This window comes from Tistlia consotensis USBA 355, from assembly GCF_900177295.1.
GTDB classification, from domain to species: Bacteria; Pseudomonadota; Alphaproteobacteria; order Kiloniellales; family DSM-21159; genus Tistlia; species Tistlia consotensis.
Map to the genome: position 1 here is coordinate 1 of NZ_FWZX01000041.1, position 49,864 is coordinate 49,864.

The following is a 49,864-nucleotide window of genomic DNA, read 5'->3' on the forward strand; positions in this document are numbered from 1 at the left end:
CTGTCGCGCGCCCATTTCTTCCGGCTGTTCGGCCAGTCGACCGGGGTCACGCCCCACGTCTTCCTCAACGTGCTGCGCCTGGAGCGCGCGGTCGCCTCGATCGTCGCGACCGACGAGCCGATCGGCGGGATGAGCGAACGCCTCGGCTTCTCCGTGCCAGCCCACTTCACCCGCTTCTTCCGCGACCACGCCGGCGTCAGCCCCGGCGCTTTCCGATCGGTCGCCAGACTCGGCTCGACGCCGCCGGCCGGCTAGCGCAGCCCGCGACCGGCGAACCAACGGCAGGGCTTTCGCCGCACCCGCGAAGGGTTGCGAAACACCGAGAGTCCTTCTACCGTCTGGCCGTGTTTTCGCCTCTGTTGCCCGCTGCCGTCGCGCCCGTGTCCCTGCCTCTCATCCTCGTCTCCCAGCAGTCGCGCTCCGGCGGCACCCTGTTCTCGCAGCTGCTCGATGCGCACCCGGCGCTGCTCGTGCATCCCCACGAGCTGACCATCGGCTGGCCGAGCAAGATCCGCTGGCCAGAGATCGATCCCGACGACGATCCGGACCGGCTGTTCCGGCAGATCTCCAATCCCAGGCTCGCCAGCCTGGCGGAGCTCGGCTACCGCAAGACCGGCAAGGCGGCCCAGGCCGGCGAGCGGGTGCCCTTCTGCTACGACCGCAATCGCCACCTCCAGGCCTTCCGGGCCGAGCTGCCGGCCCCGCCGCGCAGCCGGCGCGCCGTCATCGACGCCTACCTGGACAGCCTGTTCCGGGTCTGGCGGCGCAACAGCAGGACCGGCCGCCCGAGCTACTACGCCGGCTTCGTCCCGGAGCTCGGCAGCAAGTCGGCCAGCGTCGAGCAGTTCTTCGCGGACTATCCGCGGGGCCGGCTGGTGTCGATCGTCCGCGACCCGGCGGACTGGCTGGTGTCGCGGCGCGCCCACACCAAGGGCGGCGAGCAGCGCCACAGCGACCTGGAGCGGGAGATGGCGCTGTGGAACAAGATGGCGCGCGCCGCGCGGCGTCATCGCCGCCACTACCGCGAGCGCTTCTTCCTGCTGCGCTTCGAGCGGCTCGTCGACGACCGCGAGCGGGTGATGCGCCACTTCGCGGCCTGGGCCGGCGTGGACTGGAGCGACCGGCTGCTGGAGCCGACCTTCGATGGCCAGCCGGTCGCCGCCAACACCAACTTCAACTCGCTCGCCGGCGTCAGCGAACGGCGGCTCGTCCTGCCGCCGGGCGAGCTCGAGCGCGTCCGCGCGCTGACCAGGGCCGAAGCCGAGCGGCTGGAGCCGGCCTTCTCCGTCTAGCCCGGCTCCGCGGGCGCCGTTTTTGAGACGAATTGGTAAGTGGTGAGACCGTCGGGGCTCATCATTCCTATGCCTTTGCCCGACCCTTCGGCACAACGGCCTCCCGGATCGGAGAGGCCGGCGGGAGGATCATTGCGGATGTCGGCGGCAGAGCCTGCCCCCAGCCAGACCAGCGCGAAGCCGGGACATCTCGGCCGCTCGCTGCCGCGCTTCGAGGACGCGGCGCTGCTGACCGGGCGCGGCCGCTTCCTCGACGACCTGCCGGTCGGGCCGGCGACCCTGCAGGCGGCAATCCTGCGCTCGCCCCACGCCCACGCGAGGATCGTGAAGCTCGACGTCTCGGCGGCCCGCGCGCTGCCGGGGGTCGCGGCGGTGCTGACCAGCGCCGAGGTCCAGGCCCTCTCGGCGCCGCTGGTCGTCGGGGTCAAGGCGCCGATGACCTGCTGGCCGATCGCGACCGACAGGGTGCGCTACGTCGGCGAGCCGGTCGCCGTCGTGGTCGCCGCCGACCGCTACCTCGCCGAGGACGCCCTGGAGGCGATCGCGATCGACTACGCGCCGCTGCCGGCGGTCGTCGATCCGGAGCGGGCGCTCGCGGCCGAGGCGCCGGTGCTGCACGAAGGGCTGGGCGGCAACCTCGCCAGCGACCGCTCCTTCCGCTACGGCGATCCCGAGGCCGCCTTCGAGACGGCCGCGCACCGCATCGGCATCACCGTGCGCTACCCGCGCAACGCCGTCACGCCGATCGAGACCTACGGCATGGTCTGCGAGTGGGACCCCGGCGAGGACGGCTACGAGGTCACCGCCAACTTCCAGGGCCCCTTCTCGATCCATGCCGTGATCGCCCGCTCGCTCAAGGTGCCGGGCAACCGCCTGCGCCTGAAGACCCCGCGCGATTCCGGCGGCAGCTTCGGCGTCAAGCAGGGCATGTTCCCGGTCATCGTGCTGATGGCCCTGGCGGCGCGCCTCGCCGGCCGGCCGGTCAAGTGGATCGAGGACCGGCTGGAGCACCTGACCGCCTCGGTCTCGGCGACCAATCGCGTCGTCACCCTGGCCGCCGCGGTCGAGGCCGACGGCAAGATCACGGCGCTCGACTGGGACCAGCTGGAGGACGTCGGCGCGCACCTGCGCGCGCCCGAGCCGGCGACGCTCTACCGGATGCACGGCAACCTGACCGGCGCCTACGACATCCGCAACCTGGCGGTCCGCAACCGCGTCGTCGTCACCAACAAGACGCCGACCGGCCTGAACCGCGGCTTCGGCGGCCCGCAGGTCTATTTCGCCCTCGAGAGGCTGGTCCAGAAGATCGCGGTCACGCTCGGCCTCGACCCGGTCGCGGTGATCCGCCGCAACCTGATCCCGGCCGGCGCCTTCCCCTACCGCACCGCCTCCGGCGGCCTCTACGATTCCGGCGACTACCAGAAGGCGCTGGAGACGGCGCTGCGCGACGGCGGCCATGCGGCGCTCGTCGAGAAGCGCGACCGGGTCCGTGCCGCAGGCGGCCTCTACGGCATCGGCTTCGCGACCGTGGTCGAGCCCTCGGTCTCCAACATGGGCTACGTCTCGACCGTGATGACCGCCGCCGAGCGGGCCAAGGCCGGGCCGAAGAACGGCGCCCAGGCGACCGCGACCGTCGCGCTCGATCCGGTCGGCGGCGTCTCGGTGCACGTCGCCTCGGTGCCCCAGGGCCAGGGCCATCGCACGGTGCTGGCCCAGACAGTCGCCGACAGCCTGGGCCTGGAGCCGGCGCAGATCCGCGTCGTCGCCGAGCTCGACACGGCGCGCGATGCCTGGTCGATCGCCTCGGGCAACTACGCCAGTCGCTTCGCCGCCGCGGTCGCCGGCACGGCGCACCTCGCCGCCGAGCAGCTCAAGGCCAAGCTGGCGAGGCTCGCCGCGGCCCAGCTCAACGTGCCGGCCGAGGCCCTCGTCTTCGAGGGCGGCCGGGTGTGCGCCGCCGACACCCCCGACAACGCCATCCCCTTCGCCCGCCTCGCCGCCACGGCCCACTGGGCGCCCGGCACGATCCCCGAGGCGGCCGGCCAGGCGCTGCGCGAGACGGTCTACTGGACGCCGCCGCAGCTGACCGCGCCGACCCCGGACGACCAGGTCAACTCCTCGCTCTGCCACGGCTTCATCCTCGACATCTGCGGCGTCGCAGTCGAGCGGGCGAGCGGCCGGGTCGTCATCGACCGCTACGTCACGATGCACGACTGCGGCCGCGTGCTGCATCCCGGCATGGTCGAGGGCCAGATCGTCGGCGGCTTCGCCAACGCCGTCGGCGCCGCGCTCTACGAGGAGTACGCCTACGGCCCCGACGGCGCCTTCCTGGCGGGCAGCTTCGCCGACTACCTCGTGCCGACGGTCGCCGAGGTGCCGCGGCCCGAGATCCTGCACGTCGAGACCCCCTCGCCCTTCACGCCGCTCGGCGCCAAGGGCGTCGGCGAGGGCAACTGCATGTCGACCCCGGTCGCCATCGCCAACGCCGTCGCCGACGCGCTCGGCGTCGAGGATGTCATCCTGCCCCTGACCCCGGCCCGGGTCCGCGCCCTGCTGGACGAGCCCGAGCCGCCGGCGCCGGCGGGCACCGCGCCCGCGGCCCCGCCGAAGCGCGCCGGCGGCCGTGCGCTCGCCGGCACGGGGTCGGCCGGCTTCGCGGCACCGCCGCAGCGCATCTGGGACACGCTGCTCGACCCGGCGACGCTGGAGGCCATCGTGCCCGGCTGCCACAAGGTCGAGAAGCTGAGCGAGACCCGCTTCCTGGCCGAGGTCACGCTCGGCGTCGGGCCGGTCAAGGGCCGCTACAGCGTCGAGGTGGCGCTGTCGGACCTGGTCGAGCCGGCCTCCGTGACCCTGACCGCCTCGGCGAGCGGCGCCCTCGGCACCGGCGCGGGCCAGGGCCACGTCCGCCTGGCCGCGACGCCGGAGGGCGGCACGCGGCTCGACTACGACTACGAGGCCGACGTCGGCGGCAAGGTCGCCGCGGTCGGCGGGCGGCTGCTCGACGGCGCGGCGCGGCTGGTCATCGGCCAGTTCTTCGCCGCGCTCGGCCGCCAGGCGGGCGGCGGGACCAAGGGCGGCGGGGCCACGGACGGCGGGGCCACGGACGGCGCCGGGGCGGCCGGACCGTGGACGGGCCTGCTCGGCCGCCTGCTCCGGCTGCTGGGGATCGGCTCGTGAAGCCGGCGCGCTTCGACTACCAGCGCGCCGAGAGCGCGGCGGAGGCCTGCGAGGCGCTGGCCGAGCTGGGCGGCGACGCGCGGGTGCTGGCGGGCGGCCAGTCGCTGGTGCCGATGCTCAACATGCGCCTCGCCCAGCCCAGGCTGCTGGTCGACATCTCGCGGATCGAGGCGCTGCAGAAGATCGAGCGCAGCGGCGGCAGGCTGCTCGTCGGCGCGGGCGCGCGCCAGGCGGCGCTGCTGTCGCACGACGGACTCGCCGAGGCCGCGCCGCTGCTCGCCGCGGCGCTGCCCTGGGTCGGCCACGCCCAGACCCGGGCGCGCGGCACGGTCTGCGGCTCGCTCGCTCACGCCGACCCCAGCGCCGAGCTGCCGACCTGCCTGCTCGCGCTGCAGGGCGCGGTCCGGCTGCGCAGCAGCCGCCGCCACCGGGAGCTGCCGGCCGAGGCCTTCCTGGCCGGCCTGATGTCGACGGCCCGCGAGGACGACGAGCTGGTCGAGGCCGCAGCCTTCCCGCTGCGCCGCGCCGGCGAGGGCCAGGCCTTCCGCGAGTTCGGCCGGCGCCACGGCGACTTCGCCATCGTCGGCGCCGCGGCCGTGGTCTCCGCGCAGCGCATCCGCCTCGCGGTCGGCGGCGTCGCCGACCGGCCGATGGCGCGCGACTGGCCGGCGCTGGAGGGCTCGGCCCTCGACGACGCGCTCAACGCCTTCGCCTGGGAGCTCGGCGCACGCGACGACCTGCACGCCTCGGCCCGGCTGCGCCGCGACCTGGTCCGCGCGCTCGGCCGCGAGGCGATCGAGGAGGCCCGCCGATGCCGCGCCTGAGCGCCGACCGCCGCACGGAAGTGCGCTTCACCCTCAACGGCCGGCCGGTCGCCGGCCTCGCCGAGCCGCGCCTGCTGCTCAGCGACTTCCTGCGCCACGTCGTCGGCGCGACCGGCACCCATGTCGGCTGCGAGCATGGAGTCTGCGGCGCCTGCACGGTGCGCATCGACGGCGGCCTCGCCCGCTCCTGCCTGACCCTCGCGGTGCAGGTCGAAGGCTGCACGGTCGAGACCGTCGAGGGCCTGGCGCCGGGGCCCGCGCGGCTGTCGGTGCTGCAGGAGGCCTTCCGCCGCCACCACGCCCTGCAATGCGGCTTCTGCACCGCCGGCATCCTGATGTCGCTCGACACCCTGCTGCGCGACGAGCCGGCGGCCGACAAGGCGCGGATCGAGGAGGTCCTGGGCGGCCATCTCTGCCGCTGCACCGGCTACGGACCGATCGTGAGCGCCGCCCTGGACGCGGCGGAACGCCTGAGCGAGGACCCCGGCGCGGGTGACGCGCCAGAAGAGAGAGACGGCGATGTTTGACCTCGGCACCAGCTTCCTCGCCAGCGTCGAGCGCGATCCCACGGCCGAGGCGATCGTCGACGGCGCACTGCGCCTGACCTACGCCGAGTGGTACCGCCACGTCTCGGCGCTGGTCGCCCGGCTCGACGAGGCCGGCCTGAAGCCCGGCGACCGCCTGGTCTCGGTGCTGCAGAACCGCTGGGAGGCGGCGACCCTGCACTGGGCCTGCCAGCTCGCCGGCGTCGTCATCGTGCCGGTCAACTGGCGCTCCAAGCCCGACGAGATCGACTTCTTCCTCGACAACGCCGAGGCCAGGGCCCTGGTCTTCGAGCCGGTCTCGGCCGAGGCGGCCGCGCAGGCGACGCGGGCCGCCGGTCTCTGGCGCCTCGACGCCGCCGGCATCGGCGGCCTGCTCGCGGCCGACGGCGAGCCGAAGCCGGCGACGCCGAGTGCCGCCGCCGACGCCTTCTCCCTGATGCTCTACACGTCGGGCACGACGGCGAAGCCCAAGGGCGTGCCCCGGCGCCACCTCGCCGAGCGCGCCGGGGCGCTGGCCCACGTCGCCCAGAACGCCTACCTGCGCGGCGAGCGGACGCTCGGCGTGATGCCGCTCTACCACACCATGGGCGTGCGCTCGCTGCTGGCCATGTCGCTCATCGGCGGCACCTTCACCTGCCTGCCGCGCTTCGACGCCGAGAAGGCGCTGACCCTGATCGCGGCCGAGCGGGTGACCTGCCTCTACCTGGTGCCGACGCTCTACCACGACCTGCTGCATCACCCGGCCTTCGCCGCGACCGACTGCTCCTCGGTGCGCCGCCTCGGCTTCGCCGGCGCCTCGATGACCGACGGACTCCTGAAGGCCCTGAAGGCGGCCTTCGAGCCGGAACTCTTCGTCAACCACTACGGCAGCAGCGAGATCTACACCTTCACGATCGAGCAGGACGCGCCGCGCAAGCCCGGCTCGGCAGGCCGGGCCGCGCTCAACCAGCGGATCCGCGTGGTCAGGCTCGGCGCCGGTTCCGTCGACGAGGTTGCGGCCACGGGCGAGGAGGGCGAGATCATCGCGACCCTGGCCGGCGACGAGGCCTTCGAGGGCTACTGGAAGCGCCCCGAGGCCGACGCCAAGGCGCTGCGCGACGGCTGGTACTTCACCGGCGACAGCGGCTACCTGGACGCCGAGGGCGACCTCTTCGTCACGGGCCGGGTCGACGACATGATCATCACCGGCGGCGAGAACGTCTCGCCGGTCGAGATCGAGAGCTGCCTGTCGCTGCACCCGGGCGTGCTGGAGGTCGCCGTCGTCGGCCTGCCCGACGAGCGCTGGGGCCGCATCGTCACGGCCTTCGTCAAGCGCTGTTGCCGGGACGAGGCGCCGGTCGACGCCGGCGTGCTGGACCATCACTGCCGGGACTCCGGCCTCGCCAACTTCAAGCGGCCGCGCCGCTACGTCTTCGTCGAGGAGATCCCGAAATCGCCGGTCGGCAAGCTGTTGCGCCGCCTGCTGGTCGCCGGCGAGTACCGGCCCGAGCCGGCCGAGGCCGAACCCACCCACCCGTCGGAATGAGAGCACCGGAGAGCCGTTTCATGTCCATCCACGACATCCTCAAGGACCCGACCAGCGCCGCGCTCGACGGCTTCCGGGTCGAGATCGACGCCGAGCGGGAGCGCGGCGACGTGATCCTCGCGCGGCCGCCGCTCAACACCGTCTCGATGCCGCAGCGCGACCAGCTGCGCGCCGCCTTCGAGGCGCTCGACGCCGACGAGCGGGTGCGCATCATCGTGCTGCGCGCCGAGGGCGAGCACTTCTCCTCGGGCGGTTACATCAAGGGCTTCCTGGAGGCGGCTCCGGAGGTCGTCTCGAAGCTGGCCTGGAACATCGCCGCCCCGGCGCGCTGCGCCAAGCCGGTGATCGTGGCCAACCGCGGCTACTGCTTCGGCGTCGGCTTCGAGATCTCGCTGGCCTGCGACTTCCGCATCACCTCCGAGACCTGCCAGTACGCCCTGCCGGAGCAGAAGCTGGGGCAGATCCCCGGCTCCGGCGGCTCGGCGCGGCTGCAGAAGATCGTCGGCATCACGCGCACCAAGGACATCGTCATGCGCTCGCGCCGGATCTCGGCGCAGCAGGCCTACGACTGGGGCATCTCGACCGAGCTGGTCGCCGACGCCGAGCTGGAGGCGGCGACCGACAGGCTGGTCGAGGAGCTGCGCGGCTTCTCGCCGATCGCCCAGCGCACCGCCAAGAAACTGCTCAACGACACCGAGGACGCGACGCTGTCGCTGGCCATCGAGCTGGAGGGCCACTGCTACTCGCGGCTGCGCCAGTCCGACGACTTCCGCGAGGGCGTCGAGGCTTTCCACGAGAAGCGGCCGCCGCGCTTCCGCGGCAGCTGACACCGGATCAACCGAGAGAGCCGCCGACGCGCAAGGCGGCCACACCCACCGCAACGAGGAGGTACGCAATGAACAGGACTCTTCTACTGGGCGCCGCCGCGGCGCTCGCGCTCGGGGGCTGGACGGCCGCCGCCCAGGCCGCCGATCCGATCAAGATCGGCGTCGACACGCCGCTGTCCGGCACCTACACGCCGATCGGCCAGCAGGTCCGCTGGGGCCTGGAGCTGGCGGCCAAGGAGATCAACGCCGCCGGCGGCATCGCCGGGCGCCAGGTCGAGCTGGTCTTCGAGGACTCCGAGGCCAATCCCTCGGTCGCGGTGCAGAAGGCCGAGAAGCTCTACCAGGTCGACAACGTCGACTTCCTGACCGGCACGGTGAACTCCGGCGCGACCCTGGCGGTCGGCCAGGTCGCCGATCGCAACAAGAAGTTGCTGGCGACCTCGGTCTCCTTCGCCGACTCGATCACCGGCGCCAAGTGCTCGCCGAACGTCTTCCGGGTCAACGCCAAGGCCGGGCAGCAGTCGGCCGCCCTGGCGGTCTGGCTGAAGCAGCAGAAGGCCGACGCCAAGGTCTTCTACCTCGGCCCCGACTACGAGATGGGCCGCTCGACCGTCGCCGCCTTCAAGGAGGCCGCCGAGGGCGTCGGCGCCAAGACCGCCGGCGAGGTCTTCGCCCCGCTCGACACCAAGGACTACACCCAGTACTTCGGCCAGATCCGGCAGGCCCGCCCCGACGTGATCTACACCTCGGTCGCCGGCAACGACACCGTGCGGCTGTTCACCCAGATGCAGGACTTCGGCCTGCTCGACAACGTCCAGGTGGTCGGCGCCTCGGGCACGGTGACCTCGCAGAACATCAAGGCGATCGGCTCGGCGGCGAACGGCTACGTCACCGGCGTCGGCTACTCGCCGCTGATCGACACGCCGGCCAACAAGACCTTCGTCAAGGCCTTCAACGCCGCCTACAAGACCGACCCCGACCTCTACGGCGCCGACTCCTACGGCCTGCTCTTCGCCTACAAGAAGGCCGTCGAGGCGGCCGGCTCGACCGACACCGACGCCGTGCGCAAGGCGCTCGAGGGCCTGAGCTGGGACACGCCGCAGGGCAAGAAGACGATCCGTGCCGGCGACCACCAGGCCGTCACCGACATGTACGTCGTCCAGGTCAAGGACGGGAAGTTCGTGGTCGCGGACTCGATCGAGGGCGACAAGGCGATCGGGCCGGACGCCTGCACGCGCTTCTGATCCACGCAGGGCGGGGCCGGCACGCCGGCCCCGCTCCTCGCGCGCTTCCCTGCCGGAGAGGGCGATGGCCGATCTCGTGAGCTACCTGCAGTTCGTGCTGGCCCCCCAGGTCGTCAACGGCCTGGCGCTCGGCATGGCCGTCGTCCTGGTCGCGCTCGGCCTGACCATCATCTTCGGCCTGCTCGACGTCATCAACATGAGCCACGGCGAGTTCTACGCCGTCGGCGCCTTCATCGCCCTGGCGCTGGGCTGGCTCGGCCTGTCGTTCTGGCTGCTGCTGTTCCTGGTGCCGCTGCTGATGATCCCCTTCGGCGTGCTGACCGAGCGCCTGCTGATACGCCGGGTCTACGACGGCCCGGACCGCCACGTCACGACCCTGCTGCTGACCTTCGGGCTGTCGCTGATCATCGAGGAGCTGCTGTCGATCGTCTTCGGCCCGAACACCCAGCGCCCGGCGACGCCGCTGCGCGGCGCGGTCGAGCTGGCCGGCGTCTACATGCCGGTCTACCGCCTGTTCCTGATCGGCATCGGCGTCGTCGTCATCCTGGCGGTCGCCTGGATCGTCTACCGCACCCGGCTCGGCGCCATGGTGCGCGCCGCCGCCTACGACCGCGACATGGCCGGCTCGCTCGGCGTGCCGGTCTCGCTGGTCTACTCCGGGACCTTCGCCTTCGGGCTGATGCTGGCCGGCCTCGCCGGCGTGCTGCTGGCGCCGATCTACTCCGTCTTCCCGACCATGGGCCGCGACTTCATCCTGATCGCCTTCACCGTGGTCATCGTCGGCGGCATGGGCTCGATCTGGGGCGCCGTCGTCGCCGGCCTGGCGCTGACCCAGGTCCAGGCCCTGGCCGCCCTGGTCATCTCGCCGGTCTGGACCGACCCGATCGTGTTCGGCGTGATGGTGCTCTGCCTGATGTTCCGGCCGCAGGGCCTGTTCGGGAGGCTCGGTCATGCCTGAGCGTCCCGCCCGCTCCTTCCCTGGGCGTCCTGTCGCGGACCGCCTGTCGCTCTCGATGCGCGCCAGCCACCTGCTGGTCGTGCTGCTGGTCGTCGCCGGCCTGGCGCTGGCCGCGCTCGGCTCGGCGCTCGGCGACACCTTCTACCTCCGGCTCGCGACCGAGGCGCTGATCTACGCCGGCCTCGCGCTCTCGGTCGACATCCTGCTCGGCTACACCGGCCTGCTGTCGCTCGGCCAGGCGCTCTACTTCGGCATCGGCGCCTACGTCTCGGCGCTGACCCTGATGGCCGTGCCGTCGTTCTGGCTGGCCCTGCTGGCGGCCAGCGGCGCCACCCTGGTCGCCGCGCTGATCGGCGGCGTCATCGCGAACCGGGTGCGCGGCGTCTACTTCGCGCTGATCACCTTCGGCCTCGCCCAGGTCGTCGCCAAGGTCGTCTACAACACCCGCGAGCTCGGCGCCTCCGACGGCATGATCGGCGTGCCGGTGGTCGAGGTGCCGCTCGGGCCGTTCCACGTCTCGACCGGCAGCGCCCCGGGCTTCCTGCTGGTCGCGCTGGCCCTGCTGGTGCTGCTCTACGCGGTCTCGGCCTACCTGCTCGACACGCCCTTCGGGCGGGTGCTGATCGCGCTCAAGGCCAACGAGCGGCGCGTCGCCTTCCTCGGCTATTCGACCTGGCGGGCGCGCATGGCGGCCTACGTCCTGGCCGCGCTGGTCGCCGGCCTGTCGGGCGCGCTCTACCCGATGCTGCGCGGCTTCGTCTCGCCGGAGCTGCTCTACTTCCAGGTCTCCGGCAACGCCGTCATCACGGTGGTCGTCGGCGGCGTCGGCACGCTGGTCGGCCCGATCTACGGCGCGATCCTGCTGACCGTCCTGAAGTCGGTGATCGGCAGCTGGACCGAGCACCAGCTGATCGTCATCGGCGTGCTGTTCATGGCCTCGGTGCTGTTCCTGCCCCAGGGCCTGATCGGCCTGCTGCGGCCGCGCCTGGCGCGCTGGCTCGGCCGCGCGGAGCCGCCGCCGGCCAAGGCCGCGGAAGCGGAGGCGCGGCCATGACCGGGCAGACGCCGCCGGTGCTCGCCGTCGAGCGCCTGGGCATCGCCTTCGGCGGCCTGCGCGCCGTCGACGACGTGTCCTTCGAGGCCGGGCGCAACCGCATCACCACGGTGATCGGCCCGAACGGCGCCGGCAAGACGACGCTGTTCAACCTGATCAGCGGCGCGCTGCGGCCGAACAGCGGCCACGTCCGGATCGACGGACGCGAGGTCACCGGCGCCGCGCCGGCGGCCCTGCTGCGGCTCGGCCTCGCCCGCTCGTTCCAGATCACCAACCTGTTCTTCGGCCTGACCGTCGCCGAGAACCTGAGGCTCGCGGCGCAGGTCCTGGAGCCGACGGTGCGCGCCTTCCTGCCGGTGCGGCGGGCCCGCGTCGCCCGGGCCCGGGTCGGCGAGCTGCTGGAGCGCTTCGGCCTCGCCGCCAAGGCCGCCGAGCTGGCCGGCAACCTCAGCCACGGCGAGCAGCGCCGCCTGGAGATCGCCGTCGCGATGGCCAGCCGGCCGCGCATCCTGCTGCTCGACGAGCCGACCCAGGGCATGAGCCACGGCGACACCGAGGACACCGCCGCCCTGATCCGCGCGCTCGCCGCGGACGTCACGATCCTGCTGATCGAGCACGACATCGGCCTGGTCATGTCGCTGTCGCACCACGTCGTCGTCATGCACCAGGGCGGCAAGCTGGCCGAGGGACCGCCCGAGGCGGTGCGCGCCAACCCGGCCGTCCAGGCCGCCTACTTCGGACACGCCTGATGCTGACGGTCAGCGGACTGCACACCCACTACGGCCTGTCCCACGTCATCCAGGGCATCGACCTGGAGGCGCGGCCCGGCGAGGTCGTCGGCATCTTCGGCCGCAACGGCGTCGGCAAGACGACGCTGCTCAAGACCGTCGCCGGCTGGGTCAAGCCGACCGCCGGCGCCGTGCGGCTCGGCGAGCAGGCGCTGAGCGGCCTCGCGCCCGACCGCGTCGCCGCCCGCGGCGTCGGCTTCGTGCCCGAGGACCGGCGCATCTTCCCGGGCCTGACGGTGCAGGAGAACATCGAGCTCGGCCTGCTGCAGCACAAGGGTGCCTCGCGCCGCGAGGAGCGCGCCGCCGTCGCCGAGATCCACGAGCGCTTCCCGCGGCTCGCCGAGCGGCGCGGCCAGCTCGGCAACACCCTGTCGGGCGGCGAGCAGCAGATGCTGGCGATCGCCCGCGTGCTGGTCGGGCGGCCCCGGGTCGTGCTGATCGACGAGCCGAGCGAGGGCCTGGCGCCGATGATCGTCGCCGAGATCTTCGGCATCATCCGCGAGCTGAAGGCGGCCGGCGCGATCGTGCTGCTGGTCGAGCAGAACGTCCACGAGGCGCTGTCGGTCTCCGACCGCTTCTACGTCGTCGAGCGCGGCCGCATCGTGCTGGAGGGCGAGGCCGACTCGGACTGGGCGCGCGAGCGGCTGATGAAGGCGATCGCGGTCTAGCTACTCCGCCGGCACCGGCTCGCTGCGCTCCAGCGGCAGGCCGGCGGCGATCCAGCCGTCGGTGCCTTCCGGGTACCAGAAGACGCGCTTGTAGCCGAGCGCCAGGGCCCGCTTCGCGGCGTTCCAGGACATCCAGCAGTCGGCCAGGCAGTAGAACAGCAGCCCGCGCTCCCGGTCGCCGTCGGTCAGGCGCTCCAGGGCGGTCCGGAAGTAGCGCTCGACCGGCTCGGACAGCGCTCCGTAGCCGGTGTTCGGCAGCCAGGCGCTGCCCAGGATGTTGTCGCGCGGCGGCTGGCGCCAGATCGTGCCCTCCTTGAGCCCGGCCGGCTTCTCCGGGCGCGGCAGCACGTCGACCGGCAGCACCTTGCCGGCCTCGACCAGGGCCGCCGCCTGCGGCGTGTCGACGACCACCGCGCCCTTCAGGCGGTCCGGCGTCGGCGCGCGGTAGTGCTCCATCCGGTAGCCGTCGGGCTCGGCGACGCCGGAATCGGCGCGGGCCGGCAGGGCCGCGCCCGCGCCGGCCAGACAGAGGCAGAGCCAGAGCGCGGTTGCCCGGCGGACCATCGCGGCGCCCCCTCAGTGGACGATCGGCCTGCCCTGGCGATCGAGCAGCGGCACGCCGTAGTCGAGCAGGATGGCGTTGATCGCGTCCTGGCTCTTCTCGATCAGGTCGTTGATCTGGTGCTTCCAGTCCGGCTCGCCCTCGCGCACGCCCATGGTGATGTAGAAGTCCATCGGCGGCTCGCCCGGCTTGCCGATCAGCGGCACCAGGGTCATCGCCACCTTGCTCTTCTTCGCGTAGTAGCCGGCGATCGGCCCCCAGAGCAGACCGGCGTCGATCTGGCCGGTCGCGATGTCGTGGATCATCTTCTCGCCGGGCCGCTGGTAGCGGGCATCGACCATCAGGGGATAGGGCCGCGCCCTGTCGATCATGCCGTACTTGACCAGCAGGGTGGCCGGCGGCGTGCCGGCGATGACGCCGATGCTGTGGCCCTTGAGCGCCGGATCGTCGAGCGCCTTGGCGCCGAGGCCGCTGTCGCTGCGATAGACCAGGACGTAGGACGAGCGGTAGTAGGGGTTGGTGTTCTGCAGCAGCTCGAAGCCGAGCGACACGCCCATCACGAGGTCGCAGCGCCGCGCCTTCAGGGTGTTGCGCACGAAGCCGGTCGCCTGCGGGTACCAGGTGTAGTGCACCGGCTCGCCGAGGGCCTTGCCGAGCAATTCGGCGATACGGTTCTCGTAGCCCTCACCCTTCTGGTTCGAGAAGGGCAGGTTGCCCGGGTCGGCGCAGACGCGGAGCGCCGTGTGGTCGACGGTCTCCGAGGTCGACTGCGCGGCCGCCGGCTGGGCGGCCGCCAGGACGAGGGCGAGCAGCGGCGCGAGGCCGAGGCCGGAGGGCCGCAGCCGGCGCGGCGCCGTCCGTCCGAAGGACAGGTCGCGTAGCATGTCCATCATCCCATGCAGGCGTCTTCGGCTTCCTGGGCCGCCTTCGGCTTGGGTTCGTGCTTCGGCCGCCCGCGCGGCAGCACGCCGTCGGCTCGGGCCTTGAGGTAGGCGTAGATATCGTTGATGAAGCACATCACGTTGCGGTTCGTGCCGAAGCTCGGCATGACCTTGTCGCTCGAGGCACTGACGTTCTTCCTGCCGTTGACCACGACGTCGATGAACTGGTCGTAGGTCATGGTCTTCAGGCTGTTGGCCAGCGCCGGCGCGAAGCTGCTGCCCAGCGCGTCGGGACCGTGGCAGACGTGGCATTCCGAATGATAGCGCCGATAGCCGCTGAAGGTGGACCAGTCGACAGTGCCGTCCTTCTCGATCTTGTAGGGCTTGTCTTCGGCGTGGGCCGACGGCCCGACGGTCGCGGCCGAAATCGCGGTCGCGGCAACGGCCGCGAACAGGGCCGCATCGACGCGGCGGAGGTAACGCTCGAAGCCACCGGGGATCATGATCATCGCTCTCCGAATCGATCTGCTGTGCCGGGTCCGCCGCGGGGACGCCCCCGGCCCGGGGGCTCGACGGCGATCGGGGATCGGACCGCGGCGGCTCGCCGCCTCGGCGAAGCGGCCGGGCGCACTGCCAGGGAAAGGGGACGGGCTCGGAACAAGGCCGCAGGGACGCGAATGGCCCGACCCGAGGACCGTCGAGGTCCAGGGGCCGGGCCAGGTCGCGAAGCGCCGCGTCAGTTCGGCAAGCTGAAGACGGTCAGCTGGCCACCGAGCGCGGTGTAGTTCGCCAGGGCGGCATAGCCACCGACCGCGCCGAGACCGGCGTTGGGATCGGTCAGGCCGGCCGCGAGGCCGATGCCGGCCCAGCCGCCGACGCCCGAGAGCACGGCGATGTACTGCTTGCCGTTGTGCTCGTAGGTCGTGACGTTGCCGATGATGCCGGACGGGGTCTTGAACTTGTAGAGCTCCTTGCCGGTCTTGGCGTCGACCGCCTTCAGGTAGCCCTCCAGGGTGCCGTAGAAAACCACGTCACCGGCGGTCGCGAGCGCGCCGCTCCACACCGAGAAGCGCTCCGGCAGCGACCAGACGATCTTGCCCTTGCTGGCATCCCAGGCGATGAAGTTGCCCATGTTCTTGTCGCCCTCCGGCGGATACATGGACAGCGTCGCGCCGACGTAGGGCTGGCCCGCGGTATAGGCGACGCGGAACGGCTCGTAGTCCATGCAGACGTGGTTGGTCGGCACGTAGAACAGGCCGGTCTTCGGCGAGTAGGCCGAGGGCTGCTGGTCCTTGGTGCCGAGCGCCGCCGGGCAGATGCCCTTGGTGTTGACGTCCTCGCCGTTGTGATCGGTCGAGTACTTGTCGACGACCTGCGGACGGCCGGTCTTCATGTCGACGTGGGTCGCCCAGTTGACCTTCGGATCGTACTTCTGCGCGACCAGCAGGGCGCCGGTCTCGCGGTCCAGCGTGTAGCCGAAGCCGTTGCGGTCGAAGTGGACCAGGGCCTTGTGCTTCTTGCCGTCGACGGTGACGTCGGCGAGGACCATCTCGTTGATGCCGTCATAGTCCCACTCGTCGTGGGGGGTCATCTGGTAGACCCACTTGGCCATGCCGGTGTCCGCGTCGCGGGCGAAGATGGTCATCGACCAGCGATTGTCGCCGGGCCGCTGCGAAGGGTTCCAGGTGCTCGGGTTGCCGGAACCGTAATAGATCAGGTTGAGCTCCGGGTCGTAGGAGTACCAGCCCCAGGTCGTCCCGCCGCCGATCTTCCACTGGTCGCCTTCCCAGGTGTTGAGACCCGAGTCCTTGCCGACCGGCTTGCCCAGCATCGTGGTCTTCTCCGGATCCATCAGGATGTCGGAGTCCGGGCCCATGGAATAGGCCCGCCAGGCCATCTTGCCGTCCTTGATGTCGTAGGCGGTCAGCCGGCCGCGCACGCCGAACTCGCCGCCGGAGATGCCGACCACGACCTTGTCCTTGACGACCATCGGCGCCGAGGTGCCGGTCTCGCCGATCTTCGGATCGCCGTTGGACACGCTCCAGTCGACCTTGCCGGTCTTGGCGTCGAGCGCCACCAGGGTGGCGTCGGCCTGGTAGAGGAAGATCTTGCCGTCGCCGTAGGCCACGCCGCGGTTGACCGTGTCGCAGCACATCACCGGGATGGTGTCCGGGTCCTGCTTCGGCTCGTACTTCCAGAGGATCTTGTTGTCGTCGTTGAGATCGAGCGCATAGACGATGTTGGGGAAGGGCGTGTGGACGTACATGACGTTGCCGATGATCAGCGGACCGCCCTCGTGGCCCCGCAGCACGCCGGTCGAGAAGGTCCAGGCGACCTGCAGCTTGCCGACGTTGCCGGCGTTGATCTGATCGAGCGTGCTGTAGCGCCAGTTGGCGTAGTTGCCGGTGGGCATGACCCACTCTTTGGCGTTCTTCTGCATCGTGACGAGGTCGTCGCTCGCGTAAGCGCCAGCGGCCAGTCCGACCACCATAGCGCCGGCGAGTGCACCACGAAGAAGAGCTTTCATTGGTTTCCTCCCTTGCTTCTTCTTGGTTTCTCACCCGAACAGTCGTCTAACTACTCTTGTCTCACACAATTTCCGCCGCCGAAGACCCGGTTCTTCCGTCGTCGGCAGCGCTTTTCTTCAGTGATGACAAGTCGACAAGGATCGCTTGTAGTCCTACAACGATTACTCTGCACCGGGTCCCATGTTCTCGCGTACTACCGAAGAGGGGCGATAGTGCTAGTTTGATGCTACCCGTGAAAATATAATCCAGCAAGAAGCTTCTGGCTTGAGTCCCCGTTTTGTAATTTGCTTTCCAAAATGTCGCAGGGAGGTGCTGCAATGCAAAAATCGATGCTGCAATGCGAAACGCGATGCGGGCAGACATCCACCTTCTCGACAACCAACTATTGGCCGACGAGATCGAGCGTTCGAACGCCATGGCCATGAAACGCAAGCCTTTGTACCCGGTCGGCTGGCGCCGCGGGGCGGCCGTGCCGCTGCTGCTCGCGGCCCTGCTGCCGGCCTTGTGCAGCGCCGCAGCCATGGCCGCCGAGCTCAGCCGCCAGCAGGTCGAGGCAGTGCTGTCGGCGAGCGGCGGCGAGCCCGACCTGTCGAAGCGCGACCTCTCGGGCCTGGATCTCTCGGGCCTCGACTTCAAGGCCGGCAACCTGCGCGGTGCGAATCTGCGCGGCGCCGGACTGGCCGGCGCCGACCTGCACGGCGTCTCGGCCCAGGGCGCCGACCTGTCCGGAGCGGACCTGTCGGGTGCGGTGCTCGACGTCGCGATCCTGCGCGGCGCCAGGCTGGAGCGGGCGAACCTGCGGGGCGCCAGCGCCTTCGGCGCCGTGCTCGCCGAGACCGACCTCAAGGGCGCCGACCTGCGCGACGCGCGTTTGGTCTGCAACCTGGAGCGCGCCGATCTGCGCGGCGCCGACCTCAGGGGCGCGCGGATGGCCGCCGACATGCGCAACCAGCCGATGGGCCTGATGCGCGTCTCGCTGGCCAAGGCCGACCTGCGGGGCGCCGACCTCAGCGGCGCCGACCTCGCCCACGGCTTCCTGGAGTTCGCCGACTTCCGCGGCGCGCGCCTGGCCGGCGCGGACCTCAGCAGCACCGAGGCCGCCGGCGCCGACTTCTCCGGCGCCGACCTCGCCGGCAGCCGCTTCGCCGGCGCCGACATCCAGGGCGCCCGCTTCCTCGGCATCAAGGGGCGCGACACCGTCGAAGGCCTGGAGCAGACGAAGAACCGTGGCTCGGCGCGCTTCGATTGAGCGGGCCGCCGGCCTGGCGCTGCTGCTGCTCGCCGGCCCGGCGGCGGCCGTCGAGCCGCCCGTCGACCCCTTGCCCGTCGTCGAGATCGCGCCGGGCGACTACGTGCATCACGGCCTGCACGAGGAGATCGCGCCGGACGACGGGGGCGACATCGCCAACGTCGGCTTCATCGTCGGCGAGCAGGCGGTCGCCGTGATCGATACCGGCGGCAGCGCCCGGATCGGCGCGCGGCTGCTTGCGGCGATCCGTCGCGTCACCGACCTGCCGATCCGCTACGTCGTCAACACCCACGTGCACCCCGACCACGTCTTCGGCGACGCCGCCTTCGAAGCGAGCGGCGCGCAGTTCGTCGGCCACGCCAACCTGCCGCGCGCCCTGGCCGCGCGCGGCGCCTACTACCTGGCGGAGCTGCAGCGCACGCTCGGCGCCGCGGCCGAGGGCAGCAGGGTCGTGGCGCCCGACATCACGGTCGCCGACCGCGCCACGCTCGAGCTCGGCGGCCGCACCCTGGAGGTCGTCGCCTGGCCGGCCGCCCATACCGACAACGACCTGACGGTCTACGACCGGGCGAGCGGCACGCTCTGGGCCGGCGACCTGCTGTTCCTGAAGCGCACGCCGGTGATCGACGGCAGCCTCAACGGCTGGCTCGCAGCGATCGACGAGCTGCGCCGCCTGCCGGCCGAGCGGGTCGTGCCGGGCCACGGACCGGTCAGCGCGCCCTGGCCCCGGGCGCTCGACGCCGAGGCCGGCTATCTCTCGACGCTGCGCGACGAGATCCGCCGAATCATCGCCCGCGGCGGCACGATCGAGCAGGCGCTGAAGACCGCCGGGCAGGGCAGCCGCGCGGACTGGCTGCTGTTCGACCGCACCAACGCCCGCAACGTCGTCACCGCCTTCACCGAGCTGGAGTGGGAGTAGCGCCGCCCGGGCGCCCCCTGCGCGCTTCGGTTGCCGGACTGCCGGCCGGTGCCGCCCCATGGTATAGTCGCCGCCGGGCGAGATCGCGCACGATCCCGGCCAGATGAGGAGCCGACCGATGTCCCGAAGCCTGTCGTCCGCCCTGCACCGCCTGTTTCCCGCCCTGGCCGTGGCCGGCGCGGTCGGCGCCTCCGCCGTCCCGGCCCTGGCTGCGGACGACGACGCCTGGACCGACCTCCGGCCGATGCTGTTCGGCGAGCGGCCGATCAGCGAGGCGCCCGGCGTCGTCTCGCTCGACGCGCCCTACCGCGCCCAGGACGCGGCGATCGTGCCGATCACCATCGAGGCGAAGATCCCGCAGACGCCCGAGCGCTACATCAAGACCGTGACCCTGGTGATCGACCAGAACCCGGTACCGGTCGCCGCGGTCTTCCACCTGACGCCGCGGATCGGCCTGGCGACCCTGGCGACCCGCGTGCGCGTCAACTCCTACAGCAACGTCCGGGCGATCGCCGAGACCAACGACGGCGCGCTGTTCATGGCCACGAAGTTCGTCAAGGCCACGGGCGGCTGCTCGGCGCCGGCGCTCAAGGACCAGGACGCCGCCCTGGCGCGGCTCGGCAAGATGAAGCTGAAGCCGATGAAGGACGAGGCCGTGCCCGGCCTGCGCCGCGTCCAGCTGCTGATCAGCCACCCGAACAACTCGGGCCTGCAGATGGACCAGATCACCCACCTCTACGTGCCGCCGCACTACGTGACCGACATCGCGGTCGACTACGGCGACAGGACCCTGATGACCGTCGAGGGCGCGATCTCGCTGAGCGAGGATCCCTCGATCCACTTCTACTACCGCCCGGACGGCGCCGACCGCATGGCCGTCACGGTCAAGGACTCCGAGAACATGACCTTCGAGGGCAGCTGGCCGGTCGCCGCCGACGCAGGGTCGTAAGGCAGGCGGGAGCGACTCAGAAGCAGCGCAGCTCGGCCTCGGCCTGGGCGCCGCGCAGCTGGTCGACGTAGTCCTTGGCGATCTTGGTGTCGCGGAAGATCGCGGTGTTCTCACCGCCGAGCTGGCGCATGCGCAGCACCGTCTCGGCCTCGACGTAGTCGTCGTAGGGCATGATCGAGGCGACCACGTCGAGGCTGCAGGAGCAGCGCTGCAGCATCTCCTGGGTCTGGCCGTTGGCGGCCATGCAGGCGAAGACGTAGTCGGCGCGCGCCGCCGTCGGGAAATCGTTGTGCAGCTGGGTCTGGGCGGCGCCCGCCCGGCCGCTCACGAGGCCGGCGGCGAGCAGGGCCAGGGGCAGGGCCAGGGTGGCGAGCGCCAGGGTCGGGAGAAGCTTCATGGCTCGACCTTTCCGAAAGTGACCGTCTCCTCGACGGCCGGCTGGCCGCCGGACGCGGCCGGCAGGATCGTGGTCAGACGCTCGACGCCGCCCGGCACGGCCGCCGACAGCAGGAACTCGTAGCGCTTGTCCTTGTAGCGCGGGAAGCGATCGATCATCGGGTCCCGGGCGAAGGGCTCGACGGTCACCAGCCGCGCCTTGGCCCCGGAGGCATCCGGCGGGGAGGTCGTCGCCTGCGGCAGGGTGACGTCCTCGACCTGGGCGTCGGTGCCGAAGGCGGCCCGGAGGCGGGTGCGGAAATAGAGCGGGCTGCCGCCGGTCGCCGCTGCCATCTCGGCGACGTCGCGCTCCAGGAACAGCATGATCAGCGGGTTGCCGCGAAAGCCCTCAACCGGCGGGAAGCGCCGCTGGTTCGGCCCGCTGAGGAAGCGGAACGACAGGTTCTTGCGGCCGTCGGGCCGGACCTCGGTCACGATCACGTCGATCGAATCGTCGAGCGGCCTGGCGGCCGCCCCGCTGCGCCGGAAATCGTAGTGCAGCGTTTCGGGCTGGGTTACGTTTTCCAGGTGAGGGGTCGCGAAGAGCTCGGTCTGCGCCCGCGAATAGCTCTCGCCCGCCGCCCTTGCCGGCCCGGCCGCCAGCACGGCGACGGCCAGCAGCACGACGGTCCGGCGGAGACGCCGGCGAGACGCGGTAGGCTTTGAGCAACCTCTGGTCGACATGGTTTCCCTTTCGATTCCTACGCCATGATCGGAACGGGAGCAATGGACGCAGCTCTTGTACAGGCGTTGGTCGTGAAGCTGCTGCTCGCCGCCGAGGCGCTGAGCGGCTATGCCGCACCCGCGGCGCCACCGGCGGTCGAGTTCGTCGCCCACCGGGAGCTCGAGCAACGCGCCTGCAACGGCGCCTGCGCGGTGTTCGGCTGGTTCCCGCCGGGACACACCATCTATCTCGACGCCAGCCTGAATCCGCTCGAGGACCTGCATGCCCGTGCCGTCCTGCTGCACGAGCTGGTCCACTACCTGCAGCAGGAGAATCACGCCTTCGAGGGGCCGGCCACCTGCCGCACCTGGCTCGACAAGGAGCGCCAGGCCTTCGAGGTCGAGCGGCGCTGGACCATGGCCCAGCCGAACGGCCTGCGCTCGGTCGACTGGAGCCGCCGCGTGCCGCTCCAGGCCTTCTGCCGCGACGAACCCTCGCCGCCGGTCGCACAGGCGCGCCATGCCTCGGAATGAACGCCTTCCGGCCGCCGGATCCGGAGCGGCCCGGGCAGGCACGGGCCCGCTCCCGGGGGGCGCGTCAATCTGAACCAATCCAAAAAATGCCGATAGGGTATTGTCCCGATTGACGTTCGGTCCTACAATCAACAGTTACAATAACCACACCAACCAGTAACCACACCAACCAGTGGGAGGAAAGTGCGATGCGTTGGAACAAGCCGTCGATCGTCGAGATCTCCGTTGGCATGGAGATCAACTGCTACGCCTGCGCCGAGCTGTAAGCCGGCCCTCTGGCGAACGGTAAGCGCCTCGTTTCCGCGCGAGAGCCGGAAACGAGGCCTTTCCGTCCCGGCAGCGTCGCTCTAGGAGCGCCGCGAGGGACGGGACGAACGGTCCGGAAGGACGGACAGCCGGAGTTCGCGAACGGTGTTACGCGTCCTGGTGCTCGGGGCCGCGGCCGGTGGTGGTTTTCCTCAATGGAACAGCAATAGCCCGGCCTCCAGGCGGTCACGCCAGGGCGATCCTGCCGCCCCGGCCTGCACGCAGTCGTCGATCGCGGTCAGCCGCGACGGCCGGCGGTGGGTCGTGTTCAACGCCTCGCCGGACATCCGGCAGCAGATCAACGACAATCCGCCGCTCCATCCCGCAGAGGGCGTGCGGCACAGCCCGATTTCCAGCGTCGTCCTGACCAACGCGGACGTCGACCACGTCGCCGGCCTGCTGACCCTGCGCGAAAGCCAGCCCTTCTCGCTCTACGCGACCTCCCGCGTGCTGTCGGTGCTGGCCGAGAACACGATCTTCAACGTGCTCAATCCCGATTTCGTCGTGCGCCGGCAGCTGGCGCTGGAGCAGCCCTTCGAGCCGCGGACCAGGGACGGCGAGCCGCTCGGCCTGACCGTCGAGGCCTTCGCCGTGCCCGGCAAGGTCGCGCTCTACAAGGAGGACGCCTCGGCGGGCGCGAACTTCGGCTCGGTCGCCGAGGACACGGTCGGCCTGCGCATCACCGAGACCGGCGGCGACGGCCGCAGCCTGTTCTACCTGCCGGGCTGCGCCGCCCTGCCCGCCGGGCTGAAGGCCCGGCTGAAGGGCGCGGCGCTGCTGCTGTTCGACGGCACCCTGTGGCGCGACGACGAGATGCTGGCGCAGGGCGCCGGCGTGAAGACCGGACAGCGCATGGGCCACCTCTCGATGGCCGGCCCCGAGGGCACGATCGCCGGCTTCGCCGACCTCGGCATCGCGCGCAAGGTCTTCATCCACATCAACAACACCAACCCGGTGCTGCTGCTGGACTCGCCGGAGCGCGCCGAGGTCGAGGCGGCGGGCTGGACGGTCGCCCGGGACGGCATGGAGCTGGAGCTATGAGCGCGAACCCCGAGCCCCGCGACCCCGCTGGCGAGACCCTGCTGAGCGCCGCCGAGCTGGAGGCGCGGCTCCAGCAGATCGGCCGCGAGCGCTACCACAGCCTGCACCCCTTTCATAAGCTGCTGCACGGCGGCAGGCTGAACCGCGGCCAGGTCCAGGCCTGGGTGCTCAACCGCTTCTACTACCAGAGCCGGATCCCGATAAAGGACGCGACCCTGCTGTCGCGCTGCGAGGACCTGGAGCTGCGCCGCGAATGGCGCAAGCGCATCGAGGAGCACGACGGCTGGCCGGCCGGCGCCGGGCGCGAGCGCAACGAGGGCGGCATCGAGCGCTGGCTGGTGCTGGCCGAGGCGGTCGGCCTGCCGCGCGACTACGTCGTCTCGACCGAGGGCCTGCTGCCGGCGACGCGCTTCGCGGTCGACGCCTACGTCCACTTCGTGCGCGAGAAGAGCCTGCTCGAGGCCGTCGCCTCGTCGCTGACCGAGCTGTTCGCCCCGAAGATCCACGAGGAACGGATCGCCGGCCTGCTGCAGCACTATCCCTTCGCCAACGAGCGGACCATCGCCTACTTCAAGCGGCGGCTGAAGGAGGCGCCGGAGGATGTCAAGTTCGGCCTCGCCTACGTGATCCGCGAGGCGCGGACCCGGGCGCAGCAGGAACAGGTGCTGGCCGCGGTCCGTTTCAAGACCGACGTGCTGTGGGCCCAGCTCGACGCCCTGCACCACGCCTACGTCGAGCCGGGCCACGTCCCGCCGGGCGCCTTCGTGCCCGAGGGACCCCAGGAGTGGCAGGCCTCGGCATGACGGCGGGAGAAGGCTGACGATGGCCGGGCGCATCACCATCTCCGAGGAGTCGGTGCCGCGCCTGCCGCCGGGCGTCAAGCTGCGCCACGACAAGGCGCGCGACCAGTGGCTGGTGCAGGCCCCAGAGCGGGTCTTCGTGCCCGACCCGATCGCGCTCGAGGTGATCCGGCGCTGCAACGGCGAGGCCAGCGTCGGCGCGATCGTCGACGACCTGGCGAAGACCTTCCAGGCGCCGCGCGAGGTGATCCTCGGCGACGTGACCGAGATGCTGCAGGACCTGGCCGACAAGGCGGTGATGACGGCATGAGCGAGACCGGCCGGAACCCGATCGACTTCCCGATGGCGCTGCTCGCCGAGCTGACCCACCGCTGCCCGCTGCAGTGCCCCTACTGCTCGAACCCCGTCGAGCTGGAGCAGGCCGGCCGCGAGCTCGACACCGGGACCTGGCTGCGGGTGATCGAGGAGGCGGCCGAGCTGGGCGCCCTGCAGATCCACTTCTCCGGCGGCGAGCCGACGGTGCGCAAGGACCTGGAGGAGATGGTCGCCAGGGCCCGCGACGTCGGGCTCTACAGCAACCTGATCACCGCCGGCGTGCTGCTCGACGAGGACCGCGTCGGCCGGCTGGTCGACAGCGGCCTCGACCACGTCCAGCTGTCGTTCCAGGACAGCGAGGCCACCGGCGCGGAGCGCATCGGCGGCTATCCCGACGCCCAGAAGAAGAAGCTGCGCTTCGCCGGCTGGGTCCGCGCGGCCGGGCTGCCGCTGACCCTCAACCTGGTCGTCCACCGCCAGAACCTCGACCACCTGCCGCAGCTGATCGAGCTCGCCGTCGAGCTCGGCGCCCAGCGCGCCGAGATCGCCCACGTGCAGTACTACGGCTGGGCCTTCCGCAACCGTGCCGCCCTGATGCCGACCCGCGAGCAGCTGGAGCGCGCCACCGCCACCGTCGAGGAGGCGCGCGAGCGCCTCAAGGGCCGCCTGGTGCTCGACTACGTCGTGCCCGACTACTACGCGCGCCGCCCGAAGTCCTGCATGGGCGGCTGGGGCCGGCGCTTCCTCAACGTCTCGCCGGCCGGCAAGGTGCTGCCCTGCCACGCCGCCGAGACGATCACCGGCCTGCGGTTCGATTCCGTGACCGAGCGCAGCCTGGCGGACATCTGGCAGCACTCCGAGGCCTTCGAGATCTATCGCGGCACCGACTGGATGCCCGAGCCGTGCCGCAGCTGCGAGCGCCGCGAGATCGACTGGGGCGGCTGCCGCTGCCAGGCCTTCGCGATCACCGGCGAGGCCGGCGCGACCGACCCGGCCTGCGCGCTCTCGCCCTTTCACGACCAGCTGGTCGCGCTGGCCGAGGCCGATTCCGGCGCCGACTGCCGCGACTTCGTCTATCGCCGCTTCGCCAACGTCGTCCGCCGCAACACCCCGATGCCGGCGAAGTAGCCCTCTTCCCCTTCGAACGCCGGCACTGACTGCCAGCGGCACTGTGCGTAGCCCCCGGCCCGCCCTATCCTCGACCGTAGACTGTCGGGGAGTGTCGCCATGAGCCCTCGTCGCGTCGCACCGTTCGGTTTCCTCCTGCTCCTGCTGCTCGGCCTGCCGCCGGCCCGGCCGGCCGCCGCCGAGGAGCGGCCCTACGTCGACCTGGAGCTGGTGCTCGCCGTCGACGTCTCGCGTTCGATGGACCGGGTCGAGCTCGAGGTCCAGCGCAGCGGCTACGTCGCCGCCTTCCGCCACCCGCAGGTGCTGCAGGCGATCACCGGCGGCCTGCACCGCCGCATCGCCGTCACCTACGTCGAGTGGGCCGGCATCGCGACCCAGGAGGTCATCGTGCCCTGGACGCTGGTCGACGGACCGGCCAGCGCCGAGGCCTTCGCCGCCCGTCTCGAGGCGGCGCCGATCCGCGAGGCGCACGGCACCTCGATCTCCGGCGGCCTCGCCTATGCCGCCCGGCGCTTCGCCGAGAGCGGCGTCTTCGGCCTGCGCCGGGTCGTCGACATCTCCGGCGACGGGCCGAACAACCAGGGCATCCCGGTGACCGGCGCGCGCGACGCCCTGGTCGAGGCCGGCATCACGATCAACGGCCTGCCGCTGCTGCTCGGCCGGGCCGGCGGCTTCCTCGATATCCGGCTGCTCGACGTCTACTACGAGGACTGCGTGATCGGCGGCCCCGGCGCTTTCATGGTGCCGGTCACCGACATGGCCGAGTTCGGCATGGCCGTGCGCCGCAAGCTGATCCTGGAGATCGCCGGCCTGCCGGCACGCCCGGAGCCGGCCAGGCTGGTCAGGGTCCAGGCCCTGGCGCCACGCATCGACTGCCTGATCGGCGAGAAGCTCTGGCAGAACTGGATGAACGACAACTGATCGTCAGGACGGGACGACGACCGCCTCCCCGATGACCCGGCCCTCCCAGAGCAGGAACCGGCCCGCCCCGCGCAGCGCGGCGGCCGCGGGTTCGCCCGAGAGGAAGACGAAGCCGACCCTGCGGCGCTCGCCGGGCGCCATGGCCCGCTCGCCCAGGATCGGGAAGCCGTCCCAGAACGATGCCCCGGGACCCTCGGCACGGCAGGGACAGCCCCACCCCGGCGCGACGGGCGTCGTTCTACCGCCGTCAACGGTCGCGCAGAGCCAGAGGTCGACCGTCAGCTCGGGCGTTCGGGCGTCGATCGCCTTCGCGCGGGCCGCGATTCCGTCACCAGCCGCCAACGAGGCCCTCTCCCTTCCGCCGTGCAGACCACAGTGTGCCCCGGAACCCCGGCTTCCGGGGAGTCGTTGACTCGCCGTTCGCAAGCAGGGAGCTGTGCCATGGCCCCGTCCCGTCCGATCTGGAGCGGCCACATCCGGCTGTCTCTGGTGTCCTTCGCGGTCAAGCTCTACCCGGCGACGACTTCGACCTCGAAGCTGTCCTTCCACCAGGTCCACGAGCCCTCGGGCAAGCGCATCCGCTACGAGAAGGTCGTCCCGGGCATCGGCCCGGTCGACAGGGACGAGATCGTCAGGGGCTACGAAGTCGAGAAGGACAGCTACGTCCTGCTGAGCCAGGAGGAGATCGACGAGATCAGGATCGAGGCGCGCAGGACCCTCGACCTGGTGCAGTTCGTCGAGGCCTGCGAGATCGACCCGATCTACTTCGACCGGCCCTACTACGTCGTGCCCGACGACGCGCTGGCCGAGGACGCCTTCCGGGTGCTGCGCGAGGCGCTGCGCCAGGGCGGCAAGGTCGGGCTCGGCCAGCTGGTCATGCGCGGCCGCGAATACATCGGCGCGCTGAAGCCCTGCAGCCGCGGCCTGCTGCTGGAGACCCTGCGCTTCGACGAGGAGCTCCGGAAGTCCGATCCCTACTTCTCGGAGATCGGTGACGAGAAGCCCGACAAGGAGCTGCTGTCGCTCGCCCAGGAGCTGGTCGAGCGCAAGACCGGGCCGTTCGACGCCTCGGCGTTCCACGATGCCTACGGCGAGGCCCTGAAGGAGCTGGTCGAGACGAAGGCCAAGGGCCGCAAGGGCACCGTCGCGGTCAACGAGGAGGCGGCGCCGCAGGGCGAGGTCGTCGACCTGATGGCGGCGCTCAAGAAGAGCCTCGGCGAGACCAGGAAGCGCGGCGGGCGGCGCCGCAGCCGCGCCAGGAAGGCCGCCTGACCGGTGGCCGGGCTCGCCACCTACCGCAGGAAGCGCGACTTCTCGAAGACCGGCGAGCCCGCCGGCCGCAAGTCGCGCCGGCAGGAGCGCTTCTTCATCGTGCAGAAGCACGACGCCAGCCGCCTGCACTACGACTTCCGCCTGGCGATCGGCGGCGTACTGGTCAGTTGGGCCGTGACCAAGGGGCCGAGCCTCGACCCCTCGGACAAGCGCCTCGCCGTGCGCACCGAGGACCACCCCCTCGACTATGCCGGCTTCGAGGGCACGATTCCCGAAGGCCAGTACGGCGGCGGCACGGTGATGCTCTGGGACCGCGGCGCCTTCGAGGCCGAGGGCGACCCGGCAGAGGGCGTCGAAGCCGGCCGGCTCAAGCTGGTGCTGCACGGCGAGCGTCTGAAGGGCGGCTTCGCCCTGGTCCGCATGCGTCCGCGCAAGGGCGAGACGCGCGAGAACTGGCTGCTGATCAAGGAGAAGGACGAGGCGGTCGACCGGCGGCGCAACCTCGGCAGGATCGACGAGAGCGTCGCCTCCGGCCGCTCGATGGCTGAGATCTCGAAAGAGCAGCCGGCCGCCCGCTTCAGGAAGGGCGGCAAGACCGGGCAGAAGGCCGGCCGGCCGCCGGCCTGCGCCGGGCCGCAGCTCGCGACCCTGGTCGAGGACACGCCGGAGGGCGAGGGCTGGCTGTTCGAGACCAAGTTCGACGGCTACCGCATGCTCGCCGCCTGCGACGGCACGGCCGTGCGCTGCCATACCCGTTCGGGCGCCGACTGGACCGATCGCTTCGGGCCGATCGCGGAGGCGCTGGCCGAGCTCGGCCTGTCGGAGAGCCTGCTCGACGGCGAGGTCGTCGTCGCCGACGCCAAGGGGCGCAGCGACTTCGGCGCCCTGCAGCGCGCCCTGAAGGCGGATCCCGCCCGCCTCTCCTACTTCGTCTTCGACGCGCTCAGGCTCGACGGCGAGGACCTGACCGGCCTGCCGCTGCGCGAGCGCAAGGCACGGCTCGACGAGGCCCTGGAAGGCGTCAAGCGGCCGCTTCGCCTCGCCGCCTGGATCGAGGGCGACGGCGCGCGCGCCGCGGCCGCGGCCTGCCGGCAGGGCCAGGAAGGCATCGTCGCCAAGCGGGCCGACGCGCCCTACCGCTCGCGGCGCACGCGCGACTGGCTGAAGATCAAGTGCGTCAAGCGCCAGGAGTTCGTGGTCGGCGGCTGGTCGCGCTCGAACCGGTCGCGGCCCTTCTCGTCGCTGCTGCTCGGCCTCCACGAGCCGGACGGCCTGCACTACGCCGGACGCGTCGGCACCGGCTACGACGAGGCACAGCTGGAGTCGCTGTCGAAGAAGCTGAAGCGGCTCTCCCGCAAGACGCCGCCCTTCGCGTCGCTGCCGTCCGGGATCAGGCGCGGCGCACGCTGGGTCACGCCGGAGCTGGTCGCCGAGGTACGCTACAGCGAACTGACCCGCGACGGGCTGGTCCGCCACGCGGTCTTCGAGGGCCTGCGCGAAGACAAGGCCGCCGAGGAGGTCGGTCCGGAGCGGCCGGCGCCGCCGGAGAGCAAGACGAAGGGCGAGGGAGAGGATGACATGGTGGAGATCGCCGGGGTCACGCTCAGCCACCCGGAGCGGGTGCTCTTCGCCTCGATGGGCGTCACCAAGCGGGCCCTGGCCGAGTACTTCGAGGCGGTCGCCGAGGCGATGCTGCCGCAGCTGCAGGGCCGGCCGGTCAGCCTGGTGCGCTGCCCCGACGGCAGCCGCAAGGAGTGCTTCTTCCAGAAGCACGCCGGCCCGAGCCTGCCGGAGGCCATCGGCAGGGTCTCGATCGCCGAGAAGAACGGCGGCCGGAAGGACTACCTGCTGATCGAATCGACGGCCGCCCTGGTCGGCTGCGCGCAGATCGGCGCCCTGGAGCTGCACCTCTGGGGCAGTCGCCGCGACCGGATCGAGCGGCCGGACCGCCTGGTCCTCGACCTCGACCCCGGCGAGGGTGTCGGCTTCGCCGCGGTCAGGCGGGCGGCAGTCGAGCTCGCCGGCATCCTGCGCGAGGCCGGGCTGGAGAGCGCGCCGCTGCTGACCGGCGGCAAGGGCCTGCACCTGGTGGTCGCCCTGGAGCGGCGCCAGGACTGGCCGGCCCTGGCCGGCTTCGCCAAGGCCTTCGCCGGCAGGATGGCCGAGCTCGACCCGGCGCGCTTCGTCGCGACCCTGTCGAAGGCCAGGCGCGACGGACGGATCTTCATCGACCACTTCCGCAACCAGCGCGGTGCGACGGCGATCTGTCCCTTCTCGCCGAGGGCGCGCGAGGGCGCCCCGGTGGCGGTGCCGGTCTCCTGGTCCGAGCTCGAGGGCATCGAGCGTGCGAACGCCTTCTCGCTGAAGGCGGTGCGCGACGATCTGGCGGCACGGCAGCGTGCCTGGCGGGGCATCCCGGGCCGCCAGCGCCTGACCGCGGCCGGCGCGGCGAGGATCGGCCTGGCGCTGGAGGAGGGCTGAGCCGGCGCCTCAGGCCTTGTCGATCTTCTTGAGGCGATGCTCGATGTATTCGCCCTTGGTCTCGAAGGCCATCTTCACCACCAGGCCGGAGCGGTCGTACCAGAGGTGGACGATGCGGTTGCCCTTCACCCGGAAACGGTGGGCGCGGACATTCTCGCCGGCCGCCTCGACGACGTCCTCGCCCCGGTCCTCGACGGTGATGTCGAACAGCTCGCCGGTCTCGACGTCGATCAGGGCGTTGGTCTGGACCAGGTCCGAGTTCCAGTAGCTGCCCGGGATGACGCCCGCCGAGACCGTATAGGTGCCGCTCATCGAGTGGACCTGGAAGCCCTTCTCGACCCGCTGGCCGGAGATCTGGGACTTGGTGCCGTCGTCGTCGGTATCGGTCTCGAGCGACTGCAGATAGGCGCCCTGCCAGGCCTCGCGTCCCTGGTGGCTGTAGCGGTAGACGACGACGCCGACCAGCTTCAGCTCGACCGCGACCTCGATGGCGACGTCCAGCCGCTGGCCGTCGCGGGTGAAGGCGATGGTGTGCTTACCGATCGGCTCCTGGCCGCGGAAGATCTCGAAGTCCAGGGTGGTCGTCTCGGCCGCCCGGGCCGGACGGCTCCAGACCAGCGGCAGGGCCGCCAGCAGCGGCGCGGCGAGGATCCGTCTCCGGGTGATCGGCCGTCGCGACGTCGGGGGCGCAGTGCTTTCGGCGTTGACGCTCATCGGGTCGTCCATTGCATGATCGCGGCCACCATAACGGCCGGCCTGAGTGACCGAAAGCCCGCGGCGCGGGTTCCGGTTCCAAGCGCCCGGCCGCCCGCGAAGGAGGAGACCATGACGCCCCCTGGCGCGACGCGCGCCGACCCGATGCCCGCCGGCCTCGCGGCCGCGGAAGCCGACGCCGACAGCCTGACCCTGACCTTCGCGGACGGCCGGCAGCGCCGCCTGCCCTTCCTCTGGCTGCGCGACCACTGCGCCTGCGCCGACTGCCTGCACCCCGAGACGGCGCAGCGGCTGGTCGACACCTTCTCGCTGCCGGCCGACCTGGCACCCGAGGCGATCGAGGCCGACGCCGAGGGCCTGTCGGTCCGCTGGAACGACGGCCACCGCAGCCGCCATCCCTACCGGCACCTCGCCGAGGCGCTGGCGACACCGGCCGAGCCGGCCCTGCATCTCTGGCGTGGCGACGAGTTGGCCGGCGGGGGCCCGAGCGTCGCCTACGAGGCGGTGATGGCCGACGACGCCGGCGTCGCGGACTGGCTGGAGGCGATCCACCGCGACGGCTTCTGCTTCGTCGAGGACGTGCCGCCGACCGCCGAGGACACCGAGGCCCTGGCGCGGCGCATCGCCTACGTCCGCGAGACGATCTTCGGCGGCTTCTGGGTCTTCTCGGCGAACATGGCGCACGCCGACACGGCCTACACCACCGGCACGATCGGCCCGCATACCGACGGCACCTACGTCGAGGACGCGCCGGGCCTGCAGCTGTTCCACTGCCTGGAGTTCGAGGGCGAGGGCGGCGAGAGCCTGCTGATCGACGGCTTCCGGGTCGCCGCCGACCTGAAGCGGGAGGATCCCGAGGCCTATGCCCTGCTGTCCCGCGTCGAGGTTCCCGGCCAGTACCTGGAGGCGGGCGTGCACCTGCGCGCCGAGCGGCCGATCCTGCGCCACGATTCGGCCGGCCGGCTGGTCCAGGTCAGCTTCAACAACCACGATCGCGCGCCCTTCCTGCTGCCCGAGCCGGAGATGAGCGCCTTCTATCGCGCGCTCGGCGCCTTCTGGCGCAGGCTCGACGAGCCCGGCTACCAGCTGCGCACCCACCTGGACCCGGGCCGGGCGCTGATCTTCGACAACTGGCGCGTGCTGCACGGCCGCCTCGCCTACCGGGGCCGGCGCACGCTCTGCGGCTGCTACCTCAACCACGAGGACTTCGACAGCCGGCGCCGGGTGCTGGCCGGCCGGGCGGCGTGACGCTGCCCGATTGCCGCCTCGCGAGCGCCCGAGTTTCGGCGGAACCAAAGCGTCAGCTGCGCGTTCGTCCGCAGCGTGGCAAAATCCGCAGCACCTGCCGCGTGTACGCATCATGAGAGGCGTCGAGCGCTCTGAATCGGGACGAAGCTGCAAAGACGACAAGGCCTTGCCTTGTGATCTGAGGCGATTCGGGGCATGCTACGCGCCGTCACGGTCGGGGGGCGCCCGACGACTGGGTAAGGAGATGTTGCAATGCGCAAGAAGGTAACCCTGCTGCTGGCCGCCATGGGCCTGGCCGCGGCGCTCTCTGCCTGCACGAAGTACGAGAACGGCTTCATCACGGACCATAACTGCAGCCACGGCGGCGGTATCTACGTTCCGGACTTCTGCGCCAAGTACACCTCCGGCAACTTCTAGGGGTCGGTCCGGACCGCGCCGCGGCGCGGTCCTGTCCCGCTCTCCTGGACCCGCAGACGGATCCGGAACGAAGTCGCGCCGCAGTTGCGGGCGGCTCGGGCCGGCAGTCGGATGGGCGGCCGAAGGGGTCGGATCGAGACGGGCAACGCCTGCCGGCGTTGCCCGTCTCTCCTTTTCCGGAGACGCTTCTCAATCCGGGCGCTCGACGACCAGCTGGGTCCGGTCGGCGGCGAACAGCGTCTCGCCGTACTCGACCGGCCGGTCCTCTCGGTCGACGTTGACCGCCTCGGTGACCAGCACCGGCCGGGTCCGCGGCTGGCGCAGCAGGGTCGCCTCCGGCTCCTCCGGCAGGCGGGCCGTGATGCGGGTCACCCGCCGCTCGTAGTCGGCGATGCCGTAGTCGGCGAGCGCCAGGCTGACCGAGCCGACCCGGCCATAGACCGAGATCATGTCGGGGAAGCGCTGGCGCGGGAACCAGTGCCGGCCGATCGAGACCGGGCGGCCGTCGACCTGGCCCAGCGCCTCGATCAGGATACAGGACGCCCCCTGGGGCAGGTCGAGCTCGCGCGCGACCTCCTTGGGTGCCGGCAGCTCGATCGCCTTCAGCAGCTGGCCGCCCGGCCGGCGATGCTGGGCCAGGACATTCGTCGAGAAGCGCGTGCGCCGGCCGATCGGATAGTCCAGCACGTGCTCCTGGACGAAGCTGCCCCGCCCCTGCTCGATGCGCACCAGGCCCTGCTCGGCGAGCTCGGCCATGGCGCGCCGCAGGGTGTGGCGGTTGACCCCGAATCGCTGCGCCAGCTCGGGCTCGGTCGGCAGGCGCTCGCCCGGGGCGAAGGCGCCCGCGGCGATCTCCTCGGCCAGGGCCGTCTGGATCTGACGCCAGAGCGTCGTCCCTCCCCTGCGTTCCACGCCGGCAGCCTCCCTTCGACCGGACGGCCGGGACCCGCCGTTCCGGATCCCTGTCACCGAAAATTCATCTAGACGTCCCCTGCGGGTCACGCTTTCATTGCAGGGTTCACTGGAAAGTATATACGACTAGACGTCTAAGCTGAAAGATTGATGTCCGACTCGACCGCATCGTCGCCCATCGCATCGTCCCAGGCCGCCCCGGACCTGCAGCAGAGCCTGCGGCGCGACTGGATGAGCGTGCTGGCGCGCGCCGAGGCGGCCGAGCTCGAACGGCTCTGGCAGGCCCTCGACGAGCCCGCCGGCCATCGCCTGCTGCGGCGGCCGGAGACCGGCCTGGTCCAGCTGCGCGGCCGGATCGGCGGCGACGGCGCCCCCTTCAACGTCGGCGAGGCGCCGGTCACCCGCTGCTCCCTGGTCGTCGAGGGCGAGCGGGTCGGCCACGCCTACGTCCTGGGCCGCGACCTTCGCCATGCCGAGCTCGCCGCCCTGCTCGACGCCCTGCTGCAGGATCCGGCGCGGCGGCCACGCCTGCTTGAAGCGGTGATCGAGCCGCTGCGCACCACCCAGGCCGCGCGTCGCCGCGCCCGCCGCCGGGCCGCCGAGACGACCCGCGTCGACTTCTTCACCCTGGTGCGCGGCGAGGCGTCGAAATGAGCGTGCAGACGGCCCGCCCGGGCGACCCCTCCGGCCTGCTGCGCCCCGGCTTCGCCGAGCCGACGCTCGACGCCCAGCGCTGCTTCCGCATCCTGCTCGACGCCATGGCCCATCCCGGCCGGATCGCCGAGCTGCCGGTGGCGATCGAGCCGCCGCCCGGCCTGATGGCGGCCAGCGCCGCGCTTTGCCTGACGCTGCTCGACGCCGAGACGCCGTTCTGGCTGGATCCGGCGGCGGCCGGCGCGGAGGCCGCGGCCTGGCTGCGCTTCCACTGCGGCTGCCCGCTGGCCGCGGACAGCCGGCAGGCCGCCTTCGCGCTGGTCGCCGGCACCGCTCCGGACCTGACGCGCTTCGCCGAAGGCGACGACCTCGCGCCCGAGGCCTCCGCGACGCTGATCTGGCAGGTCGAGCGGCTCGAGGAGAGCGGGCCGCTCGTGCTGACCGGGCCGGGCATCGAGCGGAAGCGGGCGCTCGGCCTGGCACCGCTGGCGGAGGGCTTCCTGGAGGCCTGGGCCGCCAACGGCGCGCTCTTTCCCTGCGGCCTCGACCTGGTCCTGGTCTGCGGCGGCCGGCTGGCCGCGCTGCCGCGCACGACCCGGATCGCGCGCCGCGAGACGGACGGGGAGGACTGAGCCTTGTACGTGGCGGTCAAGGGCGGCGAGCGGGCGATCCGCAACGCGCACCGGCGGCTCGCCGAGCGTCGGCGCGGCGATCCCGCCGTGCCGGAGCTGAGCCTGGAGCAGATCCGCGAGCAGCTCGGCCTGGCGGTCGACCGGGCGATGTGCGAGGGGGCGCTCTACGACCCGCGGCTCGCCGCCCTCGCCCTGAAGCAGGCGCGCGGCGACAGCGTCGAGGCCGCCTTCCTGCTGCGCGTCTTCCGCAACACCCTGCCCCGCTTCGGCTACAGCGAGCCGCTCGACACCGGCGCCATGGCCGTCGAGCGCCGCGTCTCCGGCGCCTTCAAGGACCTGCCCGGCGGCCAGCTGCTCGGCGCCACCGCCGACTACACCCACCGCCTGCTCGACTTCGCCCTGGAAGAGCCGCAGCAGCCGGCGCCGCCCGGCGAGGAACCCGAGGCCGAGGCCGGCTCCGGCAGCGAGGCGACCGGCCTGCTGCCGCGCGCCCTGGCCCAGCTCGGCGAGGAGGCGCTGATCGAAGCGCCGCCGGCCGACGAGGGCGCGCCGGTCCCCGACATCACCCGCGACCCGCCGCTGTTCCCGGCGGAACGCGCCCAGCGCCTGCAGACCCTGGCACGCGGCGACGAGGGCTTCCTGGTCGGCCTCGCCTATTCCAGCCAGCGCGGCTACGGCAACACCCACCCCTTCGTCGGCGAGCTGCGCCAGGGCCGGGTCGCCGTCGAGCTCGTGCCGGAGGAGCTGGGCTTCGCGGTCGAGATCGGCGAGATCGAGGTCAGCGAGCTGGAGACGGTCAACCAGTTCACCGGCGACGCCGAGCACGCGCCCTGCTTCACCCGCGGCTATGGCCTCGCGTTCGGCCGCTCCGAGCGCAAGGCCCTGGCCATGGCCCTGCTCGACCGCTCGCTGCGCGCCGAGGAGCTCGGCGAGGAGCTCGGCGCGCCGGCCCAGGACCAGGAGTTCGTGCTGGAGCACGCCGACAACATCCTGGCAACCGGCTTCATGGAGCACCTGAAGCTGCCGCACCACGTCGACTTCCAGGCCGAGCGCGAGCTGCTGCGCGCCCTGCGCCGGGCCTGGGAAGAGCGCCGCAGCGCCCCGGAGGCCGCCGAATGACCGCCATGGACAGGGCCGCCGGCCCACGCCGGCCGGGCTACAACTACGCCTTCCTGGACGAGGCGACGAAGCGCGAGATCCGCCGCAAGCTGCTGAAGGCGGTGGCGATCCCCGGCCACCAGGTGCCCTTCTCCAGCCGCGAGATGCCGATGCCGCCCGGCTGGGGCACCGGCGGCATCCAGGTGACCGCCAGCCTGATCGGGCCGTCGGACGTGCTGAAGGTCATCGACCAGGGGTCCGACGACACGACCAACGCCGTCTCGATCCGCCGCTTCTTCGCCGAGACCGCCGGGGTCGAGACGACCAGCTCGACGCGCCGCGCCAGCATCATCCAGACCCGCCACCGTGTCCCCGAGACGCCGCTCTCGGAGGGCCAGATCCTGGTCTTCCAGGTGCCGCTGCCCGAGCCGCTGCGCTTCCTGGAGCCGCGCGAGAGCGAGACCCGCAAGCTCCACGCCCTGGCCGAATACGGCAGCGCCTACGTCTCGCTCTACGAGCAGGTCGCCCGGCACGGCCGGATCGCCCAGTCCTACGACTATCCGGTGATGGTCGGCGCGCGCTACCTGATGCGACCGAGCCCGATCCCGAGCTTCGACAACCCGAAGCTCGACCGCAGTCCGGCGCTGCTGCTGTTCGGCGCCGGGCGCGAACGCCGGCTCTACGCCGTGCCGCCCTACACCTCGGTCGAGAGCCTGTCCTTCGAGGACCGGCCCTTCAGGATCGAGCTGCCGCCGCGGCGCTGCGACCTCTGCGGCGCGACCGACTCCTTCCTCGACGAGATCGTCGCCGACGACGCCGGCACGCGGATCTTCGCCTGCTCCGACAGCGAGTACTGCGGCGAGCGCCAGCGCGCCCAGGGCCTGAGCGTGGTCGCGCCATGACCCTGCCCGCCACCTCCCTGCCCACCGCCCTCGCCCCCGAGCAGCCCCTGCTGCAGGTCCGCGGCCTGACCAAGGACTACGGCGCCGGCCGCGGCTGCCGGGACATCTCCTTCACGCTCTGGCCCGGCGAGATCCTCGGCATCGTCGGCGAGTCGGGCGCCGGCAAGTCGACCCTGCTCGACTGCCTGGGCGGCTTCGCGGTCCCCGACGCGGGGCGCGCCGACTACGCCAGCCGGCTCTTCGGCCCGGTCGAGATCTTCGGCCTGTCCGAGGCGCGGCGCCGGCGCCTCGCGCGCAGCGAGTGGGGCTTCGTCCACCAGGACGCGCGGCGCGGCCTGCGCATGTCGGTCTCGGCCGGCGGCAACGTCGGCGAACGGCTGATGGCCGAGGGCGAGCGCCACTACGGAAGCCTGCGGGCCAGGGCGACCGACTGGCTGCAGCGCCTGGAGCTCGACGCCGACCGCATCGACGATCCGCCGAGCCAGTTCTCCGGCGGCATGCGCCAGCGCCTGCAGATCGCGCGCAACCTGGTGACCGAGCCGCGCCTGCTGCTGATGGACGAGCCGACCGGGGGCCTCGACCTCTCGGTGCAGGCGCGCCTGCTCGACCTGCTGCGCGGACTGGTGCGCGGCCTCGACCTCTCGGCGGTGCTGGTGACCCACGACCTCGGGGTCGTGCGCCTGCTCTGCGACCGCGTGCTGGTCATGGAGGGCGGTCGCATCGTCGAAGAGGGCCTGACCGACCAGGTGCTGGAGGATCCGCAGCATCCGCACAGCCAGCGTCTGGTCGCCTCCATCCTGCCGGTATAGCCTGCCAGCGAGACCTCCATGACCGAGACGGCGATCGAGATCCAGGGCCTGACCAAGGGCTTCGTGCGCCACGCCGCGCACGAGCGGCGGCTGCCGGTGCTGGGCGGCTTCGATCTCAGCGTCGCGCCCGGCGAGTGCGTCGCCCTGGCCGGTCCCTCGGGGGTCGGCAAGTCGACCGTGCTGCGCTGCCTCTACGGCAGCTACCGGCCGCAGGCGGGCTCGATCCGCGTCGCCCACGAGGGCGCGCTGGTCGAGCTGGTCGGGGCCGAGCCCTGGCTGTTCCGCGCCCTGCGCCGGCGCACCATCGGCTACGTCAGCCAGTTCCTGCGGCTGATCCCGCGCGTGCCGGCGCTGCGCGTCGTCGCCGAGCCGATGATCGACCGCGGCCTCGACGAGGCCGAGGCCGAGCGGCGCGCCGGGGCGATGCTGGAGCAGCTGAACATCCCGAGCCGGCTCTGGGACCTGCCGCCGGCGACCTTCTCGGGCGGCGAGCAGCAGCGCGTCAACCTGGCGCGCGCCCTCGCCCCCGACTATCCGATCCTGCTGCTCGACGAGCCGACCGCGGCGCTCGACGCCGACAACCGGGCGGTCGTCGTCGAGCTGACCCGTGCGGCGCGGACGCGCGGCGCCGCCCTGGTCGGCATCTTCCACGACCGCCCCGTGCGCGACGCCGTCGCCGACCGGATCCTCGAGCTGGTGCCGAGCGAGGCGGCGGCGTGACGGCCGCCCTCAGTGCGGCGAGGGTCGGGCCGGGCTCACAGCGCGTGCTTGACGCTGTCGAGAATCTTCAGGGACCTGCGCATCAGTTCCTTGTCGTTCTGCCGGTGCGCCTGCTCGTGCAACGCCCGCCCCTCCTCGAGCTGCTTCTCGAGCGCCGCCTTGCGATCCTGCGGCAGCGACGAGGCCTCGAGGGCGGCGAGCACCTGCGGGTACTCGGTGACGCCCCGACAGGCCTGGGCGTCGGCGGCCGACAGGCCGGTAGCGAGAAGGGCGGCCGCGAACAGGGCCAACGGACGGGTCGGGATGGTCATGGACAGGCTCCTGTCGAGAGGGTGCCGCGGGCCCACGCGCGCCGGCGCCGCCCGCGGACGACGGCGCGATTAGAGTCGCTGCCCGCCGCCGCGTCAGCCCTCTGCCGCGGAAGCCTGGGAAGGATCGGAAAAGGCCACAAAAATGTGATCCATTTCAAAAGGTTGTTCCGGAGGCACCGGCTGCTATCATCGACCTTCCACGGACAGTCAGACGGCGCGGGCGATGACCGGCATGGCCGACCACGGGTTGGAATGGCACAGTCTGCTCGACGCGCTCTGCGTCGAGCGCGGCTACCTCGACAACGGCGAGCTGGCCAGCCGCTACTGCGAGGTGACGCGCAGGACCGGCCTGTCCGCCTACGAGTCGGCCTACAAGAGCCTGGCCAACTGGCGCCAGGGGCTGCATACACCGACCCGCCGCAACTTCCGGATCCTCGGCCTGCTGCTCGGCGTCGACTCGCTCGACGGCGAGCGCCGGGCGCTCTGGACCACGCTCTACGAACAGGCGCAGCGTCGCCGGCCGGCCGGGGAGGCACCGCAAGCAGGGGCCCCGGCCTCCACGGGCCGTCCGGCGCGCTGGCCGCTCGGGCGGGGCGCGACGGTGCTGCTGGCCGCAGGGCTGCTCGCCGTCTGCGGGGTCGTCGCGGGCTACCTGACCGGCAGGAGCGATGCGCCCGCCGAGACCGGGCCGACCGCCTCCGCCGTGCCGGGCCAGATCGCGGACGGCCCGATCGACATGACCGGCCAGCGCATCTACTGGCTGCAGTTCGTCCGCCTGAGGCCGGGCCAGTCGGCGGTGGTCCACGGCAAGCGCGGCGCACGCTGCGGAGCGCCGCCGCCGTCCTGGGACGAGGTGCTGCCGGAGCTGCCGGCGGTCGCGAGCGGCGAATGGGCGGACGGCGGCGTCGGCTACCGGGTCAGCCGGGCCTGCCAGGGCCCGACCCCCGCGCGCGCCGTGGTCTTCTCGGCGCACCGGCAAGGCACGGAGATGTTCATCCTCTATGACGACCCCGTCACCATCGTCGTCGACTAGCCGGGGCGGCCCGCCGGCCGCCCGTTCGCAGGAAGCGCCATGACCGCCGAGCAGCTCGTCCTCAGGAACGCCCGCATCGTCCTCGAGGACCGGATCGTGGAGGGCACCGTCTCATGCCGCGACGGCCGGATCGCCGAGCTCGGCGAAGGCGACTCGGCCCTCGGCGAGGACCTGGGCGGGGACTGGCTGCTGCCCGGCCTGATCGAGCTGCACACCGACAACCTGGAAGGCCATCTGCATCCCCGGCCCGGCGTCACCTGGCCGACCCTGCCCGGCCTGATCGCCCACGACGCCGAGCTGGTCGCCGCCGGCGTCACCACCGTGCTCGACTCCCTGCGCATCGGCGAGGACCCGCAGTATCCGAACTGCCGGGCGACGGTCGAGCGGGTCATCGAGGCGACCGCCGAGGCGCGGCGCCTCGACACCCTGCGCGCCGACCACCTGCTGCACCTGCGCTGCGAGGTCGTCGCCGAGGGGGTGGTCGGCGACTTCGAGGAGCTCGTCGAGCAGCCCGACCTGCGCCTCGTCTCGCTGATGGACCACACGCCCGGCCAGCGGCAGTTCGCCGACATGGACGCCGTGCGCACCTACCTCTCGGGGCGCAAGGGGCTGAAGGGGGCCGAGCTCGAGGCGTACATCCAGCGCCGCATCGCCGAGGCCGGCGACAGGGGCGAGCACGCCCGTGCCGCGATCTCGGCGATCGCGCGCGAGCGCGGCCTGGCCCTGGCCAGCCACGACGACGCGACCGCCGGCCACGTCGCCGAGGCCGCCGCGCTCGGCCTGACGATCAGCGAGTTCCCGACCAGCCTGGAAGCCGGCGCCGCGGCCCGCGAGCACGGCCTCAAGGTCGTGGCCGGCGCGCCCAACGCGGTGCGCGGCGGCTCCAGCTACGGCAACGTCGGCGCGCTCGAGCTGGCCGAGGCCGGCCACCTGGAGATCTTCGCCAGCGACTACGTGCCGGCCAGCCTGCTGCAGGCGCTGTTCCTGCTCGCGGAGGTTCCCGGCTGGGACCTGCCGCGGGCCGTCGCCACCGGCAGCGCCACGCCGGCGGCGGCGGTCGGCCTCGACGACCGCGGCCGCATCGCGCCCGGCCTCTCGGCCGACCTGATCCAGGTCGGCATGGCCGGCGACCTGCCGGTGGTGCGCCGGGTCTGGCGCCGGGGCCGACGGGTCATCTGATGCGCTTCGCCCTCTACTACACGCCGCCGGCCGGCTCGCCGCTCGGCGCGCTCGGCGAGCGCTGGTTCGCGGAACCGGCGGTCGCAGAGCTGACCGCGCAGGCGCGCGTCTACGGCTTCCACGCGACCCTCAAGGCGCCCTTCCGCCTGGCCGGCGGCGAGACCGAGGCCTCGCTGACGGCGGCGCTGCGCGCCTTCTGCGCCGGGCGGCGGCCGGTCGTCGCCGGGCGGCTCCGGCTCGCCGATCTCGACGGCTTCCTGGCCCTGGTCCCGGAACGGCAGAACGCGGCGACCGGGCAGCTCGCCGCCGACTGCGTCACCGGCTTCGACGGCTTCCGGGCGCCGCCCGGCGCCGGCGAGCTCGCGAAGCGCCGCGCCGCGGGCCTGAGCGACCGGCAGGAATCCCATCTCGCGCGCTGGGGCTATCCCTACGTGCTGGAGGAGTTCCGCTTCCACATGACCCTGACCCGCCGCCTCGCCGCCGCGGAGGCGGCCGCGGCGCGCGCGCGGCTGGAGCCGCTGCTCGCCCCGGTCCTTTCCGAGCCCCTTCTGCTCGACGCGGTCAGCCTGTCGCGGCAACCGGCCGCGGGGGCGACCTTCGAGGTCCGCGCGCGCCTCGCCCTGGCGGCGTGAGGCGCCCTACCAGCTGCTTTCGCGGACCAGCACGCTGACGGCGTGGCGCCAGAAGCGCCCGATCAGGCTCTCCCGTGCGCCCGCGATGACCAGCGTGCCGCGCTCGGCGCGGGCCGGCGCCGGCAGGTGCGGAGCGCGCAGCAGCACGCGATAGACCGCCTTCTGCGGCACCAGCTTGCCCTCCTCGTCGCGCCGCACCGGCACCCCGCCGCCGTACTCGGAGGCCAGGATCTTGGCGTCGAGAGCGCGGGTCGCCGTGTCGTCGATCGCCGCCACCGTCAGGCCGCTCAGCGGCGCACGCCCGTCGGCGGGATAGAAGCGGGCGGGCGCCCCCTTCCGGAAGCGCCAGAGGTCGGACTCGTCGACGTAGGCCTCGACCTCGCCGGCGCCGGCCGAGACGATCAGGCCGAACTCCTCGTCGGCGGCGATCCAGGCGCCGGGCTCGACGTAGTCGGGCAGCTCGGCGAGGCGGCCGTCGAGCGGGGCGGTCAGGGTCAGGCGCTTCTTCTCGGCCAGCAGGCCGGCGTGCTGGGTCAGCGCCTCCTCCAGGGACTGCAGCGCCACCTTGTTGCGCTGGGCGAGGTCGAGCGAGACGTTGGTCGCCGCCAGCTGCAGCCGCAGGGTCCCGATCTTCCGCTCGGCCGAAGCGATCTCGTAGTCGAGGTCCGGCGAGCCGAGGCGGATCACGAGGTCGCCCGCCCGCACCGCGTCGCCGCGCTTCAGCGCGACCTCCTCGATGCGCGCCGGCTGCGGGGCGTAGAGGCCGGCGGTCGCCGCGGCGCGCAGCAGCGCGGGCGCGCTGACGTCGCTCTGCCAGGGGATCAGCAGCAGGGCGATCGCGCCGCCGAGCAGAGCCAGGGTGGTGATGCTGCGCAGGGTCCAGCGCAGCGCCACGCGCAGGCTCCACCAGTTGATCAGCTCGCGCAGGATCGGCCGGACGATGAAGACGCTGATCTCGACCATGAAGAGGAAGATCCCGAGCGCCTTGAAGAAGTAGTAGTAGACCAGCACGGCGATGCCGAGGAACAGCGTCAGCCGGTAGATCCAGGTGCCGACGGCATAGCCGATCAGCAGGCGCCGGCGGAACCGTGGCAGCGCCTCCGGCGGCGGCAGGCCGAAGCCGAACAGGATCTCGCGCAGCTGCCAGCGCGCCAGCGCGAAGGAGCGCTCCTGCAGGTTCGGCACGTCGATCAGGTCCGACATCAGGTAGTAGCCGTCGAACCGCATGAAGGGGTTGAGGTTGATTGCGACGCTGACCGTCCAGGTCACCGTCGCGGTCAGGAAGCAGGCGGTGCGCAGCGGCCCGTCGGGCAGGAAGCTCCACAGCAGGGTCGCGAAGGCGGCGAGCGCCAGCTCCATGGCCATGCCGGCGAAGCCGATGCCCAGGCGTTCGCGCCGCGAGGTCAGACGCCAGGCGTCGGTGGTGTCGGTGTAGAGCACCGGCCACATCACCAGGAAGGCGACGCCCATGGTCGCGACCCGGCAGCCGAAGCGCTTGCTGGTATAGGCGTGGCCGAACTCGTGCAGCGTCTTCGAGACGCTGAGCGCGAGCACCGCCGTCAGCGCGCCGAGCGGCGTGAAGAGGTAGGGGAAGGCATGCAGGAAGGCCTCCCACTGGCGGCTAACCAGGAACACCCCGATAAGCGCCGAGACCGCCACCAGCCAGCGGAACCAGGGTCGGAACAGGAACGCCATGGCCGGCCCCGTGCGCTCCAGGAAGCGGTCCGGTCGGATCAGCGGCACGCGCACGAAGAGGTAGTTCTTGAGCAGCCAGCCGAGCGGGCTCTGGCGCCGCCGCTCGACCTCGGCCTTGAGCCGCTCGGTCTGCAGCGGATCGGCGCTGCGCAGCAGGCCGGCCATCTCGGCGAAGCGCTTGAAGCGCTCGACGTCGTCGATGTCGGCCGGGATCGGCGTCTCGCGTGCGATCGAGCGGGCGATCGCCGCGGCGTCGCCGAGCGCCCAGCGCGACAGGATCTCGAACTCCAGCCAGCCGATGCGCAGGAAGCGGTTGGCCGCCGGGTCGTGCAGCGTCCAGGTCGGCGCGCCGTCGGCGCTGCGCGGCCCCTGGTGCAGGGAGAGATCCTCGCGCAGCGGCGTCAGGCGCTCGCCGCCGGGCCCAGCAGCGAGGCCGACGCCGGCCGGCGCGGTCACCTGGCCCAGGGTCAGCCCACCGGCGCCGGCGCCCCGCAGCGCCGCGCCGGAGACGGTCAGAGTCCCAGCCATGACCGCACCACGCCGATCGGCCGGCGCAGAACGTGGAAGGCCAGCGGCGCCTTCTCGCCGTAGATCTTGGCCGTGCCCTTGAGGCCGATCCGGAGGCTCGGATCGAACTGCGCGAACTGCGCCTTCAGACGATAGGCGAGCGTGCCCTCTGGCGAGGGCGAGGCCTTGTAGCTCTGGCTCTCCAGCACGGCGGAGACCGGCCGGTCGGGCGAGAAGTTGAGGAACAGCAGCACCTCGTCGCCGGGCTTCAGCTCGATCGCGTCCTTGACCGGCAGGTGCATCTCCAGGGCGACGTCGCTCGGCTGGGCCAGGGTCATGACCTTCTCGCCGATCGAGACCGGCTTGCCGACCCAGTCGCTCTTGGCGTCGAAGATGGCGAGGCCGTCGCGCGGCGCGGTCACCTCGAGCCGGCCGAACAGCGATTCGACGTAGTCGAGGTCGGCGCCGGCCTCCTCGAGCCGCCCCTTCAGGGTCGCCAGCTGCGCCCGGGCCCGGGGGTCGAGCACCGCCTGCTGCGCGGTCTGCCGGTACTCCGCCTCGGCGACCTCGCGGGCCTTGCGCGCGACCTCGAGACGGTTGAGCAGCCGCGTCTTGTCGAGGGTGAACAGCTCCTGGCCCTTGGTCACCGGCTGGTTCGGCTCGACCAGCACCTCGTCGATTACGCCGTCGAAGGGCGCCCGCACCAGGGCCGGGTGGCCGGAGACGATCTCGGCCGACGCCAGGGTCGACTGGCGCACCGGCAGGGCACCGCCGGCAGCGACCAGGCCGAGCAGCAGGACGGCGGCGACGGCACGGCGGATCGAGCGGCCGACCTGGCCCGGCCGCCGCCGGCCGAAGCGCCGCAGCTCCCAGGCCTGGGCATAGGAGCCGGCCAGGTAGGCGAAGAGATGGCGGTCGTAGTCGCTCCAGGGCGTCGCCCGGGCCAGCACCAGGACCGCGCAGGTCCGGCCGCGGCGGTCGGGCAGCGGCAGCCAGAGCGCGTAGGCCGGGAACCACTCCTTCCAGCTGGCGGCGACGGCGCCGGTCACGTCCCTGACGCCGAAGGCGACGATCTCCTCGGCGCCGGCAGCCTTGGCCCGGGACGCGCAGAGTCGCTGCAGCCACAGCGGATAGGGCGCGTTGCGGTCGGGCACCGCGACGCCCGAGACCGCGACGATCCGGCCATGGCGACCGCCCGGCTCCCACAGCGCGCAGTGCTGGTAGGGCAGGAAGGAATGGGTCTCGTTGACCAGGACGAAGGCCAGCTCCTCGGCGGTCGCCGCCCGGCGCGCCCGCTCCTGCAGCTGCAGGAGCATGGTCAGGCGCAGCAGCTGGCGGTTCAGTCCGTCGGTCATCCGGCGGTCCTCACGGCACCTGCGGGAAGCTCGCGCGCCCGCTCATGCCGGCCAGCAGCTCGGGGTTCTTGCCCTGGATCTTGCCGTAAGCCTTGATCGTCTGGCTGACCGCGTCGATGCGGCCGGAGAAGCGGACCAGCGTCGCATCGTAGGTCTTGCCGGTCTCGTCGAGGGCGACCTGGAACCTGTCGCCGTCCTTCAGGTAGAGCAGCCAGATCGACGGCAGCAGCATCTCGACCTCGAGCTCGCGGTCGTCGAGGATCTGCATCAACGGCTCGCCCTCGTTGACGTACTGGTAGCGCCGGACCGGCACCTCTGCGGCGATGCCGGGGAAGGGCGCCTTGATCTCGCAGCGCGACAGCCGCTCCTCGGCCAGATCGAGCTCGGCGCTGGCCTGCGCCAGATCGGCGGCGGCGACATCGATGTCGAGCGCGGCGATCGAGCCGAGCTGGCCGAGCCGGCGCTTGTTCTCGTAGACCTTGGAGGCCTTGTTGCGCAGGGCGTGGCCGATGGCGACGTTGTACTGCACCGCCTTGCAGTCGAAGCGCACCAGCACCTGGCCCGGCTCGAAGCGGTCGCCGTCGCGCAGCTCCAGGAAGTCGATGCGCCCGGCCATGCCGGCGGCCAGGGTCGTGCTGCGCGGTGCGCGCAGCTGGGCGCGGATCTCCTGGCGCGGCGTCTCGACCGTCAGCCGGTCGTTCTGGGCGAGCGCGCCGCCGGCGAGGCACGACAGGCCGAGCGCGAGCGCGGCGGCGACCGGCCGCAGGATCGCGCGCGGACGCGCGGCTAGTCGACGAAGTGCCACGACAGGATCCGATCGAACAGTCCCGGCTGCGCCGGCTCCTGCGCCGCCTGCTGCGTCGTGGCGGGCACGCCGGCCCTCTGGTCCTCGGCCGGCGTCGCGGCGCTCTGGCCGCCGGCGGGCGCAGCCGCCTCCTTGAGCGTCGGCACCGGCGGGAACTCGGCCCGCTCCCAGTGCGCGGCGACCCGGCGGACCGCGTCGGTGACGGTCGCGAGGTCGTCCTTGCTGATGTCCTCCGGCAGCGGATCGAGGCCGAGCGAGGAGTAGATGTTGCCGAGCGCGGCCTGCAGGTCGGACAGGCTCTGGTCGCGCTGCAGCTCGGCGGCGATCGCCTGCGTCGCGCTGCGGATGCGCTCGAGCTGCGAGGCGGCATTGCCGATCTCGTTGATCTGCACGACCTCGTAGATCCGCCGCTCGACCTTCTCGAGCTCGGAGGCGTACTCGAAGTCGATGCGGCTGCGCTCGTACTGGCGGTAGGCCAGGTTGACCTGGGTCAGCACGGCCATCGAGAGCGCCAGGCGCCGGGTCTCGGCAACGGTGATCTGGGCCTCCGCGACGTCGACGCCCTTCGGCCCGGAGATCAGGCTGACCAGGTTCCAGGCGGCACGCAGGCCGGCCTCGGCCCAGTTGTTGTTCACCGTGTAGGAGTTGGAATCATAGTTGTAGCTGGCCGTGAAGTTCAGGTTCGGCAGCATGCGCAGCATGGCCTTACGGATCTCCTCGTGGCCGATCCGCTTCTGGTAGTCCTCCTCGCGCAGCTCCGGACGGTAGAGCAGGGCCAGCGTCTCGAGCTTCTCGATCGGCGTGTCGATCTTCGGGATCGGCACCTCGTCCGGATCCGGCTCCGAAACCCTGAAGTCGGTGCCGATGTCCAGGTTCATCAGCGAGCCGAGGCGCGACTTGGCCTGCAGCAGGTCGGACTTCAGCCCGCGCAGCTGGCGCATGATGTCGAGCAGGCTCTTGCGGTAGCGCAGCGATTCGAGCGGCGACTGCAGGCGCAGGGCCTCGATCTGCTTGGCCCGGTCGAGCGCCTCCTGGGCCTCGCCGAGCAGCGGGTCGATGCGGCGCAGCAAGCGCTGCGCGGTCGAGGCCTGCCAGAAGGCGACGCGGACCTGCTGCACGACATCGCTGACCACCTTGCGCCGGCGCTCCTCGGCGATCAGCACGCGGTCACCCTGCTGCTTCGCCTCGAAATAGCTGACGCCGAAGTCGAGGACGTTCCAGGACAGGCCGAGGTCTGCGGTCTCGCGGCGCCGGTCGGTCGAGACCGAGGGCTCGAGCGACTGCTGGCCGGTCAGGTAGGACTTGCTGGAGCTCGCGTCCTCGTTGGAGCGCCAGCTGTAGCCGCCGTGCAGGGCGAGGTCGGGCAGCATCTGCAGGGAGACGAGGCCGAGCTGCTGGGACTGCAGGGCCTGCTCCATCAGCGCGACCCGCTGGTCGAGGTTGTAGAGCAGCGCGCGGGCGATCGCTTCGTAGAGCGAGATCGGCCCCTTGACCGGCTCCTGGTTCTCGGCGAGATGGGCGCGGTCGGCCATCACCCGCTGCAGCGTCTCGTCGGTCGTCACCGGCTCCGGGTCGATCGAGCAGGCGGAGACCGCCAGCAGCAGCAGGCCCGGCAGCAGGCCGCGCGTCACCCAGTTCCGACGCGGCCGAACCGCGGCGTCGTACACCCTCATCGAGACCATCCCCCAGTGTCCCCGGCGCCCGCCGATCCCATCATGCCTCGCCAGGGGCAGCATCCCCCAGCTCCGCTTCCGCTGCCCGCTTGAGGCTCTCCAGAAGGGCGCGCGCCTCCGCGTAGAGGCCGCCGCGCCCGGCGTCGTGCAGCGGCATCGTGAAGCCGGCCCGGCCCGCCGGCGGCTCGACCGGGAGATGCGCCTGCGCGAGCAAGGCATCGGCCTCGTGGTCGGCCGGCAGCCAGCGGATCGGCAGCAGCCCGAGCTCCGCGGCGGCCAGGTCCGACTGGTCGCCGAAGCGCAGGCTGCCCGACGGCAGCGCGCCCTGCTGCTGCGGGCGCTCGCCCTGCGGCGGCACCTCGCCCGGCAGCACGCCCTGCTGCGTCCCGTTCCCCGTCCCGGCCACCGGGTTCTGCGGCGGCGGCGGTTCGCCGTTCTGGTTGTTGCCCTTGGTGACGACGACACGGAAGGTCGCGGTCGCCGAGTCGCCCCTTTCGTCCCGTGCCGTGAGGGCGATTTCCAGCGTGCCCTCGGTGCCGTTCGGCGGCGTGCCCTTGAAGGTCAGGGTCTTGGCATCGAACGTCAGCCAGTTCGGCAGCGCGTCGCCGCTCGACTGCTTGGCCTCGTAGCTCAGCCTCGCCTGGGGATCCGAGCTGCGGAAGGTACCGGCCGGGACCTCGAACTGGCGTGTGACCGTGGTCAGCAGGACCTGGTCGTTGACCGAGCCGGCCAGGGTCAGCACCAGGTTGTTGCCCTGGCCGCCCTCGGCACCGCCCAGCAGGCTGCTGCCGTTGCCGAAGAAGCCGCCGCCGCCGAGCAGGCTGTTGCCGTTCGAGAACAGGCCGCTGCCACCGAGCTCGTTGCCCTGCGACTCGCCGCCCGCCGCCTCGGACACCGTCAGGTTGGCCGGTGCCGGGATCGAGGGGCTGCCGGTCGGGAAGCCCCGCGTCGTCGGTGCCGGCGGGGCCGGCGGGGCCGGCCGCGGCGGCGTCACGGTCGGGCCGCTCGAGGTGCCGGTGCCGCCGGTCGTGGTCGTCGACGCGGTCACGGTGACCTCGAAGCTGCTGCTCGCCTGCGCCGTGCTGCCGCCCCTCGCTTCCGACGAGATCGCGGTCATGCCGATCGTGTAGCTGCCGGCCGAGGCCGTGCCCGCCTGGACCGTCAGGCCCTGGGCCTGGGCGCGGGTCAGCAGCAGCGTGCCGCCGCTCGGCGTGAAGCTCTGCCCTGCGCCGTTGGTGAAGCTCATGCCCGAGGGGATGTTGCTCAGCCGGTAGGACAGGCTCTCGGAGCCGTCGACGTCGGTCAGGCTGGCGGCGATCGTCGCGCTCGCCGAGCCGCCCTGGGCGACGGTGATCGGCGAGGGCGTGGTCAGGCTGACCGGCACGTCGGCGACGGCCGCGACCTGAACCTCGAGAGTCGCCTGGCGCTCCAGGGTGACGCCGCCGACCGTGCTGCGCGCGGTCACGGTCAGGCTGAAGTCGGTGTCGCTGTCGGCAGGCGGGGTGATGGTCAGGCCGGACAGCTGCGCCGGCGTCAGGGTGACGCTGCCGCCGCCCGGCACCGAGATGCTGCCGGTGCTCGTGCCGAGCACCGAGCCGGCCGGGATGCCGTCGATCACGACCTGCTGGCTGCCCGAGCCGGTGTCGAGGAAGCCGGCGGTGACGCTCAGCGGAATCGCCGTGTCCTCGTTGCCGCTCGCCGGCGAGACCGAGAGAGTCGGCTGGTCGGCCAGCGGGGTGACGGTGATCGCGACGCTGTCGCTGTCCGCCTTGGCCCCACCCGTGCCGCTGTTGCCCTCGTCGTTGGTCGAGATCGTCAGGCTGTCGCTGCCGAAGTAGTCGTCGCTCGGCCGGTAGGTCAGGCCCTGCAGGGCGGCGTTGATCTCGGCCTGGGTGCCGCGCAGCGTCACCGTGCCGCCGCCGTTGCCGGTCACCGTCGCGACCCCGCTGCCGCTCGCCGTCACGGTCAGCGTGCCGTGCAGCACCGACAGGGTGGTCGTCGCCTGGTTGGTCGGGCCGCCGGCCTCGGCGAGGTCGATGTCGGCCATCGAGAGCGCGTTGAGGTTGGCCGTCGAGAAGACCAGGCTGCCGTCCTCGGCGACGGTCTGCGCCGCCGGCACGCTGTTGACCGGGGCGTCGTTGACGGCCCCGACCGAGGTGCCGAGCACGAAGCTGGCGCCCGAAACCGCCGTGGTGCCGCCGGTCGCCCCGCCGCCGGAGAGGTCGCTCACGGTGCCGCTGGTGACCGCGCCCGAGGAGCTGTCGATCACCTTGACCGACAGGCCCGCCGGGGTGCCGTGGTAGGCCGGGTCGGGCAGGAAGCGCAGCCTGGCCGAGGCGTCGAGCAGCAGCGCGGTACCGGCCGTGCGCGTGCCGACCGCCGTCCAGGTCGTGCCGCCGTCGGTCGAGTACTGCCAGGCGCCCTCGCTGCCGTTGGGCGCGTAGCCGACGATGGCGAGGCCGGCCAGGCTGTGGGCCGAACTGCCGCCGGTCACCGTGTCGGTCGAGTCGTCGAAGTTCGCCGAGACCAGCGAGCCGACGGTGTCGCCGGCGGGGTTCGTGTCGCCCTCGCTGATGGCGGCCAACGTCGCCGAGCCGCTCGCCACCGGCGCGTCGTTGACGGCGGTCACGCTGCCGGTCAGCGCCTTGGTGTTTGCGCTGAATGCCGTGGTTCCACCGG

General features: G+C 72.0%; 50 protein-coding genes. 35 read left to right on the plus strand and 15 right to left on the minus strand.

Annotated features, from left to right (window positions below):
- From B9O00_RS33255 to B9O00_RS29175, 12 genes are all read left to right on the plus strand, one after another.
- A partial coding sequence (locus B9O00_RS33255; protein ID WP_159460367.1) for a helix-turn-helix transcriptional regulator occupies nucleotides 1-255 on the plus strand: 255 nt, incomplete at its 5' end.
- Between the two features lie 125 nt (nucleotides 256-380).
- Nucleotides 381-1,292 carry a sulfotransferase gene (locus B9O00_RS29125; protein ID WP_159460368.1) on the plus strand — a complete coding sequence of 304 codons (912 nt, stop codon included), beginning with the start codon at nucleotides 381-383 and terminating at the stop codon, nucleotides 1,290-1,292.
- Nucleotides 1,293-1,430: 138 nt separating this feature from the next.
- Nucleotides 1,431-4,472 carry a xanthine dehydrogenase family protein molybdopterin-binding subunit gene (locus B9O00_RS29130; RefSeq protein ID WP_085126426.1) on the plus strand — a complete coding sequence of 1,014 codons (3,042 nt, stop codon included), beginning with the start codon at nucleotides 1,431-1,433 and terminating at the stop codon, nucleotides 4,470-4,472.
- Nucleotides 4,469-5,296, plus strand: a complete 828-nt coding sequence (locus B9O00_RS29135) for an FAD binding domain-containing protein (RefSeq protein ID WP_085126428.1) — start codon at nucleotides 4,469-4,471, stop codon at nucleotides 5,294-5,296. The genes B9O00_RS29130 and B9O00_RS29135 overlap by 4 nt, the downstream gene beginning before the upstream one ends.
- Entirely contained in the window at nucleotides 5,284-5,823 is a 540-nt protein-coding gene (locus tag B9O00_RS29140; protein WP_085126430.1) for a (2Fe-2S)-binding protein, read from the plus strand. The genes B9O00_RS29135 and B9O00_RS29140 overlap by 13 nt, the downstream gene beginning before the upstream one ends.
- Nucleotides 5,816-7,366 (plus strand): AMP-binding protein, encoded by a 1,551-nt coding sequence (locus tag B9O00_RS29145; RefSeq protein ID WP_085126432.1) that lies wholly within the window; start codon nucleotides 5,816-5,818, stop codon nucleotides 7,364-7,366. The genes B9O00_RS29140 and B9O00_RS29145 overlap by 8 nt, the downstream gene beginning before the upstream one ends.
- A 20-nt stretch (nucleotides 7,367-7,386) precedes the next feature.
- On the plus strand, nucleotides 7,387-8,193 hold the full coding sequence (locus tag B9O00_RS29150; RefSeq protein WP_085126434.1) for an enoyl-CoA hydratase/isomerase family protein: 807 nt from the start codon (nucleotides 7,387-7,389) through the stop codon (nucleotides 8,191-8,193).
- 68 nt (nucleotides 8,194-8,261) lie between these two features.
- Complete coding sequence (locus B9O00_RS29155; protein WP_085126436.1) at nucleotides 8,262-9,437, plus strand: ABC transporter substrate-binding protein; 1,176 nt, start codon at nucleotides 8,262-8,264, stop codon at nucleotides 9,435-9,437.
- A 64-nt stretch (nucleotides 9,438-9,501) separates the two neighbouring features.
- Complete coding sequence (locus B9O00_RS29160; protein ID WP_085126438.1) at nucleotides 9,502-10,395, plus strand: branched-chain amino acid ABC transporter permease; 894 nt, start codon at nucleotides 9,502-9,504, stop codon at nucleotides 10,393-10,395.
- Entirely contained in the window at nucleotides 10,388-11,449 is a 1,062-nt protein-coding gene (locus B9O00_RS29165) for a branched-chain amino acid ABC transporter permease (protein ID WP_085126440.1), read from the plus strand. Before B9O00_RS29160 ends, B9O00_RS29165 begins: the two co-directional genes overlap by 8 nt.
- Entirely contained in the window at nucleotides 11,446-12,198 is a 753-nt protein-coding gene (locus B9O00_RS29170; RefSeq protein WP_085126442.1) for an ABC transporter ATP-binding protein, read from the plus strand. The genes B9O00_RS29165 and B9O00_RS29170 overlap by 4 nt, the downstream gene beginning before the upstream one ends.
- A complete protein-coding gene (locus B9O00_RS29175; protein WP_085126444.1) occupies nucleotides 12,198-12,905 on the plus strand; it encodes an ABC transporter ATP-binding protein in 708 nt (235 codons plus the stop codon). The genes B9O00_RS29170 and B9O00_RS29175 overlap by 1 nt, the downstream gene beginning before the upstream one ends.
- On the opposite strand, the gene B9O00_RS29180 is transcribed toward B9O00_RS29175, so the two are convergent.
- The 4 genes from B9O00_RS29180 to xoxF5 form a co-directional block, all read right to left on the minus strand.
- Complete coding sequence (locus B9O00_RS29180) at nucleotides 12,906-13,469, minus strand: PQQ-dependent catabolism-associated CXXCW motif protein (protein WP_085126446.1); 564 nt, start codon at nucleotides 13,467-13,469, stop codon at nucleotides 12,906-12,908.
- A gap of 12 nt (nucleotides 13,470-13,481) precedes the next feature.
- Nucleotides 13,482-14,351: a substrate-binding domain-containing protein gene (locus tag B9O00_RS29185; protein ID WP_089229698.1), complete on the minus strand. Its 870-nt coding sequence runs from the start codon at nucleotides 14,349-14,351 to the stop codon at nucleotides 13,482-13,484.
- A gap of 5 nt (nucleotides 14,352-14,356) precedes the next feature.
- The gene (locus tag B9O00_RS29190) at nucleotides 14,357-14,857 is read right to left on the minus strand and encodes a c-type cytochrome, methanol metabolism-related (protein ID WP_085126450.1); all 501 of its coding nucleotides are present in this window, start codon (nucleotides 14,855-14,857) and stop codon (nucleotides 14,357-14,359) included.
- Nucleotides 14,858-15,084: 227 nt separating this feature from the next.
- A complete protein-coding gene (gene xoxF5, locus B9O00_RS29195; protein WP_085126452.1) occupies nucleotides 15,085-16,875 on the minus strand; it encodes a lanthanide-dependent methanol dehydrogenase XoxF5 in 1,791 nt (596 codons plus the stop codon).
- Between the two features lie 350 nt (nucleotides 16,876-17,225).
- Here xoxF5 and B9O00_RS29200 point away from each other — a divergent pair, with 350 nt between their 5' ends.
- The 3 genes from B9O00_RS29200 to B9O00_RS29210 all read left to right on the plus strand — a co-directional run bounded on the left by B9O00_RS29200 (nucleotide 17,226) and on the right by B9O00_RS29210 (nucleotide 19,993).
- Entirely contained in the window at nucleotides 17,226-18,125 is a 900-nt protein-coding gene (locus tag B9O00_RS29200; RefSeq protein WP_200808698.1) for a pentapeptide repeat-containing protein, read from the plus strand.
- Nucleotides 18,103-19,044, plus strand: a complete 942-nt coding sequence (locus B9O00_RS29205) for a quinoprotein relay system zinc metallohydrolase 2 (RefSeq protein WP_089229690.1) — start codon at nucleotides 18,103-18,105, stop codon at nucleotides 19,042-19,044. Before B9O00_RS29200 ends, B9O00_RS29205 begins: the two co-directional genes overlap by 23 nt.
- Nucleotides 19,045-19,162: 118 nt before the next feature.
- Nucleotides 19,163-19,993: a quinoprotein dehydrogenase-associated SoxYZ-like carrier gene (locus tag B9O00_RS29210; RefSeq protein WP_085126454.1), complete on the plus strand. Its 831-nt coding sequence runs from the start codon at nucleotides 19,163-19,165 to the stop codon at nucleotides 19,991-19,993.
- A gap of 16 nt (nucleotides 19,994-20,009) precedes the next feature.
- Here the strand turns inward: B9O00_RS29210 and B9O00_RS29215 are convergent, their stop codons facing one another.
- Entirely contained in the window at nucleotides 20,010-20,390 is a 381-nt protein-coding gene (locus tag B9O00_RS29215; RefSeq protein ID WP_085126456.1) for a hypothetical protein, read from the minus strand.
- Complete coding sequence (locus B9O00_RS29220) at nucleotides 20,387-21,052, minus strand: hypothetical protein (RefSeq protein WP_085126458.1); 666 nt, start codon at nucleotides 21,050-21,052, stop codon at nucleotides 20,387-20,389. The genes B9O00_RS29215 and B9O00_RS29220 overlap by 4 nt, the downstream gene beginning before the upstream one ends.
- 132 nt (nucleotides 21,053-21,184) lie before the next feature.
- Here B9O00_RS29220 and B9O00_RS29225 point away from each other — a divergent pair, with 132 nt between their 5' ends.
- From B9O00_RS29225 to B9O00_RS29255, 7 genes are all read left to right on the plus strand, one after another.
- On the plus strand, nucleotides 21,185-21,625 hold the full coding sequence (locus tag B9O00_RS29225) for a hypothetical protein (RefSeq protein WP_143596393.1): 441 nt from the start codon (nucleotides 21,185-21,187) through the stop codon (nucleotides 21,623-21,625).
- Between the two features lie 188 nt (nucleotides 21,626-21,813).
- Nucleotides 21,814-21,891, plus strand: a complete 78-nt coding sequence (gene pqqA / locus B9O00_RS34290; RefSeq protein ID WP_085126514.1) for a pyrroloquinoline quinone precursor peptide PqqA — start codon at nucleotides 21,814-21,816, stop codon at nucleotides 21,889-21,891.
- A gap of 160 nt (nucleotides 21,892-22,051) precedes the next feature.
- Entirely contained in the window at nucleotides 22,052-22,972 is a 921-nt protein-coding gene (gene pqqB / locus B9O00_RS29235; RefSeq protein ID WP_437123425.1) for a pyrroloquinoline quinone biosynthesis protein PqqB, read from the plus strand.
- A complete protein-coding gene (pqqC, locus tag B9O00_RS29240) occupies nucleotides 22,969-23,775 on the plus strand; it encodes a pyrroloquinoline-quinone synthase PqqC (RefSeq protein ID WP_085126463.1) in 807 nt (268 codons plus the stop codon). The genes pqqB and pqqC overlap by 4 nt, the downstream gene beginning before the upstream one ends.
- Nucleotides 23,776-23,794: 19 nt before the next feature.
- Nucleotides 23,795-24,082: a pyrroloquinoline quinone biosynthesis peptide chaperone PqqD gene (pqqD, locus tag B9O00_RS29245; protein WP_085126466.1), complete on the plus strand. Its 288-nt coding sequence runs from the start codon at nucleotides 23,795-23,797 to the stop codon at nucleotides 24,080-24,082.
- Nucleotides 24,079-25,215, plus strand: coding sequence for a pyrroloquinoline quinone biosynthesis protein PqqE (gene pqqE / locus B9O00_RS29250; RefSeq protein ID WP_085126468.1), 1,137 nt, complete (start codon nucleotides 24,079-24,081; stop codon nucleotides 25,213-25,215). The genes pqqD and pqqE overlap by 4 nt, the downstream gene beginning before the upstream one ends.
- A gap of 99 nt (nucleotides 25,216-25,314) precedes the next feature.
- Nucleotides 25,315-26,136, plus strand: a complete 822-nt coding sequence (locus B9O00_RS29255; protein ID WP_085126470.1) for a DUF1194 domain-containing protein — start codon at nucleotides 25,315-25,317, stop codon at nucleotides 26,134-26,136.
- Between the two features lie 3 nt (nucleotides 26,137-26,139).
- On the opposite strand, the gene B9O00_RS29260 is transcribed toward B9O00_RS29255, so the two are convergent.
- Nucleotides 26,140-26,478, minus strand: coding sequence for a hypothetical protein (locus tag B9O00_RS29260; protein WP_200808699.1), 339 nt, complete (start codon nucleotides 26,476-26,478; stop codon nucleotides 26,140-26,142).
- 99 nt (nucleotides 26,479-26,577) lie between these two features.
- Between B9O00_RS29260 and ku the strand changes: the two genes are divergently transcribed.
- On the plus strand, nucleotides 26,578-27,408 hold the full coding sequence (ku, locus tag B9O00_RS29265) for a non-homologous end joining protein Ku (protein WP_085126472.1): 831 nt from the start codon (nucleotides 26,578-26,580) through the stop codon (nucleotides 27,406-27,408).
- 3 nt (nucleotides 27,409-27,411) lie between these two features.
- The gene (gene ligD / locus B9O00_RS29270) at nucleotides 27,412-29,889 is read left to right on the plus strand and encodes a DNA ligase D (RefSeq protein WP_085126474.1); all 2,478 of its coding nucleotides are present in this window, start codon (nucleotides 27,412-27,414) and stop codon (nucleotides 29,887-29,889) included.
- 9 nt (nucleotides 29,890-29,898) lie between these two features.
- On the opposite strand, the gene B9O00_RS32820 is transcribed toward ligD, so the two are convergent.
- The gene (locus tag B9O00_RS32820; RefSeq protein WP_143596394.1) at nucleotides 29,899-30,603 is read right to left on the minus strand and encodes a DUF6134 family protein; all 705 of its coding nucleotides are present in this window, start codon (nucleotides 30,601-30,603) and stop codon (nucleotides 29,899-29,901) included.
- A gap of 111 nt (nucleotides 30,604-30,714) precedes the next feature.
- Between B9O00_RS32820 and B9O00_RS32825 the strand changes: the two genes are divergently transcribed.
- Together B9O00_RS32825 and B9O00_RS33260 are read left to right on the plus strand one after the other, a co-directional pair.
- Entirely contained in the window at nucleotides 30,715-31,851 is a 1,137-nt protein-coding gene (locus tag B9O00_RS32825; RefSeq protein WP_159460369.1) for a trimethyllysine dioxygenase, read from the plus strand.
- Between the two features lie 252 nt (nucleotides 31,852-32,103).
- The gene (locus B9O00_RS33260) at nucleotides 32,104-32,268 is read left to right on the plus strand and encodes a hypothetical protein (protein ID WP_159460370.1); all 165 of its coding nucleotides are present in this window, start codon (nucleotides 32,104-32,106) and stop codon (nucleotides 32,266-32,268) included.
- Between the two features lie 189 nt (nucleotides 32,269-32,457).
- On the opposite strand, the gene phnF is transcribed toward B9O00_RS33260, so the two are convergent.
- Nucleotides 32,458-33,180: a phosphonate metabolism transcriptional regulator PhnF gene (gene phnF, locus B9O00_RS29280; protein ID WP_085126477.1), complete on the minus strand. Its 723-nt coding sequence runs from the start codon at nucleotides 33,178-33,180 to the stop codon at nucleotides 32,458-32,460.
- A 150-nt stretch (nucleotides 33,181-33,330) separates the two neighbouring features.
- Here phnF and phnG point away from each other — a divergent pair, with 150 nt between their 5' ends.
- The 6 genes from phnG to phnL are packed head-to-tail and all read left to right on the plus strand — an operon-like array spanning nucleotide 33,331 to nucleotide 37,995.
- Nucleotides 33,331-33,834: a phosphonate C-P lyase system protein PhnG gene (phnG, locus tag B9O00_RS29285; protein WP_085126479.1), complete on the plus strand. Its 504-nt coding sequence runs from the start codon at nucleotides 33,331-33,333 to the stop codon at nucleotides 33,832-33,834.
- Entirely contained in the window at nucleotides 33,831-34,466 is a 636-nt protein-coding gene (gene phnH / locus B9O00_RS29290; protein ID WP_085126481.1) for a phosphonate C-P lyase system protein PhnH, read from the plus strand. The genes phnG and phnH overlap by 4 nt, the downstream gene beginning before the upstream one ends.
- A 9-nt stretch (nucleotides 34,467-34,475) precedes the next feature.
- Complete coding sequence (locus tag B9O00_RS29295; protein WP_437123426.1) at nucleotides 34,476-35,585, plus strand: carbon-phosphorus lyase complex subunit; 1,110 nt, start codon at nucleotides 34,476-34,478, stop codon at nucleotides 35,583-35,585.
- Nucleotides 35,582-36,466, plus strand: coding sequence for an alpha-D-ribose 1-methylphosphonate 5-phosphate C-P-lyase PhnJ (locus tag B9O00_RS29300; protein WP_085126485.1), 885 nt, complete (start codon nucleotides 35,582-35,584; stop codon nucleotides 36,464-36,466). The genes B9O00_RS29295 and B9O00_RS29300 overlap by 4 nt, the downstream gene beginning before the upstream one ends.
- On the plus strand, nucleotides 36,463-37,275 hold the full coding sequence (phnK, locus tag B9O00_RS29305; protein ID WP_085126487.1) for a phosphonate C-P lyase system protein PhnK: 813 nt from the start codon (nucleotides 36,463-36,465) through the stop codon (nucleotides 37,273-37,275). The genes B9O00_RS29300 and phnK overlap by 4 nt, the downstream gene beginning before the upstream one ends.
- 18 nt (nucleotides 37,276-37,293) lie before the next feature.
- Complete coding sequence (gene phnL / locus B9O00_RS29310; protein ID WP_085126489.1) at nucleotides 37,294-37,995, plus strand: phosphonate C-P lyase system protein PhnL; 702 nt, start codon at nucleotides 37,294-37,296, stop codon at nucleotides 37,993-37,995.
- A gap of 35 nt (nucleotides 37,996-38,030) precedes the next feature.
- Here the strand turns inward: phnL and B9O00_RS29315 are convergent, their stop codons facing one another.
- On the minus strand, nucleotides 38,031-38,306 hold the full coding sequence (locus B9O00_RS29315; protein ID WP_085126491.1) for a hypothetical protein: 276 nt from the start codon (nucleotides 38,304-38,306) through the stop codon (nucleotides 38,031-38,033).
- Nucleotides 38,307-38,538: 232 nt separating this feature from the next.
- Here B9O00_RS29315 and B9O00_RS29320 point away from each other — a divergent pair, with 232 nt between their 5' ends.
- Genes B9O00_RS29320 through B9O00_RS29330 form a run of 3 tightly spaced genes read left to right on the plus strand, consistent with a single transcriptional unit; the run spans nucleotide 38,539 to nucleotide 41,150 of the window.
- The gene (locus B9O00_RS29320; RefSeq protein ID WP_143596396.1) at nucleotides 38,539-39,339 is read left to right on the plus strand and encodes a hypothetical protein; all 801 of its coding nucleotides are present in this window, start codon (nucleotides 38,539-38,541) and stop codon (nucleotides 39,337-39,339) included.
- A 39-nt stretch (nucleotides 39,340-39,378) separates the two neighbouring features.
- Nucleotides 39,379-40,518 (plus strand): alpha-D-ribose 1-methylphosphonate 5-triphosphate diphosphatase, encoded by a 1,140-nt coding sequence (locus B9O00_RS29325; protein ID WP_085126495.1) that lies wholly within the window; start codon nucleotides 39,379-39,381, stop codon nucleotides 40,516-40,518.
- The gene (locus B9O00_RS29330; RefSeq protein WP_085126497.1) at nucleotides 40,518-41,150 is read left to right on the plus strand and encodes a DUF1045 domain-containing protein; all 633 of its coding nucleotides are present in this window, start codon (nucleotides 40,518-40,520) and stop codon (nucleotides 41,148-41,150) included. Before B9O00_RS29325 ends, B9O00_RS29330 begins: the two co-directional genes overlap by 1 nt.
- Before the next feature lie 6 nt (nucleotides 41,151-41,156).
- Here the strand turns inward: B9O00_RS29330 and B9O00_RS29335 are convergent, their stop codons facing one another.
- The 5 genes from B9O00_RS29335 to B9O00_RS29355 all read right to left on the minus strand — a co-directional run.
- Nucleotides 41,157-43,373, minus strand: a complete 2,217-nt coding sequence (locus B9O00_RS29335) for a site-2 protease family protein (RefSeq protein WP_085126499.1) — start codon at nucleotides 43,371-43,373, stop codon at nucleotides 41,157-41,159.
- Nucleotides 43,358-44,707 carry an efflux RND transporter periplasmic adaptor subunit gene (locus B9O00_RS29340; RefSeq protein WP_085126501.1) on the minus strand — a complete coding sequence of 450 codons (1,350 nt, stop codon included), beginning with the start codon at nucleotides 44,705-44,707 and terminating at the stop codon, nucleotides 43,358-43,360. Before B9O00_RS29340 ends, B9O00_RS29335 begins: the two co-directional genes overlap by 16 nt.
- A 10-nt stretch (nucleotides 44,708-44,717) precedes the next feature.
- Complete coding sequence (locus B9O00_RS29345; RefSeq protein ID WP_089229692.1) at nucleotides 44,718-45,512, minus strand: efflux RND transporter periplasmic adaptor subunit; 795 nt, start codon at nucleotides 45,510-45,512, stop codon at nucleotides 44,718-44,720.
- A complete protein-coding gene (locus tag B9O00_RS29350; protein ID WP_159460371.1) occupies nucleotides 45,494-47,185 on the minus strand; it encodes a TolC family protein in 1,692 nt (563 codons plus the stop codon). The genes B9O00_RS29345 and B9O00_RS29350 overlap by 19 nt, the downstream gene beginning before the upstream one ends.
- Before the next feature lie 40 nt (nucleotides 47,186-47,225).
- Nucleotides 47,226-49,864, minus strand: a 2,639-nt coding sequence (locus B9O00_RS29355) for a putative Ig domain-containing protein (RefSeq protein WP_143596397.1), incomplete at its 5' end; no start/stop codon positions are given.

Coding starts and splice junctions, on each gene's coding strand:
- B9O00_RS29130 (WP_085126426.1), top strand. CDS start 1,431: ATGTCGGCGGCAGAGCCTGCCCCCAGCCAGACCAGCGCGAAGCCGGGA.
- B9O00_RS29140 (WP_085126430.1), top strand. CDS start 5,284: ATGCCGCGCCTGAGCGCCGACCGCCGCACGGAAGTGCGCTTCACCCTC.
- B9O00_RS29145 (WP_085126432.1), top strand. CDS start 5,816: ATGTTTGACCTCGGCACCAGCTTCCTCGCCAGCGTCGAGCGCGATCCC.
- B9O00_RS29150 (WP_085126434.1), top strand. CDS start 7,387: ATGTCCATCCACGACATCCTCAAGGACCCGACCAGCGCCGCGCTCGAC.
- B9O00_RS29155 (WP_085126436.1), top strand. CDS start 8,262: ATGAACAGGACTCTTCTACTGGGCGCCGCCGCGGCGCTCGCGCTCGGG.
- B9O00_RS29160 (WP_085126438.1), top strand. CDS start 9,502: ATGGCCGATCTCGTGAGCTACCTGCAGTTCGTGCTGGCCCCCCAGGTC.
- B9O00_RS29165 (WP_085126440.1), top strand. CDS start 10,388: ATGCCTGAGCGTCCCGCCCGCTCCTTCCCTGGGCGTCCTGTCGCGGAC.
- B9O00_RS29170 (WP_085126442.1), top strand. CDS start 11,446: ATGACCGGGCAGACGCCGCCGGTGCTCGCCGTCGAGCGCCTGGGCATC.
- B9O00_RS29175 (WP_085126444.1), top strand. CDS start 12,198: ATGCTGACGGTCAGCGGACTGCACACCCACTACGGCCTGTCCCACGTC.
- B9O00_RS29180 (WP_085126446.1), bottom strand. CDS start 13,469: ATGGTCCGCCGGGCAACCGCGCTCTGGCTCTGCCTCTGTCTGGCCGGC.
- B9O00_RS29185 (WP_089229698.1), bottom strand. CDS start 14,351: ATGCTACGCGACCTGTCCTTCGGACGGACGGCGCCGCGCCGGCTGCGG.
- B9O00_RS29190 (WP_085126450.1), bottom strand. CDS start 14,857: ATGATCATGATCCCCGGTGGCTTCGAGCGTTACCTCCGCCGCGTCGAT.
- xoxF5 (WP_085126452.1), bottom strand. CDS start 16,875: ATGAAAGCTCTTCTTCGTGGTGCACTCGCCGGCGCTATGGTGGTCGGA.
- B9O00_RS29200 (WP_200808698.1), top strand. CDS start 17,226: ATGCGGGCAGACATCCACCTTCTCGACAACCAACTATTGGCCGACGAG.
- B9O00_RS29210 (WP_085126454.1), top strand. CDS start 19,163: ATGTCCCGAAGCCTGTCGTCCGCCCTGCACCGCCTGTTTCCCGCCCTG.
- B9O00_RS29215 (WP_085126456.1), bottom strand. CDS start 20,390: ATGAAGCTTCTCCCGACCCTGGCGCTCGCCACCCTGGCCCTGCCCCTG.
- pqqA (WP_085126514.1), top strand. CDS start 21,814: ATGCGTTGGAACAAGCCGTCGATCGTCGAGATCTCCGTTGGCATGGAG.
- pqqC (WP_085126463.1), top strand. CDS start 22,969: ATGAGCGCGAACCCCGAGCCCCGCGACCCCGCTGGCGAGACCCTGCTG.
- pqqD (WP_085126466.1), top strand. CDS start 23,795: ATGGCCGGGCGCATCACCATCTCCGAGGAGTCGGTGCCGCGCCTGCCG.
- pqqE (WP_085126468.1), top strand. CDS start 24,079: ATGAGCGAGACCGGCCGGAACCCGATCGACTTCCCGATGGCGCTGCTC.
- B9O00_RS29255 (WP_085126470.1), top strand. CDS start 25,315: ATGAGCCCTCGTCGCGTCGCACCGTTCGGTTTCCTCCTGCTCCTGCTG.
- ku (WP_085126472.1), top strand. CDS start 26,578: ATGGCCCCGTCCCGTCCGATCTGGAGCGGCCACATCCGGCTGTCTCTG.
- B9O00_RS32820 (WP_143596394.1), bottom strand. CDS start 30,603: ATGAGCGTCAACGCCGAAAGCACTGCGCCCCCGACGTCGCGACGGCCG.
- B9O00_RS32825 (WP_159460369.1), top strand. CDS start 30,715: ATGACGCCCCCTGGCGCGACGCGCGCCGACCCGATGCCCGCCGGCCTC.
- B9O00_RS33260 (WP_159460370.1), top strand. CDS start 32,104: ATGCGCAAGAAGGTAACCCTGCTGCTGGCCGCCATGGGCCTGGCCGCG.
- phnG (WP_085126479.1), top strand. CDS start 33,331: ATGTCCGACTCGACCGCATCGTCGCCCATCGCATCGTCCCAGGCCGCC.
- phnH (WP_085126481.1), top strand. CDS start 33,831: ATGAGCGTGCAGACGGCCCGCCCGGGCGACCCCTCCGGCCTGCTGCGC.
- B9O00_RS29300 (WP_085126485.1), top strand. CDS start 35,582: ATGACCGCCATGGACAGGGCCGCCGGCCCACGCCGGCCGGGCTACAAC.
- phnK (WP_085126487.1), top strand. CDS start 36,463: ATGACCCTGCCCGCCACCTCCCTGCCCACCGCCCTCGCCCCCGAGCAG.
- phnL (WP_085126489.1), top strand. CDS start 37,294: ATGACCGAGACGGCGATCGAGATCCAGGGCCTGACCAAGGGCTTCGTG.
- B9O00_RS29315 (WP_085126491.1), bottom strand. CDS start 38,306: ATGACCATCCCGACCCGTCCGTTGGCCCTGTTCGCGGCCGCCCTTCTC.
- B9O00_RS29320 (WP_143596396.1), top strand. CDS start 38,539: ATGGCCGACCACGGGTTGGAATGGCACAGTCTGCTCGACGCGCTCTGC.
- B9O00_RS29325 (WP_085126495.1), top strand. CDS start 39,379: ATGACCGCCGAGCAGCTCGTCCTCAGGAACGCCCGCATCGTCCTCGAG.
- B9O00_RS29330 (WP_085126497.1), top strand. CDS start 40,518: ATGCGCTTCGCCCTCTACTACACGCCGCCGGCCGGCTCGCCGCTCGGC.
- B9O00_RS29335 (WP_085126499.1), bottom strand. CDS start 43,373: ATGGCTGGGACTCTGACCGTCTCCGGCGCGGCGCTGCGGGGCGCCGGC.
- B9O00_RS29340 (WP_085126501.1), bottom strand. CDS start 44,707: ATGACCGACGGACTGAACCGCCAGCTGCTGCGCCTGACCATGCTCCTG.
- B9O00_RS29350 (WP_159460371.1), bottom strand. CDS start 47,185: ATGAGGGTGTACGACGCCGCGGTTCGGCCGCGTCGGAACTGGGTGACG.